The following is a 57,671-nucleotide window of genomic DNA, read 5'->3' as shown; positions in this document are numbered from 1 at the left end:
TTAGTAAATAGCTGTGTCCCCGCCTCCAGCCATTTCCGTGCACCCTCCTCATCAAAGTGATGTATCCACGAAAGCGTCTGCTCCTGGAGCTGCTGCTTAGGAACGACCGTTACTGTCTGGGTTTGACAAGCGGTAAGCATCAGGGATACAGTCATGCCTAGAGCTAACAAACGAGTCTTCATTCATCCCCCTCATTTCATGATAGCGTTTACAAGTAGTATAACGGACTTGGTCGATTAAAAAAACAGCCTATTTCCTCTTCAGAGAAAATAGACTGTTGTGTGTTATATATACAAGCGAATCATCGCTAATCGAATTCTTGTTATTCCTATCTTTCATTCGTTGAATTCCAACCATCTTTGGCTTCAATGATATCCATCATTTTCTTCATCGAAATCTGCATTTGTTCAGCGGAGGGCAAGGTTAAGTTGCAGTACGTTTGCTTCACAACATCCGTTAACACAGAATCAAACATGCAATCAAATTGCTCGTTTTTCAATATGAATTCCCTCCTTATTTACTTAATTTTGGAAGATTACCTATACTTATCATATATAGAAACGCCATCGATAACAGCGCAATATTTTCTTTCGCAAATCCACATTTTTTTCCATATATGCGCAATTTTTTTTGCGTATCACGAAAAAAAGACGCAAAATCAGATAAATAAAATCTAATTTGCAATCTTTTTGTGAAATTTGGTAAAATTAAGGAAAGATATGAACAGCGACGTTGAATTCACCATTCGGATCCCCTTACCAAATCAGGAAGGAAGTATCATATGATTAAGAAATCGAAGATTCTGATCGTAGATGATCATCCCTTAATGGCGGAAGCGACATCGAATACACTACAGCAAATCGAGGGCATACAGATTATAGGGATAGCTGGTACTGGCAAACGATGCTTGGAACTCGTGGATTTGCATGTACCGAATATTGTTTTTTTGGATTATAATCTTCCGGATCAATACGGCGATGAGATTGCCAAAATCATTAAAGCGAAATACCCCTCCATCCACCTTGTCATTTTTTCGGGCATAGAATTATCCCATCTTTACAATTATTTGATCGGACTTGAGGTTAGTGCTGTTATATCTAAGGAATCTAGTGGTACGCTTATTAAAAGCTTAGTTACCCTTTTGTTAGAGAATTTCACGGTAATACCCGTTCCTGTTTTCCATAAAATGAGAGTGGATAGCGGTAATTTGCATCAGACTGATTCATTGGACGACGATGAAGTACATATGATGACAATGATTGTCCAAGGCCTAACCAATGAGCAAATGGCCGAGGAAGTGCATATGAGTAAGCGCACCGTAGATAATTATATACGCAAAATTTATGACAAATTAGGCGTCAAATCAAGGGCGCAAGCAGTAGATAAATTTAATCAATTCAAGCATATTTATGAAGTTAACCGGCGTCCATAGATAATGTTGAAAAAAAGAAAGACTGGCCTCTTCGTAGTGAAGTGAGACCAGTCTTTTTAAGTTCTCTTATGATTGGGATTCTTCTCGGTGATGTTGATGATGTTCCACAATATTCGCCGCTTCCATTAATTCTCGCATGACATCGGACTGCAGCTGTGGATTGATATATAAGCCTTTTACAAATAACTGTCCCTTTTCACTAGAGGTATATCGCGGAGGGATTTTATTTAAAACCAAAGCAAACACGTCTTCTTTGCAAGTAGTGCAATCGCATTTCATTTCATAGTTTTTTTGAAACTCATCAAACAAATTCATCACTATCGTTTCCATTGCATTGAAGACTGCCATTGTGGGTACCCCTTCTTTATTCAACTATATCTCTATTATAACTCATATCCTCCTAATCAAAAAGTTAACAAATAGAAGAGGCCACACGAATACGTGTGACCCACTTTTATCCTCATTTCTCAACAAATAATCGAGTAAGTCCCCGATCCAAGTTCTAACCGCAGCTCTCCATCACTTTCCTCTGCTGATAGGACCCCTGATGCTGTCTGGGCTGCTTGATCATTAACTGTAGCCATTGCTAATGTCGCCCCTCGCAAGGTTGCAAGGCCTGTCGTATTCGGAGGTAGTTGGAACTCATAGACGACCCTGTCATCTGCTTCTTTCTTCCATTCACTGCGTATCTTACCGTAGCTGGAATGGAGCGATGCTTTCGCGTATTCAAGGCCGGAATCTGGTCGCGGACGGAAATGAATCCGTTTGTATCCAGGCTGCTGATCATCGGAATCGAGACCCGCCACTACGCGGTACAGCCAATCCCCAATGGACCCATATGCATAATGGTTATAGGAGTTCATATTATCACTCCAAAATGATCCATCCGGCTTGATGCCATCCCAGTGCTCCCAGATCGTAGTTGCTCCTTTGTGAATCGAATACAGCCATGATGGATAATCTTCTTGTTGAACCAACTTAACAGCCAGATCATGGTAGCCATTCTCGGAAAGAACATGGCACAAATATGGCGTACCTACGAAACCGGTCGTCAGGTGATTCTTCTGTTCCGCTACATATTCGGCTAACGTCTTTGCTAATCGATCACGCGTACTCCCTTTCACGAGTCCAAACATTAGCGGGAGAACGTGTGCTGTCTGTGTATGCGCGGCCAAACGCCCGCTTGGTGTAAGGAATTCTTGTGTGAAAGTTTCAACAATGCGCTCATAAAGCTCACTGTACTTAGCCACATCCTCGCTGCGTTCCAGCACTTCCGCAGCTTTCACGAAAAGTGAAGTCGAATAGGCATAGAAGCATGTCGCGATTAAGTCTCTAGGAGTCGCTCCTACATAGCTGCCTTCTTTGGCATCAAGCCCAAGCCAATCACCAAAATGAAAGCCTGTATTCCACAGATACTCATTCTCTCCTTGGCTTCGCATGTACGTAATCCACGCTTTCATGCTGTCATACTGCTGCTCCAGAATGCGCTTATCGCTATATACCTGATATAACGTCCACGGGCATATGACTGCTGCATCCCCCCATGCAGAGGAAGAGTGGTCATTCGGCCCAAGTACGTCCGGAATGACGAATGGAACACCGCCATTTTCAAGTTGATCTGCTTTTAAGTCGCGCAGCCATTTGGTGAAAAACAAAGCCACATCATAATTAAATGCTGCCGTGCGAATAAATACTTGCGCATCTCCTGTCCAACCCAGTCGCTCATCTCGCTGCGGACAATCGGTCGGAACATCCAGGAAGTTCCCCCTTTGTCCCCACACAATATTTTGTTGAAGTTTATTCAACAAGGGATGGGAACATTCAAAAGTGCCGCTAGCTGCCATGTCCGTATGAATGACATGTCCCGTGAAGCGCTCTGCATCGAATGCTACATCCTTGGGCCAGCCTTCCACTTTGACATATCGAAAGCCTTGGAACGAGAAATGGGGTTCATATTGTTCTTCCCCACCACCTTTGCATACATAAGTAACCGTCTGCTTCGCAAGACGCAAGTTCCCAATATAGAAGTTCCCATCTTGATCCAGCACCTCTGCATGCAGGAGCTGAAGACGAGTTCCAACTGGCAGCTCCAATCGCATGTGCACTTTTCCGACCATATTTTGCCCAAAATCAAGAACGGTTTCTCCAGAAGGTGTTTCAATAACGGTTATCGGTTTCAAACGCTGTGTAATGCGTGATGGCTCATTCTCTTGCATGATTAGGATATCTTTGGAATGATCAAGAACCGTTACATTTGACCAATTATCGTCCTGATACGTCGACATGCTCCACCCGCTAAGCTCCAAGTTAGCATCGTAGGTTTCTCCATGGTACAGCTCAGACATCCGAACTGGTCCCAATGAAGCACGCCAAGAATCATCACTAACGGTTATTTCCGAAGTTCCGTCTATGTATTCGATATGTAATTGGAGGAAAAGAGCTCTAACATCCCCAAAAATATTTCGCTGATTCTTCCAAGCCAAATTACCTTTATACCAACCGTTTGCCAGCACGGCGCCAAGGGTATGGTTTTCACCTTGCTGCAGCAGGCTCGTTACCTCATACGTCTGAACCTGCAGTCGGTGTCGGTAGCTGGTCCAGCCGGGTGTGAACTCCCAATCTCCAACACGAGATCCGTTGAGTTCAAGCTCATAAATGCCTAGACTCGTTGCGTAAACAGTCGCTTTACGAATTCCCTTACGTGCTGTGAATGTCTTCCTCAAATAAAAAGCTTCTTCTGCGTCAGGATCAATTGAAGCTGCATCAGGTGTAATCCACTTTGCTGTCCAATCAGCTGAGCTTAGCTGCCCCATTTCCCAGAAAGCGATTTCACTCCAAGGCGATTGCAAACCAGACTGATCCCATACTTGGACACGATAAAAATAACGATTTCGCGACAGCAACTCTTGACCCTCATAAACAACAAGCACAGATTGTTCCGATTGTATGTGACCGGAATCCCAAACCAAATGACTCGGTTCGAAAGAATATTCAACCATACTTACCTGGATGTGATAAGCTGATTGGATGGTATGTTTGATGTCCGAATCTAGCTGCCAAGTAAAGCGTGGCTGGGTCGTATCCAATCCAATCGGGTTGACGCGGTATTCGCATGTCAAGTTAGAAATATTGAGTGTCGTCATTCAAAAATCCTCCTACTTTTATCAAAAATGTCGTATACCCTATTCATAAATAAGCATCAATATGTCCTATTGTAGAGCATCTTATGACGCATTATGAAGGTGGATTCAGACAATCTTATAGGTAGAATACGACATGGAATATTTATTTTTTCGGCTTCCCCTCAATTTAGGAATCGCATGCGAATAATATACAGTTATCGTAAATCACGAATGGGTAGGAGCTTAAGATGTTACAAAAAACACACAGTATTGCCGGATTCATTTCCGCGGAAATCGTTCTCACGTATCAAGATATTAGTTTCTTCTCATGGGATGCCGCTGGTGCTCTCCTACTTGGTTGTTTGGCAGGCACGCTAGCGGATGTCGATAAGCCAGGTTCTACAATGGCTAAGGTTCTTTTTCCTTTATCTGCTCTGCTGCGGCTGCTGAAGGTAAAGCATAGAACCGTCACTCATTCCCTGCTTTTTCTACTGCTCTTAGTTGTAATTGCAATGCCCTTATCACCTTTATATTTCTGGGTATTCATCCTCTCTTACGCGTCACACTCGTTTATCGATTTATTCAATGATAGAGGGGTTCAGCTCTTCTGGCCTATTCCTTTCAAGATTCGTCTACTCCCTAAATGGATAGCTATTGACACGGGTTCAGTGAGCGAGACCGTTTTCCGATGGTTACTTCTGGCTTTGAGTCTAATCATCCCTTTTTGGACTTATATACTTCCTCAAATTTTAAGTCATAGCGCTTTGTTTTAATGCGTTGCAACAATGTAATCCCCATTGGCATTGAGTAGAAATTGCGCATGATACGCTCCTTGAGCGTCGGGCTCTGCTAAGCTCTGCACGATCTCACCAACAGCAGGAACACCTAAGAAGTCGTTCAATTCCTTTTTCATCGTGGATTGGAAAAGGATCTCGACTTCTTTCCCCTGCGTTCTCGGAGAAATAACAGGATGGCTCAAATGAATCGGATTATTCTCATCCCATAATTCAGAGTGGTACTGCAGATGACTCGGAACTTCCAAGTTGTCAGGAACTGAGACCAATAAAACTGTTTCTGTATCATTGGTTTTGACTTGCATGACCATTCCTGCCAGATATGCCGGACCTGGTTGAATTTCTTCCATCGACATCATACTTTTCTCAGGAGAAATGAATGCAAACAGCACAAACAGAGGAAATAAATGAATGAAACTTTTCTTAAACTCTTCCTTGTAGCGACACTTTGATATCTTCATCAATGCTCCCCCTTGCGATTAATCTACATATCACGATTCATTTCATTCGTTAGTTATCATTACCCCATTCATAAGTATTTGAAAACTACATGTAACGATTTTATTGAAAAAGAAAATAAACTGTCCCAAAAATCGGTAACCAGCATTTGCTGAGGAACGTCGATGCGCTATTTGGTCGAAATACACCCGAAATCAGGAGGAAGAGGAACGACGATTTCCCAAAATAACGCATCTGCGTTCCGCTAACTAGTGCCGGGTGGCTTTCATCGGTAGAAAAACAAAAAAATGAGAAGGCAAGTAACCTTGCCACCTCATTTTTTTCTCTGCCTCTAAATGAATTTATTTTGTAATCTCAAATATCGTATCAACGACAAGAGGAAGATTATCTCGTAAAGAATTAGCTCCCAGAACCGATCGAGCATGAGCCCCCTTCTCACCGAATACCTCCTGCATAAGGTCAGAGACCCCATTTAACACCAAATGATGTTCGACGTAATTAGGATCTGCATTGACGAAACCTTGAACCTTAACGACTTGTGTAATCCTATCCAAGCTGCCAAGTGCATGTTTGGCTGCAGCAAGCACTTCAAGGCCTGCCAAGCGTGCCAGTTGGTAGCCTTCTTCTGTTCTGTAATCCAACCCAAGCTTCCCTTTTGGCTTCCCTGATGGACCTTTTCCCGAAATAAACAACAATTGACCAGTTACAACATAATTAACATAGTTTGCAGCAGGGCCGCTGCTATCAGGTAGCACAATACCTAGTTGGTTTAACTTCGTCTCAATCGATTCTGTCACTATGCTTCACCTCTGACGATATTGATAATTGCTTATCCTAAAGTCTATACTATTATTGACCCTGCCATTAGGCTCAGTTTCCCATCAAATTCAGGGGTCAGATTTGAGGTCTTCCATGTTCGATATTTTGCTTAAAAGTGATGAACAAGGTCCACTTTATATACAGTTATATCGACATATCCGAGGTCTTATCCAGCGCGGTGATATCCAAGACAGAACGAAATTACCATCCATTCGCACCCTCAGCCAACAGATACATTTTAGTAAAAATACAATTGAAACGGCTTATCAAATGCTTATTGAAGAAGGATATGTGATAAGTAGGCCTCGTTCAGGTCTTTATGTGGTCGCTCCCTCCTTGCATCCACCGATCCCAAACCAACATGCGTTCAATCTACCGAAAGACACACAAATTTCCAACATGAAAGTTCTGCAATCTCCACACGAAGCTCCTATTGATTTTAGTCTATTAGAAATCGACAGCGAGTCTTTCCCGCTTCAAGCGTGGAAGGCTTGCTTAAATGAATCCTTTTCCTACAACAGCGGCCGCATTCACCAATATGGCGACAACAAAGGCGAATATGCACTGCGACTCCAAATTGCCCATTATTTAAAGCAATCCAGAGGTGTGTCCTGCTCCCCAGAGCAAATCATTGTTGGAACGGGCATGTCTAACAGCCTGCATCTCCTCTCGAAGCTAATCGGACAATCCGCACGAGTCGCTTTTGAGAAGAATGCCATAGCACAGGTCGGTGATATATTTACACAGAACGGATATACGGTTGTCCCTTTTCCGCTAAGTGAAAATGAACTTTCTATTGCTGAGATCATTCCCACAAATATAGACGCGGTATACGTTACTCCTTCCCACCGGCCTTCAGGAAGCCCTTTATCCTATGCGATTAGGCAGGAGCTGATTCACTGGGCATATCACAATCAAAGCCATATTATTGAAGATGATTATGATGGGGAATTTCGTCATGCTGGCAAAACCATTCCTTCCCTTCAAGGCCTTGATCAGCATGGTGTGGTCATTTATATCGGAACATTCTCCAAAGCTTTCACGCCTGCATTACGTATGAATTATATGGTGCTGCCTCATCCACTTTTGCCTAAACTTCAAACTATGGAACGCACGCTCTCTAGCCCCTCACATATGGATCAACTCGCCATGGCTCTGTTCATGGAACGTGGACATTGGTACCGTCATATCAGGCGTATGCGTAACACGTATCGGAGAAAACATGAGAAAATGCTCCAGCTAATACACACTCATTTAGGCTCTCTTGTTCAAATAGAAGGCGGGGGAGCAGGACTGCACATTGAATTGACGGTCCAAATTGCATGTTCAGCAGAAATGTTAAAGGAGCTAGCCCTTACAAAAGGGGTTCGTGTATACACCACTCAACAGGCAGAGCTAATACCCAATAACAAAAAGCCCAAGATTTACTTGGGCTTTGGTGGAATAACCATGAAGAATATGGAGCGCGGGATTCAATTATTAAAAGAAGCTTGGATACGATGATTATTGCATCGGAACCGATATTTTGAAACAGATGCAGCCGTCTGCCACAGACACTTCGATGGTTCCTTTGTAAAACTCGATTCGTTCCTTCACAACCGATAGACCAAGCCCCTGGTGCTCACCTCCACCTTTGGTGCTGTAGCCAATCGTGAACATTTTGTTATAATCATCAAGTTGGAATTCGGGATCAACCGGGTTGGTTACAGATATGGTTAAATGGTTCGACTCCGACCATCCGTTAACCATGACCTCACGTTCGTCTGGTGGGAATTTATTGACCTCATCAAACGCATTATCAATCAAGTTCCCAATAATTTTCACGATATCAACGGATTTCACACCTAACGACAAGCCTTCTAGTCCGGTAAAATGGTAATTGAAATCGATTTTGGTTCTCATGGCAAGCGCAATCTTTGCTTGGATAAGAGCTGCAATTGCCGGATGCCCAATTCGAATGATATCGTTCACTTCGTTGATTTCTTCAATTAATTCCTTCATGTATTTCATTTGGTCTTCTTTTTTCCCTTTAGACAGCAGAGCATACATGGTTTGAACATGGTTTAGAAAGTCATGCCGTTGACTACGTATCGTAGCGAACATCAGATCCACGTTTTGAATGTACATTTCTTGTGTAGACTGGACAGCTGTTTCTCGGCTTTTCGTAATAAATCGGAATACCAAATAGATAAGCACACAGCTAAAAATCGTAAATAAAACAATGAGAACTGTAAGCTGAACGAGCTGCTTGTTTAAAGTACGTTGAATCGTTTGATAATCCGAGACGATGGTAATCACATAAGGAACTTCCCTTTGAACTTCGGTCAATTTTTCCTTAACAGGAACATACATGAACGTTTTCAGAATGGGCTTCCCATTCCATCTCTCCACAACGCTAACTGGTTTATTTTCCTGTATGGACTCCTTGTAATTATCCAGATCTTTCGTACTCGTTATGTTATATGTACCAAATAAAACCGGGCGGTCATAGACCGATATGAATGGAACCCCACTACTGTCTTTATACTCAATCGGCTTTGTACCAAAAGTTATCCCGTTCAGTCCCGATATTTCCATAATATCTGGATTCGAAGCGAGCGTTTTCTTCACGATCGTATCCGCGCCTACGATTTGCTTGAATTTCTGAATCTTATCCGCATTGACAAACACACATATTAAATAATTAGTGCTTCCATCATAAAAGTACCCAAACTTACTAACATTGCTCGAACCTGATGCCGGAACTTCATAGATGCCCGACCAGAAATTAAGCAGCTTTTGCCCCTCAGCAATCGTAACTTGATGATTATCTAGAAGCTGGCTAAAAGCCGTAAACCAATATCCGAATGTTTTTGTACTTCTAATCTGAAGCTCCTTGGGCTCTGATGATTTACCTACCATAATATCATCACCATTTCGCTTCATCAGCGAGAAACCATCAACCCCCGCTTGCCTGGCAAGCTCAATTAATTGTTCATTCGTAACTTTTTCAATATCCGGATCTAGCTGACTCTTGGCGAAAAGCGCGACTGAACGAAGATTCTCACCAATCAAATCTTCTACAAAAAATGAACCTTCCTCTGATTGCTCAATGGATGTGCGAATTTGACTCGCAGTCGATTCCATGCGTTCAGATAACGCTTGCGTTAAGAGTGATTTCGTGAACCAATAATAAGAGGTGTTATTGAATACAAGCAATAAAATAACAATAGCAAAGGTGACATAAATGACTTTGGTGTTGATTCTCATGAAGTTTCACACTTTCTTTTTGATGTAAACTCAATATTACAACGTAGACGTGAAATAATTTTCGACACAAACCGAGGAAATATCCCTCTTTCAGTAGTATAGTTGGATACGAAAGCGTTGTCTATCTATTAATATACACGCATCAAAACGTTTGGTAATATAGGGAAGAAATCAATAGATTTTGGATCGTAGGGGACGCGTCCTCTCTAGGAAGACCATTGTCGAATTGTTCGGATCTGCCATTCGGAAATCGATGACAGCCAAGTAATACATGCAGTCCATTCTCCATTTGGAATTGGGCTGCATTTTTTCTTGGTTAGAGCTTGTTTTTCACGAGAACGAATGTTTGCTATAATGAATTCAACCATTAACAATTCTGGAACATATATATTTTCAAAAGGAAGGATCAAGGTAATGAGCTTTCAGCTGACAGATGGGATCATTAGGTTGTTGTGCGGTCGGTTTTCTTATGAAAAAGGAGAAGCCTACTACCATGAAAGACAAGTGACTTTCCTAAATGAAGATCCTGAAACACCACTCTATGAAGCCACGGTCGAAGGATATAACGGCACCTACCTAGTAACCGTTGAAAATGATACAAACGGGGATGTTATTGCTCATTGCACCTGTCCTGCGTATGATCCGGACGATAAATACTGCGAACATATTGCTGCCGTGCTGCTGAATATTCATGCTATTCAGCAAGTATCTCGAGTCGTGGGTACAATACCCCCGCCTATTGGACATTCAGAGGGAGATCGAAGGTTGACGAGCCATATGCTGGATTTGTTCGGGAACAAACCGCAGCGTCCAAGCCGTTCACAACCTCTTTTCGATACAAGAGATGAACTAGAACTGGAGTTTACTTGCAAACCATTCCAATACGGCTATCGGAAGTTCATGTTCGGGATTGAGATGAAGGTCGGTCCTAAACGAATGTATATCGTCCAAAGATTAAGAGAATTTCTTGATCATATTGAGCGGAGAGAAGCCTATGCATTTTCAAAGCATTTCACCTACGACCCTATGCTCCATAGTTTTCAAAAAGAAGATGATGCGGTCATTCGGCAGCTCATCGAAATTTATCGCAATGAGCAGATGTACCTTGAGACTTCAACTACGTACTCCGTTCGTGTGAATCATTTGAGTGGCGATCGGATGCTTCTGGTCCCTCCTTTCTCATGGACAACCTTTCTTCCCGCGCTTATCGAGGCATCGTCCGTAAAACTTGAGCAGGATAACCGCACATTCGATGGAATCCGTGTATCCGATGAACCCATCCCGCTCCACTTTGAGTTCGACCAAACAGAGGCCGAAGACTTCCAATTGGATGTCCAAGGTCTGGACAAGATTACGGTTATGGAATCGTATGGAGTTGTCCTTTCCGAAGGAAAGCTGCTGCACATCCAGGCTGAACCGTGCAAGCGCCTTTCGGAGCTAAAGCAAATGCTCGAAAACTCCAGCAAGCACCAAATTCAGATTCCACCCGCACAAATGGAACCTTTTATGGAAAAAGTGATTCCTGGCCTGATGAAGCTAGGCAGTGTCCATATCGCTGGGGCTATTTCCGACCGCATTATGAGAACGCCATTAAAGGCTAAGTTGTATTTGGACCGAGTGAAAGATCGACTGCTTGCCGGTCTGGAGTTTCAATACGGCGATATTGTCATTAACCCGCTAGAAGGCAATGAACATAAGCGCGGAACCGACCGCATTCTAATGCGAGACGGAGATCAGGAGCGACGAATTCTGGAGCTTATGGAGCAAAGTCCCTTCGCTAAGACGGAGGGGGGATATTTCATGGATAGCGAAGACGAGGAATACGAATTTCTGTACTACGTCGTTCCGCAATTGGAGAAGCTGGTAACTGTTTATGCCACGTCTGCCGTGAAAACAAGACTTCTAACCGGACATGCCCCGAAGGTCAAGGTTGATGTGGATGAACGTACAGATTGGCTGGAATTCAAGTTCGATATGGAAGGTATTCCTGAATCGGAAATCCGCAAGCTGTTGAAATCCCTTGGGGAGAAACGCAAATACCACCGGCTGCCGGATGGAGCGTTATTGCCGCTCGAAAGCGTGGAGTTTCAGGAAATTGTCCGCGTCATGAACGAAATGGGCATTACCAAGGAGGACGTGAAAGCAGCAGAATTCCGCCTCCCCTTAGTCCGCGGGCTCATCTTGATGGACTCTGAGAGGCAAGGAAATACCGTTAAGCTGGGCAGAACATTCCGCCAGTTACTGGAAAACATGCGAAATCCGGATAATCTGGATTTCACTGTGCCGGCCAGTCTGGAGCCTGTACTTCGGGATTACCAGAAGTATGGCTTCCAATGGCTGAAGACGCTGGCCCAGTACAATTTCGGCGGCATCTTGGCAGACGATATGGGCCTGGGTAAAACCATACAAAGTATCGCTTTTATTGTCTCTGTGCTGCCCGAGATCAGAAAACAGGCGCTGCCGGCGATCATTGTTGCTCCCGCTTCTCTCGTCTACAATTGGCTCAATGAGCTGAAGAAATTCTCGCCAGAGATTCGGGCTTCCATTGCCGATGGGAGCAGAGAGGAGCGCAGCAAGATTCTGAAACATGCCTCACAAGTGGATGTCCTCATAACCTCTTACCCGCTTTTGCGTAGGGATATCGACCTGTATACGAAGCAATCGTTCCATACGCTTATTTTGGACGAGGCGCAAGTGTTCAAGAACCACACCACGCAGACGGCCCAGGCGGTGAAGGAGATTCAGGCCCAATACCGTTTTGCGCTTACTGGCACTCCAGTAGAGAACAGGCTTGAGGAACTATGGTCCATCTTTGACGCGGTGTTCCCTCAATTGTTCCCCGGGAGAAGGGCATTCAATGACTTATCCCGTGAAAGTGTAGCCAAGCGGGTTCGGCCGTTTCTGCTGCGCAGGTTGAAGACCGACGTTCTGAAGGAACTTCCGGAGAAGATCGAGTCGCTGCAAGCTTCCGAGCTGCTGCCAGAGCAGAAGAAGCTGTATGTTGCCTATTTGGCCGAACTGCAACAGGAAACACTGAAGCATCTGAACAAAGACAGCTTTAATAAACATCGGATCAAAATTCTGGCCGGCTTGACCCGACTTCGCCAGCTGTGCTGCCACCCGTCTCTGTTCGTCGAAGATTATACCGGAAGCTCGGCCAAATTCGAGCAGCTCATGCAGATTATCGAAGAATGCAGAAGCGCCGGCAAGCGGGTGCTGATATTCTCGCAATTTACAGCGATGCTGGGCATGATCGGGCGAGACCTAGGCTATCAAGGGGTGCCGTATTTCTACTTAGACGGTAAAACCCCAACTGCCGAACGCGTAGAGTTGTGCAACAAATTTAATGAAGGCGAGCGAGACCTGTTCCTCATCTCATTAAAAGCTGGCGGTACTGGACTAAACCTTACCGGTGCCGACACCGTTATCCTTTACGACCTATGGTGGAATCCTGCCGTGGAGCAGCAAGCAGCCGACCGTGCTCATCGAATCGGGCAGAAGAAGGTCGTGCAGGTGATCCGTCTTGTTGCGCAAGGTACCGTAGAAGATAAAATGTATGAGCTCCAACAGAAAAAGAAGAACCTGATTGATGAAGTGATTCAACCGGGTCAGGAGGCCTTGTCCGCCTTGACGGAGCAAGAGATTCGAGAGATTTTGATGATAGGATGATTAAATAGCAAATAGAAGGGCTTCCCCAAGGTCATTGTTAGATGATTGAGGAAGCCCTTCTTTCGTTTATTAAGTGATAGGTTTACTTAGCAACTATTTCAACGCTTTGCTTCCAAATGATCCTTTCACCGATACGTATAACAACATTCACTTGGTGAGTTCCGGCTGCCAGCGGTCGAGAAGCTTTCAAGCTAAACAAAGCAACTGACGAATCACTAGCTTCTGGCTTGTTAACGAACCCTTCCGTTTTGGAAACATGTGCGACTCCACCTTGGTCTCCGTTCTCCTCAATGAACATCTGAAGCGGCATTTGTCCAGACTTATAATCTTCCCGACTGGTCCAATCGTAGACAAATGCTTGCAATTCTAACTGCCCCTTCTCCGCGCGGGTCGGGAATTCTCCTGACTTCACGTTATAATTCTTCTCAAACAAACTGTATTCTTTCCCAGCAAATACCTGAGTTAATCCAAAAAGAGCCTGAACGTCTTTCAAATTAAGATACCAGCTGTCGCGGGAATGACGCGGTATCTCTGCCAATTGAACACTTTTATCCTTAGTACCGTGCCAATTCACCGACGCATTGCCCATATCAGCCTGCAGCACAAAGGAATATTCGCCTTTGCTCAATGAGATTGCGTTCATATTCGGTACTTTTTCAACTTTGTATTGAAAATGTTCGGCAAGCTGGATGACATCCAAATAAGTTTGACTATTTTCCGTATACCCAATCCGCTGACCATTGTAAAGCTGTAATCCATCCTTCGCGGCAGGGGCAATTCCTAAACTATTCGTGTTTATTTTTGAAATATGAGCTACCGTTTGTGTATCTTCATCCCATATCGTATCTTGCAAGCTGTCCCAGTACGGAATCCATCCGGACCGCCCATCAACATGAGCTTTCAGCCAAATGGGCCCACTGTTGGGTGAATTCCAAACCTCGGTAACCTCCACCATCTGATCGCGCAGCAGTAGTGTTGATGAGCTGAACGGAGTTTCCGGGTAGCGCTGCAGCTCCTTTGGATCTTTAACTAAGACTTTCCAATGAACAGGTATTGCAGCTTCAGGCTCGCCAACATTTTTGTTTATCCATCCTGTGCCTTTGGATGAACGTACATGGTACCAAGTACTGTTGTACCAAATCGGATAAGGGCCTCTCCCCGTATATAGTCGCTCTTCGATTTTCTCAAAAGCGGTTACTGTTTCACCTGCTAGAACGGCATCTTCCTTCTTCAGTCCATCCCATACATCATGAATTAGCGGATTTTCTCGCACGATATTTATGGTTTCATTCGTATTAAGGATCGGGACTCCCTTTTCGCGTGTCCACGTGGTCCCTTGATCCGTTTGAACTTCGAATACTCGATCATAGATGGTTGTGAACTCCCTTACGATCGTGTAATCACCAGCCTTGGAGTTTGACCAATCTTGCTTCTGCTCGCCAATCCCCATAGCCATTCCAAGATCACTATTGGACGGTAGATTATAGTAATGTGCTTTTCGCTGTACCTTAACTACAGTACCTATTTGATTGACGGGTATATGCGCCCAGAGATCACCTAACCAGGTGGTGTGCACCTTAATCCATGCTTTACTGGTGGGATCGTTCGTATAGAACCATTGCTTTTCAGCCGCAACTACCTCAACCTCTTGTGCGGATAATGAAGCTGCAGGTCCACCTTTGGTGCTTTGACTGCGATATAGCGGAGTTTCTTCCAGAAGCGTAATTCGATTTGGTGGCTCCATATCGATTTCCCACGGATTTGGCCTGATCCACCGCGGCCCGAACATCGTTTCAATCTTCCAGGTGGATAAACCAGTCGACCAAGAGCTTTCTACCGTGAGGACATTTACCTCCTGAGGTGCAAAAGTACCTTCCGGCTCATCATCAGGCCGATTAGGATCTGCATAATAGGGCGTCTCTGCCAAAAGCTCAATCGTAGAAGGGAACCTAATTCCTTCTGGCGCGTAGGAACCGCCAAAGATGTTTTCAGCTTTCGTCTGAGGTGCCAAACTGCCCAATCCTAATCCTGCAGCTAGGATCGTGATAGCGAAGATCTTCATTTTAATCATCTGGAACAATCACATCCTGACTTGAATAAATTAGGAAAACTTACCATTTATTTGACGCCAGTCATAGCCATAAAGTTGCTTACATCCTGCCCAGCTTATGAAAAAATGATCAAGTTAGACAGTTCTCCTCGTCTTACTTACTTTACTTGCCTCAGTTACTTTAGTAGTATATCTAGTATCGAATGAATGAGGAGCTGCAAAAAATATGTCCAATGATGAAATTATTCTAACTCCAGAAGGATTACGTAGTTTAGAATTAGAGCTTGAAGATCTCAAAACCGTCAAACGCAAAGAACTAGCAAGCCGTATTAAAACAGCGATTAGCTATGGCGATCTCAAGGAAAACAGTGAGTACCATTCCGCTAAAAATGACCAATCTTTTATGGAAACCAGAATATTGACGATTGAAAGAATGCTGAAGAAGGCTAAAGTTGTTAAGAATATCGGAACTTCCAAAGTTCAAGTTGGCTCTACCGTTATTCTCAATGATGTGGAATTTGCTGAGAAAATTGAGTATAAAATCGTCGGTACGCAGGAAGCCGATGTGAATGAAAATAAAATTTCTTACGAAAGTCCACTTGGCGTTTCCCTCATGGGCAAATCGGTTGGCGATGTGATTAGTGTGAATGCACCAATGGGCGTCATTAGCTATGAGCTGCTTGAAATCAGAGCGTAACTTGACGCAATCCTTCTACTAAACATAATAAAGGCATTGTCATGCAGCGACAGCTGCACGGCAATGCCTTTTTGACTTGTTCTCCAACCTTACTCACCAATTGCTTGAATGATTTCCAGGGCTTTTTCCATCTTCTGAATATAAGCTGTCTCATTGCTGGAACACATGAATTTGATGTTGGACTGTCCCTCACCAAGTAATTGGTTTCGGTCACTAAGCAGCTGTATCAACCGATTCACAGTACCCGAGCTTCCATCAACAATTTGGATGTGACTTGGCAGGATCTTTCTTAGAACTCCCCTATAAAAGGGATAATGTGTACATCCTAGAACAACAGTCCCATACTTCTTCAGGTCGAAGGGCTCCAGCTTGGCTTGAAAATAATCAATAATTTGTTGACTCTCCACATTTAACTGTTCACAGAATTCAACCAATTCCGGCAGCGGCACCGAATCCACCATACCCATATCATCCATACGAGAAACTAACTCTCTATATTTCGATTGCTGGAGCGTTAAAGGCGTAGCGAAAACGAGCACTCTTTTACCAGATGAACGATTCATTTCAAGTGCTGGCTTTACCGCGGGTTCCATGCCGATAATCGGCATCTCATAGGTTCTTCTTAATTCTGCAATGGCTATACTAGTTGCTGTGTTGCAAGCAATGACGAGGGCTTTGACCTCTTCTTTGATAATCATGTCAACGGATTTTTTGACAAAAGCAAGAACCTCGTCCTTCGATTTCGTCCCGTAGGGAACATGAAGGGTATCCGCAAAATATAGAAAATCTTCATGAGGCAGTTGCTTCATGGCTTCGTGTAAGACGGTAATACCGCCTATCCCTGAATCAAAAAAAGCTATTCTCATTATCTTCACCCTATATGTATTGTTTCTTTTCTAAAGTAATCCTGCCGTAATAAGTCCGTTTCGAATGCCATCTTCATCCACATGTGTCGTTACATGATCGGCATAAGGAAGTAAGTCTTTGTGGGAATTCCCCATCGCGATACCGAATCCGACATACGAAAGCATCTCTATATCATTTAACCCGTCCCCGAAAGCTACAGCATCTTCCGGTTTCAATCCAACAAGTTCCAAAAGCGCGGCAATCCCTTGGGCTTTCGAACCACCTGCTGGTAATACGTCTATCGCATGCTGGTGCCAGCGAATCAGCTTAAATTCCGATTGCAGCTCCTCGTACAAATGCTCATCCGTGTCTTCAGCATGCAGGAAGATTTGATATATATCATTTGTTTTCCAGAAATCCGGGTCATATGCCGGCAAATCAACCTTCAATGAGGAAACCGATCCAACAACAAAAGGATGGTCCTCTGTATCCGTGAAGAAGTTATGCTCACCTTCAAATACGAGGGAATGCTTATGCTTAGCTGCCAGTTTGACCAGTGTTTCTATGCTGCTCTTGGCGATAATCCGTCTGTAGAGCGGTTCACCACGGTAAACGGCATAGCCGCCGTTCAAGCACACATAGGAATCAATCCCAAACTGCTCAGCCAAGGGCTTGATGAAGTAGGGTGCTCGTCCTGTTGCAATGACCGGTTCAATCCCTTGCTGCTTTAATTGTTGAATAGCTATGATCGTACTAGCTGGAACTTGTTTTTCTTCGTTAACTAATGTGCCGTCAATATCAAAAAATACAATTTTATACACGGTATGGTTCTCCTTTTCATTAGGGGGCAGCACGGCTGCTCCTCTTCTCTCTATCTCTCAATTAAACACCAAAAGCAAAGAAAAAACAAAGAAAAAGAGAATCCCTCAGGCTTCTCTCCGCCATGTCTAAACAATTTCATCAATAATCCCGAATGATAAGGCCTCATCTGGACTTAGATACCAATTGCGTTGATGCTCCTGAACACGATGCAGCTCGTCTGTATGCAGCTTCGTTTTGGATAAGATGTAGTCATCATAAATGTTTTGCAGCCTTTGCGTTTCATCCACACGATTCTTCAAGTGTTCCAAATGACCGTCGATATGTGTAGATACAGAATGATACATGAATGTACTAAGTCGGCCAGCGTACCTCTTATGACCACTAACAGCGATTAGTAAACTCATGCTAGCAGCAAGTCCATACACGTATGTATGCACCGGCGTCTTACTGTTATCAATCACATTGATCAATCCTAAACCATCATAGACACTGCCCCCATTACTATTAATAATTAAGTCGATGGGCAGACGCTTGAAGTCTTTTTCTTTCTTATCTCTGTCATCATCATATTGATTAATTCTGATGATTTGCTCGACTATGGTTTTCACAGAGCTTTTATTAATGCCATCGAATAGATATAAGGTCCTGTCACTCATAGCATGCCTCCTGTCCTTATGGCCTACTGATACGTTAGTCTATTCTCGTTTTATAGACTTTGTAACTCTTTTCCCTTTCTTTTCTGGATTTTTGGGCAAAAACAAAAAGGCCAACCCGTTGGTTGACCTCTCAATACCCTATGCCAAGCTTGTACACATGTTTGAAATATTAACGAGTTTTGAATCTAGCAAGCGATTCTTGCAGCTCTTGCGCCATATTGCTTAAATCTTCTGCTGAAGCAGATATTTCCTCCATAGTCGCGTGCTGCTTCTTCGACCCTTCAGAAATGCCTTGTCCATGGTCATAAGAAGCTTTAGTCATGTGCACAATTTCGCTCATGGAAGCCGTTACTTCCTGAGTTCCAGCCGACATTTCCTGAGATGCTGCCGATACTTCCTGGATTTGGTCGGAAATTTCTTGGAACGTCGAGGTAACACGGTTAAAGACCTGCCCTGCCGCATCAATAAGCTCAGAACCTTTCTCTACGTCCAGTACACCTTTATTCATTGCTTGTACGGCTCTTGACGTCGAAGACTGCACTTCCCGAATCAAACTCGAAATATCTGCTGCAGATGATGACGACTGTTCCGCCAGCTTCTTGACTTCGTTCGCCACCACCGCAAACCCGCGTCCTTGTTCGCCAGCGCGTGCTGCCTCAATGGAAGCATTGAGTGAGAGAAGTTGGGTTTGGCTTGTAATTTCAGTAATAACCGACACAATTTCACCGATTTTTTGTGAGTACGATTCAAGTGCTCTCATATCATCGGCCGATTTCCCAACGGATTCATTAATGAACTTCATTTGTTCGACAGCCTGATTGATCGCAACGCGTCCTTGCTGAACTTCCTGCAGCGTAGCATGTGATGCTTCTGTCACGACCGACGAAGATTCTGCAATCCGTTGTACCCCAATAGCCATTTCCCCCATTGCGGTAGAGGTCTGTTCCGCTCCTTGCAGTTGTCCTTTACTCGCATTGAACACTTCTTGAATCGATTGGGCGATATTAGTGGAAATGTCGACCGATTCCGCAGCGCAAGCCGTAAGCTCCTCCGACGAAGCGCCTAACTGTTCCGCGGTGTATCTAGCCTTTCCGACAATGTCTGAGAAAGAATCGAGCATAAGATTCATGTTATCGGCAAGCTGTCCGAGCTCGTCACTTCGCTTCATAGCAAGACGTGGAGTTAAATCGCCTTCAGCCATCTTCTTCACTGCTTCCGTAATCGCAATAACTGGTTTCGTTGTTTTCGTCGAGACAATCAGTGCGAAAGCTGCTACTACGATAGTCGTAATCACAGTCAGCCATATCGATACTTGATTTGCTGTTTTTACCGAGCTATATACTTCCTCATGCACTAAATTCGTAACCAAGCGCCAGCCAGTTGACGGGATTGTGTCAAAGCTAATTTCTGCAGCGACCCCATCCTCGCGTGTAAATTGAAACGTTCCTTTCTCATCTTTCAAAACAGTATCTTTAAACTTAGCTGCTTCCGAAGGAGTAAGTACATCCTCCATTTTTTTGCCTACTTTAGCTGCATCAGGATGGGTTAAGAGCATTCCGGAAGGAGACATTAAGTAACCGTAGCCTGTCTCCCCTATTTTTATCGTCTTGGTGTAGACTGTAAGATTATCTGTTGTTAATGGACAGAATAATCCACCGATATAGTTCTGCTTATCATCCAACAGCGGGACAAATACAATGATGACATTTTTACCCGAAGCTTTACTGACGATCAAATCACTACTCACAGGCTGCTTCGTCTGCTTGGCTTGCTTAACGTAATCGCGTTCGCCAATTGGAATCTTTTGACCGGCTGAAGTAAGCGCAGTATCGTCTTTATTTGCATAAACATACTGTTCAACTTCTTTGTTGGCTTGTTCAAATTTCTTAAGCGTCTTCATAATTTCCTGTTCATTACCACTCTTGAACTCGTCAAACTTTTGCATTTCTTTCAAAATCGCTATTTGCCGCTGGATGGAATAGTCAATTGCTGTTACATTGGCTTTAACGACACTCTCTTCCTTGGAGTGAACTTCACCTGTCACGACACTCTTCAAATAGTAAGAAGAAAAAATAATACTAAACAGCATCGGTACTAACGCAATAACAAGAAACATGGCTGTCATTCTTGCTTTAAAAGATTTAAATGATAGCTTACTTACCCATCCTTTTACATTTACAGTTTTCTGTGGCTTCATTCCTTATTACTCCTCCATGTGATCATTAATCTTTCATGTGAATTCGATATATTTTGACAAATACCTCTATATTTCGACACAAGGCAGAAGCAGTATTCAATTACTACTAAAATGAAAAAAACATGCCAATCCGCGAGGTTTTCGCGGTTTGAACATGCTCTTTTTTACCCGACTAATCTGCATCTATTTCAACTAACTGCACAATAAAGATTGACCCCTTACCCAACTCCGTATCAACAACCACTTTCCCATGATGTGCTTCAATGATTTCCTTGACAATAGATAAGCCTAGACCTGTTCCTCCGATTTTCCTGCGATCCGAATTATCGACACGGTAAAACCTCGTAAACAGTTTGTCCAAAGCTTCGGCTGGAATGCCAAGACCATAATCTTGTATCTTGATTAACACTTTTCCATTATCGGTTTCAACATAAACATCAATTCTCGTCGCGCCCGGCGAATACTTAATCGCATTAGAGATCAAATTATGGAACACTTGCTTTAAACGGTCTTCATCCCCTTGGACAAATATAGGCTCCGCTGCTGCATGCAGCTCAGCTTCATGATTGTCTTTCCCCTGCCACTGCTCAACGATTTCGCGGAGTAATAGAACTGCATCCAAAGATTGGAAATGGAACTCTTGCCGACCCGAATCCAAGCGCTGCAAATCAAGAAAATCGTTAATCAAATTCGATAACCGTAAAGATTCCTTGTGAATCGTCTCGATATATTTGGCTCGCTTCTCTTCCGTCACTACACGTGTTGCCAGGATTTCAATAAAACCTACAATCGAGGATAATGGCGTCCGAATTTCGTGAGAAATAATGCTGACAAACTCATTTTTTAACTCATCAATTCGCTCTTCTTCGGTACGATCTCTGAATCCGACTAGATGTCCTCTGAGCGTCCCTTCCATTTCACCTGAAATAGGATTGACATAGCATTCATAGTGCCTTGTTTCGCCTTTCAACGTCAATCTTGATATACGCTTACGAAAAGGCGGGATGGATTGTTCGAAATAAGCGTCGATGAACTCATCAAAAGCAGCATCTGCGGTTTTCATTCCTAGACAATAGCTAGACATCCTTTCTCCGCTTTCGAGTGGACGTTCAAAGAAATGTTCCACGCGGCGATTCGCAAAGATGACCCGTCCTTCTATGTCACACATGATAATGGCTTCATGGCTGGATTCAAGCATTCGTTCAATAATGTCGCTCTGTTCCGAAATTTTTCTCTCAGCCAGTTGGCTTTCACCAAGCAGCACCTTATAGTTATATTCACTGTCCTTCACTTGCTGGAAAAGCTCTGTCATTCTCAGATACATTTTGGTAAACTCATAAATCATTCCCGCAAGCACAATATTTGCACATACAAAGGTGTTCCACCTAGCCACATACCATCCCACACTAAAGCGCCCGCCGCCACAAAGAATAATCGCCACATCAAGCATTGAAGCCAGTATGGCTACACATAGCCAGGTCGAAGTAACCGTACTCGCTTTGGTTCTTTTATAGTAAACAATTAATGTAATCAAAGTAATGAGGACAATAGGCAGCCCAAGACCATATATAAACAAAGGCGTTAGCTTACCTTGAGACAACACAATTGGCAGTTGATTTTTGAAATGCGTCGTGATGTAAGTCAATCCTGTAATTAGTAAAACGACACCTATGAAGGTGTACAGACCTAATCTCTTAGCCTTACTAGCACTATAATTAACATTTGCAAATTTCGATTCAATCATCATATAGAGGGTAATCGCTAGAGGAAATCCTGCGTGCAAGATCACGTATAGCCAAGCCGAAGTTTGTGTTCCTGCATGGAACAAGCCATTTTCAGCGAATACACGAGGGAACGTGAGGATATAGACCAAACTCATACCACCGGAGAACAGATACAAGCCAAACAGGACGAGTACGGCCGGTGATCGATTGATTTTGAATTGACTATAAATCACGTAAGCAGTAATGAATTCGAAACAAATAACCGTGGAAAAAATGGCCGGCTGATAGGCCTGCAGTTCAACCAACTGTATCCTTACAAACGGCACAGAAAGCAGTGAAATCAGAACCACTATAGCCCCAATAATAAAAGCAAACCGCCGCTGTGAAGGATTTGACTTCATCGTTATTAAATTATATATCGTTGCCGGTGAAGCTTGATCCTGATTCATAACAACCTCCGCGAATTGATCTTCCTTTTTCACAAGATTCGACAAGGCTATGGCTCACTTCCTTCTTGCAAAAAGCCTCACTTCTTCCAGTTGCAAGAAGTGAGGCTGCCTATGTAACTCATGCTTCTTCTTGCATTTGATACTGGTAAAGCTCAAGGGAAATATACCGCTGATCCGTGATGATGACACCTTCAGCTTGCAGCAAAAAACTTTGCATATGAGATCCTTCATCATCCATGATGGCAATCTCTCCCTTTGCGTTAATGACTCTGTGCCAAGGAAGGCTATGCTTCTTGCTCATTGCATGCAAAATTCGTACGACTTGCCTTGCCGCCCTTGGGCTTCCAGCGAGCCTGGCGATCTGACCATAGGTCATGACTTTGCCCTCGGGGATACTCCGAATGATGTGAATAACTCGCTCCGTGAAAGGTGTCATTCTACACTAGCAAACTTGATGCATACCGGTTTAGACACATTTAGCACACTTCCGGTTGGAACGAGCTTTCCCGATTGAGAATCCCGCGTGAATGAGACAATATTGTCGGAATCTTTGTTCGCCACTAGCAGAAATTGTCCATCCGGCGATATCGCAAAATTACGTGGATGCTTCCCTAACGTAGGCGCGTACTCCACCACCGTTAGCTTACCAGTTACGGAATCGATGGCATACACGACAATACTATCGTGGCCGCGGTTAGATCCATATAGGAACTTTCCATCTGGTGAAACATGAATGTCCGCGCAGGCATTTTCCCCTTCAAAAGACTCGGGAAGTGTGGAAATCGTCTGGATTTCGGTCAGCTCACCTCGTTCTTCCTCATAGCTGAATGCCGTGACTGTGGAGCCAAGTTCATTAATAACATAGCCAAAGGCATAGGACGGGTGGAATGCAAAATGCCGCGGACCTGAACCAGGGGCTACTTGCACTTCATTATGAGGAATAAGCCGTTTGGCAGGGATATCGAGCTTGTACATAATGATCCTATCCAAACCTAGATCACAAACTCCCGCATAACGATTCGCTCGATCCAAGAAAACAGAATGAGCACGCGGTCTATCCTGCACCGAAAGTACGCTTGCGCCATGATGTTGCTGGATATCAGCTGTTGCACCTAAACGACCATCCGCTAACACAGGAGACAAGCCTACCATCCCCCCGTGGTAACTGGACACCATCACCACTTGGTTCGTATGATCGAGTGTAATGTGGCACGTAGTCGCAGGCAGTGTGATCTCGTTGTTCAGAAATGTTAATTCTCCTGTAGCTGAATTTATTTCATAAGAAGTTGCCGCTCCGCAGCGCTGCTGATTCTCGTCAACACCCTCCGTTAACGCATATAATTTCCAATTGCTCGCATCCACAGTCAAGAACGTCGGGTTTTGCAAACCATTTACTTGATGGGTGACTTCCAAGCTTCCATTCTCTTCATCGTATCGGCAGGTGTATACCCCAGGATTATTCGAATCCGCATATGAACCTATAAAAGCTAACGTTTTTTTCTTCTTTTCCAAAAATGCCACTCCCATTCTTCTGTTATCGATATCAGCATTATCTCAAATCCTCTTCTAAGGAGCAACAAAACTTAAACTTATGTATGAACGATCGATTGAGGCGTGCTGCCGATCCCATAGAAAAACAAATGCACCATTTCCTCGATCAACGTGTCCATATTACCATGTATTCCGGCATACTCCAGCATGGTGTCCGCCTGGCTCGTCAACATTTGCATATACATCATAATAGTGGATGTAGAAAGCGCCCCGGTGATTTCCCCATTTTTCTTGCCGTCTTCAATGAGCTGAATGACAAGTGGAACACCCTTGGCCATATATTCCTCTTTGAGAAAGTTTCCCATTTCCGGATCGTCGTGCCATATCTGCTTCATGACCTGAAGGCTGAACGTTCTGGATGATTTCTTCTTCTGGAAAACGATGTACTCAATCTTCTCCTTCAGAGAGTGATCGCCGGAGAGAAACTCCCCAAATTCTTTCAGTGCCGTCCTTGCATAATCTTTGAACACTTCCCGAACCAAGGCTTCCTTGCTGCCAAAGTAATTATAGATGGTTACCTGCGATACGCCAGCCGCTTCGGCGATATCGGCGATCCGCAGTTTTCTGGGATCGGACGTATTCAGCATATTCAAGGTTGCGTGCATGATTTTTTCTTTTTTTTGCTGGGCTCTTTTTTCGTAGCCGTTCATTTGAATCACCCGTTTTTTTTGGAATAATGAAATTATAGCATAAATATATTTCAAAAGTATTGACGAGGTGAACATTCAGGAGTAACATAAGTTTTGAAATTATAAATAATAAATATTTCATAACTTTCATATTTGGAGGTGGCCGCGCATGTTGACTGTTCAGCAGCTGACCAAAACATTCCCGAACGGAAAAGGGATTTTTGACGTATCGTTTTCGGTCAAAAAAGGAGAGGTGTTTGGATTTCTGGGTCCGAACGGGGCCGGAAAATCCACGACGATCCGGCATATCATGGGATTCATGAAACCGGATAAAGGCTCTGTGAAGGTTCGCGGACTGGATACCTGGACTAAACAGGGGACCGTCCAGCGGTATATCGGTTATTTGCCAGGAGAGATCGCGTTTATTGAAGGCATGACCGGGCGAACGTTTCTTGATTTTATGGCGGAAATGCAAGGGTCGAAGCATTCGGCGCGGCAGGAGGAGCTGATCGACCGCTTTCAGTTTGACGTCCGGACTCCTATCCGCAAAATGTCCAAAGGTATGAAGCAAAAAGTCGGCATCGTCGCCGCTTTCATGCATCAGCCGGAGGTAATCATCCTAGATGAACCGACTTCGGGACTAGACCCGCTCATGCAGAAGGTGTTTATCGACCTTGTGCTGGAGGAGAAGGCCCGGGGCACAACATTCCTGATGTCGTCCCACAGCTTTCCCGAGATTGAGCGTACATGCGACCGCGCGGCAATTATTAAGGACGGGGTCATCCTTACCGTCAAAGATATCCACGAGCTGCAGTCGATGCAGCGAAAGTTGTTCGAAGTGACGTTCGAACGTGCGGAGGATACGGAAACATTCGGGCGGACTTCCGGCATAACAGTCGAATCGCGTGAAGGTAATCGAGTGCGGGTGGCTGTGCAGGGAGAGTATGCTCGTTTCCTCTCGGAGACGTCTAAGTACCCTGTCCGAAACTTAGATGTATTCACGCAAAGTCTCGAAGACGTGTTCATGAACTATTACGACCGGAAGGGGACATTACAATGAATTCCGCTCTCTATAAACACATGATGAAGATTCATATAAAAGGGATGATGAACTATGCGTTCGGATCAGCTTTTTATATCCTGCTCATGTTCTGGCTGTTCCCGAGCTTCGCAGGAAATAATGCAGCCCTAGATGAGTTGATCAAGTCCTTGCCGCCCGGCATGACCAATGCGTTCAACTTGGGCAGCGGCTTCGGCACCGTGGAGGGATTCATCTCAGGCGAATATTACGGCCTTCTGCTCGTACTGATCGTTTCGATTTTTTGCATCCTGTTCAGCACACAGCTGATGGCGAAGCTGGTTGACCAGGGCTCGATGGCGTATTTGTTGGCTACTCCAACCACCCGCGGGAAAGTGGCGATGACGCAGGCAGCCGTTTTTGTAACTGGGCTTTTGTCCATCATGGCGGTGACGACATTATGCGGGTTTGCGGGATATGCCCTATTTATAGGGCAATTGAGCGACTTTCACGGAGCGGCTTACCTACGGATGAACCTAGCGGCATTACTTCTGTTCTTCGCAGTAGGTGGAATCGCCTTTCTCGTTTCTTCTTTAGCCAACGACGAGAAGAAGGCGCTCGGGATTTCGGCCGTGCTGACCTTCGGGTTTTTTAGTCTGGATTTTATCGGCAAACTGAGCGAAAAAATCAATTGGCTGCGCAACCTGACGTACTTCTCGTTATATGATCCGAGCGGTATTATCGGTGGACAGACGGAAACCGCGCTTGCCTGGTCGGTATTGATTATGATTGGGCTCGTGACTTTTGCGGCGGGAATCGCGTTGTTCCGCAAGCGTGATTTGCCTTTGTAAAGCATCGATCCTCCAAAAATGAGGTAGCACAACAATATCATTTTCCGCTATACTAGAGTTTTTCAATCAAGCTGGTCGTGAACCATGCGCCGCTTTCATCTATGTTCGTAAGGAGTCAACTCCTCGAAAAATATAGAAGGAAGCGGCGTTTTGTTTTTAACCAATAATCGTTGAGAAAGTAGGAATTACAATGAAATTTGAGCAAGCATCGAAACTTTCATGACTTCGCAGATTGCAGCGGAGACGAACAGGCGCAGACGGGAACGGTTAGAGCAAGGTCTCGGACATGGAGAAATGGAATTTCTGCGCTGCGTGTGGTATCCGGCAGTCGGACATTTCGACCATCTCTACCCAGAATGGGAAGTGCGTGACTTCGCGAACGGCTACCGCTATTTGGACTTCGCTTATAGTCCTGGAGATGCTAGGTGATTGAAATCCAAGGCTACAGCTCACATGCTCGAGATCTTGATCTTTGGAGATTCAAAGACCTCTGTCTCCGGCATTGTCATCTTGCTTTGGATGGCTGGCTGGTTATGCCTATCGCCTACCCAACCATTGTTGAGTCGTCGAAGCAGTGTCAGCAGCTTAGAAAGCGAAACAGTCCGATTCGCGCGAAGACTATTGCGCCCATTCTCCCCTTCTGACCTTTCTGCTCATCTCCAAGTAAGTACAAGACACGCCAGAACTGTCTTGCACCACTTATGCGAAAAGCAGCTAGCGTGGACAAGAGCGAGCTCGCATGTACCAACTTAATCTGTAATGAATACGAAAACTGGATCGTGTGGACGTTATCCGAGGAAATTTTCTTCAGCATTGGGTACGCAATTCGATCGGAAGGTCGAATTCACCCGTGTCGGGACGAGTACGTCATCAATACTACTGAAAGGGAACGTACGAGCGCTATTTATGCTAAATTCGCCTAATTAGCTACCTAGACGGAACTACAAGCTCTTATTTCCCCTTTGAGTGCAGCTTTTCAGCCAAAAATGGCAAAATAGCGAATCGACGTTCCCTCTACTCTCTAAAAAGCAGCTATTTTGATAAATAGCGCCTCGTAGTTCCCTTTCACCTCTCGGCGACTGATCCTTGAGGCGAATTATTGCTTCCATTAACTTCTCGCGTTAAATTCCATAATGCAAATCCAGTCCCCTAGCGTTTCCGCAACTCACCTGCTGATCCTAATAAAAAAAGAAGGCTAGACTCATCGTCCGCCCTCTTTCTACCAACCATTATATTTTGCGTGAAGTCAGCTTCGCTTGTGTGAGAAGCATGAGGTAGTCGTAACCGCCTGCTTTGGAATCTGTTCCCGACATATTGAAGCCGCCGAAAGGATGTACACCCACCAATGCGCCTGTGCATTTGCGATTAATGTACAAGTTGCCGCAGTGAACAGTGTCTAATGCCTCAGAAATCCGCTCCTCATTCGTGGAGAAGTAGGAACCCGTCAAACCAAATTCCGTATCGTTGTACATCGCGATGGCTTCTTTCCAGTCCTTCGCTTTAGCGATGGCCAAGACAGGTCCGAAAATCTCTTCCTGCATAACGCGCGCTTTGCCGCTTACATCGCCGAACACAGTTGGCTGAATGTAATAGCCGTTTCCTTCGGCCTTATCTCCACCTGCAAGCAGTGTTCCTTCGGTTTTCCCAATTTCAATGTAATCCAAAATTTTATCATAGGAACCTTTATCAATGACCGGACCCGCTGCGAAATTGTGCTCAGGCAGGCCGCTTTGCAGTTGGTTTGTCAGAGCAACTACTTTGTCTACAACTATGTCGTAAACAGATTCAACAATAATAGCACGAGAACCAGCCGAGCATTTCTGTCCTTGGAAGCCGAAGGCTGAAGCCACTATTGCAGAAGCAGCCGCGTCGAGATCCGCTGTTTCGTCAACGACAATACCATCTTTGCCGCCCATTTCCGCAATCACACGCTTGATCCAAATTTGACCAGGCGCCACGTCCGCGGCCAACTTGTTGATGCGCAAACCAATCTCCTTGGAGCCGGTAAAGCTAATGAAACGAGTCTTCGGATGTGTCGTTAAGTAGTCTCCAACTTCCGCACCGCTTCCTGGAATGAAATTAATTACTCCAGCAGGAAGTCCAACTTCCTCCATAAGAGCCACAAATTTATGTGCAATAACAGGCGTGGTTGAAGCTGGTTTCAGTAAAACGGTGTTACCAGAAACAACCGCCGCAATGGTCATACCTACACAAATTGCTAGTGGAAAATTCCATGGCGGGATAATAACGCCGACGCCTAATGGGATATAACTAATTTGGTTGTTTTCACCGGGAATTTTGGCTAATGGCTGCGTCTCGTTGATTTGGCTCAAACGAATCATTTCCCGAGCGTAGAACTCGATGAAATCAATCGCTTCTGCGGTATCTACATCCGCTTCAACGTAGTTTTTGCCTGACTCTAGAATCATCAACGCTGAGAACTCATGCTTACGATCACGCATTAGCGCAGCAGCTTTAAATAAATACTCCGCACGCTCTCTAGCGGGAACCTTTTTCCAAGTTTCGAATGTCTCGAGGGCAACGTTCATCGCTTTTTCAGCAAGTTTCTGATCCGCTTTGCTTACGAATCCAATAATTTCATCTACATTCCCCGGGTTAATCGATGTGATTTTAGCCTCTGTTACTACTTTCTCAGTACCGATATATAGGGGGTATTCGCGCCCCAGCTCACTTTTCACTTTGGCAATAGCAGCTTGCATCGCCTTCACATTTTCCTCTAGACCAAAATTAGTAAATGGCTCATTTGCATACGGACTAACCTTCGTAAATGTATTCATATTATTGCTCCTCTCCGAATGGAAAATTTGGGTGTTATTTAAACATATTTTTCAGAACAAACCAAACATTCGCTGGGCGCTCTGCTAACCTTCTCATGAAATATCCGAACCAATCTACACCGTACGGGACATAGACCCTAACCCGATATCCTTCTTTCACTAATTGCTTTTGCAAATCTTCACAAATCCCATAGAGCATCTGGAATTCAAACTGATCTATTGAGATAAGATTTGATCTTACGAATTCTTTCGTAAAATGAATGATCGCCTCATCGTGGCTTGCAATAGCTGTATAATGACCGTTCAAAAGATGTTTTTGAATAATTTTTTTGTAATTTTCATCAACTGCGCTTTTTTCTGGAAAAGCAACTTGCGGAGATTCCTTATAAGCACCTTTCACCAAGCGCAAATTGGCTCCGAGTGCATGTAAATCATCGATATTCTGCATGGTCCGGAACAAATATGCTTGAATGACGATTCCTACGTTGTCATATTCTTGTCGAAGCTCTCTGTAGATATCGAGTGAGATTTGACAATGCGCATAATCCTCCATATCAATTCGCACGAAATTTCCATGCTGACGAGCACAATCAAGAATACGTTTCATATTGTTTACACAGAGATCTCTGCTGATATCTAGCCCAAGTGAAGTCATTTTTAGTGAAAGATTGGATTTGACACCTGAACTAGCAATCGCATCTAGCGTTTGAATACACATAGCTGCTGATTCCAACGCTTCTTCTTCACTAAAGACGAACTCACCCAAATGGTCCAGGGTCGCTACACGGCCATCTTGATTAAGTCCGCGCACAGCTTCGATGGATTGCTGGATGGTCTCTCCTGCTACAAAACGCGCTGCACCAAAGCGTAAACCATACTTTTTGGCTAATCGATTAGCCGTTCGGCTTTTGCCTAAAGATTGAAACATGTTTTTCAAGATAAGTTCCATTTGTTATTCCTCCAAAGGAATTATACAATTGTGTAAAATTAATAATTTTATTATACACTTCATTTTATATTTTGAACACTATTTGTTTATGTGCATATTTTCCTTGTAATTGAACAGTTTTTATTTCTTTACCTCTATCATACTCACCTTCTCGGCTTCTTGTGTTGAATCTCCCTTGCTTTCATGGTAAATTTAAACCAAATAAATGGTACAAATGAGGTCAATTATGTTCATTAATGAACACTTTCCATTGAACAACCCTATGATCACACTCCCTGTTGAAACAACACTTGAAGAACTTTCTTCCTATTTAAACAATGGAACGGCTGTTATCTCCCATTGGCATGATGAAATATGCTTATTTACACCGGAAGATGCAGGCCTTATGACGGCCTTTTCCGCTAGAAACATTCAAGAATTAGTAGAGAGCAGCAAACACTTTGTATCTGCGATTATCACTGTGGACGAAAACATCCCTTTGCCGCTTGTGCCTCAACGAACAAATCGACCGGTACTTTTCAAAGATAAGGATGGAACTTTCGGGGGATACTCCGTTTTATCCACGTATCTCAATTTCGCCCTTTCCGAGCTGCAAAAGTGGTCTGCCTATTTCAATGCACTCGCGGATACCGTCACCGATGCTGTCACGGTCGTTGATCGAGCCGGCGCTGTGATTTGCTGGAATTCCGTTGCTGAAGAACTCTATCATCTTCCGGCAGCAGATATTTTAGGCAAACGCATTGGCGAACATTTTGATATCGAAACACTGATGGTCCTGAAAATTTTGGACGAAGGCCGGATGATTCGCAATACATACCACCGCCCTCGGCCTGACACCCATGTCCTTATTAATGCGTCACCGATCAGAGATGCTCAGGGTCATATCATTGGAGGCATTGCGACCGAGCAGGATATTACACAATTGGTACGATTGAACGAACAATTAACAACCGTCGATTCCTTCGGACTACCACAAAAAGATCAGGCTGAAGACCTCTTTACCTTAATTAAAGGAAAAGGACCTGCAATCGGCAAAGTCATTCAATGGGCGAAGAAGGTGGCAGCAACAGAAACACCCGTCCTCCTGATTGGAGAATCGGGTGTTGGCAAAGAGCAGCTTGCTCATATTATTCATCAGTCGAGTTCAAGATCCGAGCAGCCTTTCTTGACAATCAATTGCGGCATCGTTCCCGCAGGTTTATTGGAAGCCGAATTATTTGGCTATCAAGGTGGCGCCTTCACTGGCAGTGATAGTGGACAAGCTGGTAAGTTGGAGCAAGCCAAAGACGGTACCTTGTTTATTAATGAAATCGAGAAGCTTCCATTGGAGCTTCAAGCTAAGCTTTATCATTACATTACACAGCAAACGATCGTTCGCTCTGGAGGAAGTCAACCTATTAGCGTGCGTACCCGAATCATAATCGCAACTACACAGGATTTAGCAAGCAAGCTAGTCAATCAAGAATTCCGCTCGGATTTGTACTATGCGCTCAATGTGATTTCCATTCGGATTCCGCCTTTACGAGATAGAACTGAAGATATCCCCGCGATGGTCCAAATGTATCTCAAGCAGTTTTCACTACAATACCAGAAGCCTGTTCCCACACTTTCGCCAGAGGTCATCTTGGCTTTGACCAACTATTCATGGCCAGGAAACATCCAAGAATTGAAAAATATCATCGAGCGATGCATCATTCTTAATGATGAAGACCTGATAACTTTGGAACATTTGCCAGTCACTTTACAGGAACAGCAACCAAGTCTGACTTCTTCAGAAGCAGAAACTGCGGCGAATTCATTAAAAGCGAAGGTGTCTGATGTAGAAGAAATCCATCTGATTGAAGAAGCTCTGGCCAAAACGGCAGGCAATAAAAGCGCGGCAGCCAAACTTCTCGGCATCTCCCGCGGTACCCTTTACAACAAAATGAAGGAATATCAGCTGGAGTAATATGATTTGAAGAACTCACGTATTTCGTGTTACGAAAAGGATCATGATTTCTACTTAAGTAGAGTTCATGATCCTTTTATATGTGTAGAGAGTATTCCGGATGGTCCTCATTGCTATATTATTTGTGTTAAACGGTAGAATCGAGTTGCAATTTCCGATACACTTAAATGACTTAGATGTTAATCAAACGTAATTGAGGAGGAAATAGGTTGGACACCGCTGCAAAACCACAGCAAAGTAAACGAAAAGCATTGCTTGAAGTATTTCTCGTCTCAACAAAATTAGGATTGACGTCCTTCGGTGGTCCCATAGCCCATCTGGGCTATTTTCACAACGAGTATATCCAGAAACGTAAATGGATGGATGAGAAAAGCTACGCCGATCTCGTTGCTCTATGCCAATTTCTACCAGGCCCAGCCAGCAGTCAAGTAGGTGTTGGTATCGGTACAATCCGAGCTGGATTGTTGGGAGGCGCGGCTGCTTGGCTAGGATTTACGTTACCTTCCATCATCCTCTTACTACTCTTTTCCCTACTGATGAAAGCCATGGATGTGAGCAGCACCGGTTGGATCCACGGTCTCAAAATCGTCGCCGTTGCCATCGTTGCACAAGCTGTTCTCAGTATGGGAAAAAAGCTAGCGTCCGATAAAAGCACGGCCTCCATAGCCATTGCAGCCGCATCGGTAACCTTGCTATGGCAGGCTGTTTATAGCCAAGTTGTTATTATTGTACTCGCCGGAATCATCGGGCTGTTTGCCTACAAAACCGTTTCCAACCAAGAAAACAGTACCATTCAAGTGCGCGTTCATCGCTCTGTTGCGATTTTTTGCTTGGTCCTGTATGCACTGCTGCTCTTGCTACTTCCAATTCTCAGCGGTCTATGGCAATCGCAGCTCTTATCCCTTTTCGATTCGTTTTATCGGGTGGGTTCCTTGGTTTTCGGCGGCGGCCATGTCATTCTCCCCCTTTTGGAACGCGAAGTTGTCCCGCAAGGTTGGGTAAGTAAAGAAGTATTCCTGGCTGGATATGGGGCTACGCAGGCAGTTCCGGGTCCGCTTTTTACATTTGGCACGTACTTGGGCGCTATGTTTGACGGATTCAGAGGGGCTATCGTGGGAACCTTGGCCATTTTCCTACCTGCTTATCTCCTGATAATAGGGGCTTTGCCTTTTTGGAATTCATTACGAGCAAATGTCAAAATTCAAAGTGCTTTCGTAGGCATTAATGCGGCCGTTGTCGGTATCCTGCTCGCAGCACTTTATAACCCGCTGTGGACAACCGCCATTATTCGTCCTTATGATTTTGCATTAGTAATCGTGCTATTTGGCCTGCTGGTGTTCTGGAAATTACCGCCTTGGTGCATCGTTCTCTTAGGGGCAGTTGCGGGTGAAGCTTTGTATTATTTATAAAAAGGGATGTAGTCCTTTTTGCAGATTACGTGTTTAAAACATAGTAACTGGACCCGCAGCCTTTGAAATATCTGCTGAGACGATGAATTTCATCGCTAAAGTGTGGGGAGCGCCGAAAAGTGACTCCGTAGCGATGTAAATCACGTTTATGATAGCTTCCATAACTTTCTCTTCGAAAGAAGACCTTCACTACTTCACATATATCAGTGTCTCACCCGGTTGGAAAATATGAAACTTCTGTCCTGGATGCTTCTGATACAAACGGTCCACGAAGGGAGCGATCCCTTCACTATTGTTTGCATACATATCGAAGTGCACAGGCACAACGGTGTCGAACTTCAGGTGAGCCGCTAGGTCTGGCGCTTCCAGAGCGTTCATGTTGCCGACGATACCGAGGCGATTGCGGAAAATGTCCCTTCCGTTAATCGGCAAAAAACCTACATCGATGATGAAGCCGGACAACGCCTCGACTAACTCCTCCGTCAGAAGCGTATCCCCTGCATGATAAATGCACAATCCATCCCACTGTAAGATGTAGCCCAAGTAGTGATCCCAGCCTTCACCATCTCGCACTCGCTCCTCGTGCCAAGCTGGAATGGGGTGAATGATCAGTTCAGCGCCGTATTGAAATGCCTCCTGAGTCCCAAGCGCATGCAGCCGCTCTGCTGAAATGCCGATCGCCTCCAACATAGGCAAACACGACTTCGGAGCACCAAACTGGCATTTGGGCGATGCCAAGGCAATAGCCCTCAGCGTGTCTGGATCCATGTGGTCCATATGCTCATGCGTACAAAGCACGAGATCCAAATCCGTTAATGTCTCCGGCTTCACAGGAGGCGCATACCTCCGCTGCCAAAAGCCCTCGGGAAACCCAGGAAGCTGATCAACAGAATCCGTCAAATAAGGATCGATGACTATAGCGGTATCGTTTTTACGCAGAATAACGCCGACCTGACCGATATACTGAATCTTTAAATGTCTGTTCTCATTTGACATAGAACCTACCCTTTCCGTTCCTCATGCTGTACTCCGAATGAATGCGTCTTCGTGCCTCTTACACCTGGCTTTACCGCAAAAATCCCTCCAGCATGTGGCTGATCCCCCACTTGATCCTCCAGAAGACCCTTGCGGGCGGTCGTAACGTACAAGGTGTCAAGTTCGTCTCCACCGAAAACACAGGAAGTTGCTTTAGCTGCGGGTATGGCAATGCTGTCTATCTTTTGACCTGTACGGGGATTCCAACGGGACACCTGCCAACCATCCCAATGGGCGATCCACAGCATCCCTTCTTCATCAATCGTCATCCCATCTGGGAACCCTTTTTCATTCCTAAAATCGATCAGTATTCTCGGGTTGCTAATTTCTCCTTTATCCGCCTCATACTCAAAAGCGATCACAAGCTTTTTCATAGAATCGATATAGTACATCTCTTTCTCATCTAAGCTCCAAGAGATCCCGTTGGAAACGCCCACTCCCTCGTAAACCTTGCGATAACTGTGATCCGTTTCTAGCACATAGAGTGCACCTGTTGCCTCTTTTTCTATAATCTCCATGGTGCCCGCCCAGAATCGTCCGTTAGCATCACATTTCCCATCGTTAAACCGATTTTCAGGTAAATGAGATTCTGGATCAACAAGGGGCGTAAGCTTGCCATGCTCCATCTGGTACGTTTGGAATCCAGATTGTGTCGCTAACACAACCTCATTTTCGCCCGCACAGACAACAGCACCGACAAATTCCCCAATGGGAAAATCTTCGTTAAGCCCTGTTTCAGGATCAAACCTACCAAATTTTTTTCCTATAATATCAACCCAATACAACAAACGCTGTTCCGCATTCCAGCACGGACCTTCAGCCAATGTGGCTTTGGCATCAAGTACCAGTTGCACGATTGGTGATCCCATTATGCATCAACTCCTCTCTCTAATTGTAAACCGTCATCATAGAGATTGGAAGATGCAGGAAGTTGCTAACGAGTTCTAATCTTCTTGTATGTCAGAACATGTACTCATCTTAATCCTCTTTGAATGTCAGAACACGTACTGACCACATGCTAATATCAATTAACACTCGGCTCCGCTCATTTCATTGGTGAAGAAACGTTTATACTCTTTTGGCGTTAGTTTAGAAACGGACGAACCAACATAATGAAACTGCAGGGCGCGCCGTTTCTTCGGAGAAAGATTATAAGGTGTCCCATGTTTAAGTAAACCGTGGAACATTAGGATTCCGCCTGGCAATAATGGCACTGCTACATCCTTCTCAACAGCAACATGTGAATCGCAAATTTGCCAATCCCGAACTGCATAATGCGGCGTTGCGCCATCCGCGTGCGAACCAGGAATAACATGCATGCAGCCATTATCCAGCGCTGCTTCATCCAAAGCAATCCATACGCCTACCACTGCTTTCTCATAAGCAAGGTTTCCATAAGCCATGTCCTGATGCCATGGTTTTTCACCCCCTCCATGTGGAGGCTTGAGCAAGGCCATATCCTGGACAAGACGCGGCTCCTCGCCAAGTATATCTCGCACCGCCGCGAGTATAGCAGGATGGTAGGCAATCTGTTTGAGCCGTTCATCCCTATCGACAAACTCGCTGACTTTACGAATTGCTAGTTCACGTTCTTCTTCCGTTTTCAATTCACTGCTTGGTTTCGTGAACTGAATTTGTGCCCCTTTGTCATCTACAAAAATAATCTCATACAGCGCTATCTTCGCATCCTCGATTTCTTTCTCATTGAGTACATGCTCTATTGCCGCATAGCCATCTTTCCGGTATTGCTCGAGCTGATCTTTACCCCAGTTTTCAAAGCCATTCCATATATCCGCAATGCGATCATACCGATAAAGCTGCGCCGAGATTTCTTCAGGAGAACTTATTTCTGACATTTGGGATAACCCCTTCCGCTTTAAATTATTTGTTTACTCCTATCTTTATTATAGGAACGGAAGGTAGTAAACTAAATGCATTAATGCACATCACTGTTTGCACTATTTTACATAAATCGGAGGAAATCTTTCATGTCTGTTTTCACATCACAGGAGCTCGTCCTAGACAGTTATTTCGGCAAAGTCATCTGTGAACCTAACTGGAAATGGAGCCGTGAACATGAGCCATTCCATGATTACGACTTCTGGTATGTATGGGACGGCGAAGGTGAGGTTAGCCTGAATGGTAAACACTACCATGTCCGTAAAGGGGATTGTTTTCTCTTTCGTCCTGGAGATTTAACGAGCGCCAAACATAACCAACAGCACCCCCTTACGGTTACCTATATCCACTTCAACACGATAGATACAGCATTCCCGCTAGTGTCTCTTCCCTCTTTCGTCCATTTTGACCCCTCTGAATTTCATGAGCCCTACTTGGACCGTTTCATACATGTTCGGTTGACTGGCGCTTATGGACATAACGAAGAAGCCGTGATGCTGCTTCGATTGTTATTGCTCATGTTTGAACGCCAAACCCCAGGTAACCAAGCGAAAGGTGATCCTGCTCGCCGTTCTATGAATCGGGTGATGATGGATATTGCGGCCCATATCATACAAGATCCGGGGCACCAACATAGTATCCACGACTTAGCCAAACAAGCGCACCTTTCACCTCGCTACTTCTCACTTAAATTCAAAGAAATCATAGGGCAAACGATTGAGTCCTATATCATTCAGAAAAGAATCGAACGTGCTGCTTATCTTCTCAGACTTGGCATGAATGTTGGGGAAGTTTCGGAAGCCCTTGGCTATCGGAGCATTTATTTCTTTAGTCGACAGTTCAAAAAAGTAACGGGGATGAATCCATCCGAGGTACGTCTCTGAAGAATCGCTTTAATTTACTTTGGATTCTTTACCATGACATGTTAGAATGTAGTTTTACAACAGCATTGTGCTAATTTATCTAGGAAGGTTAAGGTCATCATGAATTCTTCAAATTTATTGCGTTCGTTTAACTTTTTGTATTTTGCACTTCTGGCTATGTTTGTTTCATTTCTTCCCGTCTATTTAGATGCGCAAGGGCTTCCAGCAACAAAGATTGGTCTCATTATAGGAACGGGAGGCTTCATTGCCATCTTCTCGCAACCTTTATGGGGAATGATCAGTGATCGAACGAAGACAATTAAGAAGGTTATGTTACTCCTCTTAGGTTGTTCAACCATTGTGGGGTACTTGTTATACGCCTCATCCAGCTTTGTTGTGCTTCTTCTTTTTACGATGCTTATGTATTTTTTCTTAATGCCTCTCGATCCCCTGACAGAAAGTCTAAATTTCCAAACAGCTGAGGCTAACGGGGTAAGCTACGGTTCCATTCGAACCTTCGGAGCTGTTGGTTATGCGGTCATGTCTTTGGCCGTTGGTTATACCACTCAATATTTTGGAATCAATAGTTTGGCGTTCTTGTTCGCTGGAATAGGTATCATTAGCATTCTAATCTGCTTGCCATTGCCTGATGCGCCTGTAACTGGGAAACCGATCTCTCTAAAAAGTCTACGCAATTTCTTAAGCAATAAAGAAACCATTTGGTTTATGTTACTTATCTTTATTGTTGCCGTGCCTCAACGGATCAACGATACTTTTCTTGGCGTCTATATTCGAAAATTAGGCGGCACCCCCGACATGGTCGGTTTGGCCTGGTTTCTAGCAGCAGGAAGCGAAATTCTCGTATTCGCTCTAAGCTTTTGGTGGCTTCGCAAAGGAAAAGAGTTAGCGATCATTTCTTTCGCCGCTGTGTTTTATTTCATTCGTTTTTTTCTATCTGCATGGGTGACTGATCCTCATATTCTCGTGTATCTTCAGCTGCTGCAAACCTTCACGTTCCCGATTTTTTATTCAGCGGCTATCCAATATTTATACCGTATTGTTCCTGAAGAATGGCGTGCAACGGGACAGACTGTGCTTGCGATCCTTTTCTTTGGCGTATCGGGTATCGTCGCTTCCTATCTGGGTGGTTGGTTCTACGAAAGCTTTGGCGGGAAACAATTATATCTATGGATTTCAGGGATGTCCTTTGCAGGCCTACTCTTTAGTTTCGTTCTAAATACGGTCTATGGAAAACGGAAGCTGGTATCCTAGGCATTTTCTGATAGAATGGAAGCACAGAGACAGAACGGGGGCCACAACATGGACTACATTATTTTGGACATTGAATTCAACGGTCGCAAGTTTGCGAGCGATTTACCTATGGAGGTTATTGAAATTGGAGCAGTCCGATTAGATTCCTCCCTACAGGCTATTGATGAGTTTTCATCGCTAGTCAAACCTGTTTATTTCTCCAAATTGAATGGGTTTATCAAGAAAAAAACGGGCATCCCCCAAGAAGATATCGATCAAGCCGACGGCTTTCGTAAAGTCATTACGGATTTCATAGACTGGCTAAATAAAAGTGAAGATTTCCTTCTAGTCACCTGGGGTGGCGAAGATTTGAAACGCATCGTGTTTGATACGCGGATGCATAAGTTAGATGATGCTTACTGGATGGCGGCCAGCTATTTTGATCTACTGAAAGGGTTTATCCGCTATAAAAATGTGACGAATGATGTCAGTGTCGAGGCTGCTTTGCTCGATCTTAATATTGCTGCTGAAGGCTCCGCTCACAGGGCATTAGACGACGCGCGTATGACAGCTGAAGTATTTCGGGCTATTTTTACGGAGTTAGATTTCGAACGCAAACAGCAGTACATTGACGTGTACGCTAACGCCAAGGAACGAAGACTGGTTAAGACCGCTATTCGAGCCATGACAGCTCAAAAGGTAACTCCTACGTGGGAACTGCTCGTTGAACATTATTTCGCTGACAAAGTGACACTTACCGATCCCAGAAAAGTCACAGAACTACAGACTCTTTTTGCCGCGGAAATCACGAAAGAAAAACAAGTCTCAAACAAGGCACCTATTCAATAAGCGGGAAAATATAATTAAACAGCCAATCCATTAGGACAACATGTCTCTTGGATTGGCTATTTCTTTGATTCGCCCCATTAAAACTGATCAACACCCAAACGGTTATGATAATAGGATGGAAATACATCAAGCTCGCCGCGTTTCGAGCTATTTTGTTGAATAGCGAATAATTTCGCTGATAATTCATTGAACCATCGCTCGTCTCTCGTTGTTAACGCCACATCAATCAAGCTCTTTACTTGATCTTCTATATCAAACTGGCTTACCGGCAATTTTTTTATGTCTTGACTGCTTACTTCCATTGTTTTTCCGATGGCAGTTTCACGATCCGATGCAATAACGTGCACCCGAGCAACGCCTAACAGCACATCAATAGACTCAATATAACCATGCAGCAATTCATCTTCATTTGTAGTTGCCACAACCCAATCACTGATTACAAAGTTCATGATCATCACCGCCATTAGCTTATTTTTTGTAAGGACTTTATACTGTAATTATAAATATTACAGTATAGTTTGTCAAGACCTACAAATTCCTCTTTCAATGGCCAATGGCAGTGATGGCTAAAGCGAATACGGACCCGGCAAATTTATATATGCCAACGAATAAATTGCTTATGAACGAAGCATATTAGCATATACAATTGAAAGGGTGAGAAGCATAGATAACTTAACATTTAACAGAGACACAAATATTGAATCTGCAGTTAATGCTGAAGGTAAATCGGAGGATTCCAATGAAGACGGGCCAGATGATACCATTATCAGAAGCTCCGAGCACACTAGTCCTGAAATATGCCGAGCAGGTTTTGATGATTAACTGATAATGACGATTCATAGATAGCAGAAATGAAATAAGCGTATGTTGTACGGGTGAGTCCCCCGAATCAACATACGCTTTTCTCTTTTTTATAAGTGACTATTCATCATTTTTCTTGTTATCTTTCTCAACATCTTCAATTGTATATTTCAACCCTCCAGTACGGGCATGATCAAAGACGATATTGACCTCCTTGGATTGTCCGCTTTTGGGATCGTATGAAGTGACTGTTTCTTTTTGTTCATCCATGGTTTCGTTCACCTCCGATTATAGACTGCTCATTTCCTTGGATAATCATTCGTTCCTCTCGACCACTAGTAAGTCGGTTTGCAGCTATCGTTAAAGCAGCGATTCAGCGCCGTCAATGAACAACTCCGTGCCGGTAATATGGCTCGAGGCTTCCGAGGCAAGGAAAGCTACTAGATTAGCAACCTGCTCCGGCTGACCTGGCGCGTGTTCCAATGGCTGGCTGCCTTGTGGATATTTAACGGGGATTTTGATTTTCTCGAGCTCCGGCGTCGGCTGAGTATTTTCCCCAATGTTAGTCTTGATTGACCCTGGACAGATAGCGTTGACGCGTATTTTGTAACGGGCCAATTCCAATGCGGCCATCTTGGCGAATGCCACTTGTCCTGCCTTTGAAGTGCTATAGGCTGTCATCCCAAATCCAGAGAATGCGCGGCTGCCGTTGATGGAGCTTGTGATGACTATGCTGCCGCCATTCTCTTTCATATGAGGAATCGCTTGTTTGACGCACAGGAATGTCCCCTTCAGATTCACGGACAGCGTTCGATCCCAATCCTCAGGCTTCATATCCTCGATCGGTGTCAAAACCCCGTTTATCCCTGCATTAGCAAAGACGACATCTAGTCGTCCCCAGGTTTTTACCGTCTGCTCGAACGCCTGAGCAACACGGTCCGGATCAGAAACATCGACATCAACTGTGATCGCCTGACCGCCTGCCGCCACAATATCCTGTCTCGTCTGCTCTAGACGGTCGTCCTTCATATCCACAAGGCACACTTTCATCCCTTGTTGTGCAAGCATCTCGGCGGCAGCCTGACCAATTCCTGATCCCGCTCCGGTGATCAATGCGACCTTATCCTTCAAATCCGGCAGTCCCATGCGCGGTTTTTGCATCGTTTGCACGCTAATGAGCTATCACCCCTAACCCAAATAATTAGTGGATTGAAAAGAATCCTTGCTTGGTTTGCCCGATAGGGGTGAAAAATATGTAGTTTGTTGGATTACAAATCTGGAATGAACCTTCACCCATATGAACAAGCTCTAGCTTGTATGAAAGTGTCCACCGTGTAAAAAATATGATGTACAACATGTTACTTTAAAAACCAGTCGGGGTGGTCATCGTTCGTTAGGACGCCATCCAATGGAAAAATCATTTCGATAAACTCACCTGTATATGCATTGATATCAATACCAACACCATCGATAAATACAGACCATTTTCTGTTACCTGAAGCGATATTCCAAAAAGTATCTTTATTGACCCAACTGCTCTCAATGTTATTTGTTTTGTAAGATAGATTCATTTTATTATTTACTGTATCCATATGTTTTGTAGCTATTGATATTGCTTCGTCCGATGTAAGGATAGGTCTGGCGTATTGATAACCTACAATAATGATAATAACTGCGAGTAATAGTGTAAGTCTGACAATTAATTTTTTCATTTAAGTACGACTCCCTCTTTATAGCTGCACAATGTCCTATCCGTTAATCTTTATCTATTTCTGATTGTTTGAGAGTTCCGAAGGAAATCCTTCAGATAACTTTCCGAATTTCGCCAAAACCTCTTTTGCTTTATCGCTCTCCACACATCACCAACTCCTTACTACGATTGTAAGTAGGCCTTTAAAATTTCTTCTACCGGTTTTCCAGTTAAGCTCTTACTAATTGTAATCTTTACCGTATCCGTTCTTCCGTTAATCATTATTTCAAATTGATCCACACGACCCTCAACCATATAGACGTGCATGATGCGTTCCTTAGCAAAGAATTCATCATTTAATTTTATTCCGTGCTCTCCCACGTAAACTTGTTCAATAAGAACTCCAAGGACAACTATGACTATCAAAATCATATATTTTATATTCCACTCTAATAATATAATTAATGGCAAAGCAAGAATTGAAAATATCATTGTTTGAATGCTTTTATAATTACTTGACCCCTTAAAAATCACAGCTCCCACTTGTTTTTTAGCTTTAATTGCTTTGATCCCCTTATAAAACATATAAACGATGAAAACAAGCAAAATAATGTCGAATAGCTTCAATTTAATCACTTCCTTTAACAAAAAAAGAGCAAAACCGAAGGCCTGCTCTCTTTACTATAATGTTGCGCTAATTACCAAGTCCCCTTACCCACCCTCACCGTAATCAACAAATCAGCACGTGGTAATTACAATACGCAGTAACCTTAAGTAGACGCAAGCATCTTGTTACATTACTGGGCTAATTAGTTATTGTATCAGGCATGGCCCTGCTCTGATAGTCATCCAACTTTCCCAGTTGGCGGGTTGTGCTCGCTTTTGTTGACTATGGCTACCAACTTGATTACTGCTCTATGACTTCGACTGTCCAGTTCTTCTCTTGAATCTTAAAATCTAATTCTCGATAACTTTTCGACAAATCATCCAACTGCTTCTGAACTTCATTAACTTCAATCGACCTATAGAACTTTACTTCTGAACGGCTAAACCTATCTTGTTTGATTGTAGCTGCTTCTAATATATCATTTAAAATATTTCGCTTTTGCATAAGTTTATCACGCTCTGCAAGTGCATCAGCAATACTCATGTTAGTATCAAAAGAGGTTAAAGAGTTCGTTTTATTGATTTTTTTCACCCAACTTGTTAACTCTTCTATCGTTCTATTTAATTCTTCAAAAAGGAAATTAGGCTGTTCCACGGGCTCTTCACCCTCTTGAACTTTTACGACTCTCTCTAGTCTTTTCTTTAATTGAGCTACTTTCCTTTGAGCATCTGCTCGCAGTACTAGGGCTTCAGCTAGTTTCATATTGTACCTCCAAATTCAAAAATTCCACGTTTTAACTATACCATATTTTACTAGTTTAGTTAAAATGAATCATTGCCACACGCCAATTGCTTAACTAGAATATTCCAGCTTAATGATTCTAATATTTTCTTCGTGGCATTCTTCTGTAAAAGAAGATTTATAAGCATGCTCATCACCAAGCGCCGCGATAGCATTCTCATCTTTTACAATGACCGCCTTTATAAGCCGTTCCAAATGATCAGAAGACATGTCCAAACGCCTTTTCATCTCCACTGTATCGCTGGTAACTTGTCCATGCCCCGGAACTAACAGCTCGATATTGTGTTTATCTAATATCTGACTTGCCGTAATCATCGTTTCCTTATATGCTTTGGCACTATGATAAATAAACGGTAATTCGAAATCTGATAAATAATCGCCCGTAATCCAAATACCCAACGGCTCAATGACAGTAAACAATCCATCCGACGTGTGTCCTGGGGATTTATAAAAAGTCAATAACGTATCCCCTATCCTAAGTTCCTCGGCATCTTCCGAAATGATGATATCAAGGGTTGGAAATTCGACGGGATAATTTCGATTAATATAATGTTTCCTATCAAATTCTTGAATCAAAGCAATCTTAAAGTCTTTCTTCGGGTGACAGCTTAGTGCGTAACTTCCAATTGTTTTAGCGCCGGGAAACGCTTTATAACCAATAACGTGATCAAAATCCCCATGCGTAAATAACAGGTATAGGTCCCGATCACCTTTTACCGTATTAACATAATTTCTAATTTCATCAACTTCATTTGGAAGCCAGTTCGGATCAACGATTAGTACCATTTCCTTCGTCAGCAGAACGGTTGATGTCGTTTGATATAATGCGCTTTGAAAAACGGTTGTATGTTCATTTTGATATATAATCATAAGATTTTGGCTCCTTATATCAAACTTTTGCTAATTACCTAACAATGTTCTCTTCTTATACTACCACGAGTATTTGGGTTACGGGTATCTTCCACTTCGCATTGCGGGGTACCGAGAATTATGGTTCATCGCATAGGTATCCAAATTCGGATCCAACAGTCCGATGAAGCGCCCCGGACAGCCTGAGGAACTTGGACCGTCCTACGTGTTCCTTGCCTCGGACGATTCTTCGTATACGTCGGGGCAAGTGCTGCACGTGTTGGTGGACAAGTGGTAAATGGCTAATCAAATAGGATAAGTTGAAAAGGTCGGTGCCTTCCGTTGAAGGCACTGACCTTTTTCGCGCTTATTTTATCCATCCAATTCAAAATTTGAGAATCAGTGCGGTTTATCGCTTCCTGCCACAAAATGGTATAATAATTTTTGCAAACCACAGGCTAAACGCATGTTCATCCTAATCATTGAGGGGGAAAGGTTTATGAGAACGATCCTAGTGATTCTAATAGCTTTATCGCTTGGAATAACCTCTGGCTGTACGCGGAATAAAGAAGTTATTGAACCCTCTCCAGGTCAGACTTCAACTACACAATTGGATATTCCCTATACAATGGAAACAGTTGCCGAAGGACTTAACGTCCCTTGGGAGATGGATATTGCGAAGGATGGCCGGATTTTTTTCACGGAAAGACCCGGTACTCTGCGTGTTATTGAGAAGGGTTTTCTGAACCCTGAGCCGCTTATTTCTTTCGAAGCCCCCTTCATCAGCGAAGGAGAGGGAGGATTGCTAGGACTTGCGCTTGATCCCTCTTTTATGGAAAACCACTATATCTATGTATATCACACCTATCGAGTAAAGGATCAAGTTAACAATCGTGTGTTGAGGCTTATCGAAAAAAATAATAAAGCGCAGCTGGATAAAGTATTAATTTCCGGATTACCAGGAGCGGAAAACCATAACGGCGGAAGGATTAAAATTGGTGCCGATAAGCTGCTTTATATTACTTCTGGTGATCGGTACGATCCTCCATTAGCACAGGATCCAACTAGCATGGGAGGCAAAATATTACGAATTGCCCTAGATGGGTCTATTCCTGCCTCTAATCCGATTAAGAATTCAGCTATCTATAGCATGGGCCACCGTAACCCTCAAGGGCTCGCTTGGCATCCAGAAACAGGGCAATTGTACAGCTCCGAACATGGACAAACCGCACATGATGAGATTAACCTTATTGAGCCTGGGGGCAATTATGGTTGGCCATTAATTGAAGGTGAAATAGCATCAAGTCCAGAGAAAGCTAATCTAAAAACGCCAATCCTACAAAGCGGAAAAGAAACGTGGGCACCATCAGGCGCAGCATTCGTTAGCAAAGGGCCTTGGAAAGGCAGCCTACTGGTGGCAGGATTACGGGGAGAACGGCTTTTAAAAATAAATCTAAAAGGTCCAAAGTACGATACAGTCTCCAACGTAGAACATTTGTTTCAAGGGAAATTCGGCAGGCTTCGCAATGTCTATGAAGGACCTGACGGATCTTTATATCTCATGACGAATAACAGAGACGGTCGCGGCAAGCCTAAAACAGGCGATGATAAGATCATTCGACTGAAGCCTACCTTTTGACTGCATGACTTTAGCTGAATATCGTTGAATTAATTTCTGCCCTTGCGCTTCCAAAAGAAGTGTTTAGGGCATTATTTGTATATTTAAAGAGCTATCCTTCATTCATCTATCCATTCATCCATTCATCCATTCATCCCGAAACCTCCAGTGAGCATATATGACGATGAATTCCGATTTAAGACACTTGTGCGGTTAATTTGTTGCTCGAGACACAACAAAAGAACTTCAGTACGCATACCTCATGAAAGTTCAGGAAATGATGTATGATATAACAACATCCTAGAACTTGGAGAAACTACCACATGTTCGCTCACTGGCTGCGCTCCAAAAAGAATCCAATTACTCCTTCGCAGAACACAATCGTAGAACCAACGGCATCCATGCCTTTATTCTCAACCATTCAAGAAAATATTGATTACGTTCGACAAAGTCTCGGAAACAGCACGGATATTGTTATTCGAGAGTTTACCTATAATGTTATTACAGAAGGGTTAGCCCTCTTGTATACAGATGGACTAGTTGATGCGAAAGTCGTCAATGATTTCATGATGAGATCTTTGATGGCGGATACCACGGAAATTGATCCCGAGCAAGACCCATTTGATGTATTAACCATACATACTCTGACGATTGGTGAAATTCAGAAGGTATCGGATATGAAAGGAATGCTCCACCATATCCTATCGGGCGATTCCGTCATACTGATGAACGGGTATACAACCGGGCTGGCAGCTGCTACCAAAGGGTGGAAAGACCGAGGTGTTACAGAGACGAATGTAGAAACCGTCGTTCGCGGGCCGCGGGAAGCTTTCTCCGAATCCATTCGAACGAATACCGCCTTGATTCGAAGAAAGATCAAAGATCCGAATTTATGGATGGAAACCTTCCAGGTAGGCCAGGTTACCCAAACTGACGTTGTTCTTATGTATGTGAAAGGTATTGCTTTAGATTCACTAATTCTGGAGGCCCGCAATCGATTGACTCAGATTAACATCGACGGGATTTTCGAGAGCAGTAATATTGAGGAACTCATTCAGGATGAAGTGATCACTCCTTTCCCAACCGTTTATAACTCAGAACGTCCAGACGTCATCGCACTTGAATTGATTCATGGCAAAGTTGCCATTCTTGTAGATGGGACCCCTTTCGTGCTGATTGCTCCTGCTTTATTTGAAACTTTCCTCAAAGCTTCCGAGGACTATTATCATCGGGTAGATATTAGCACATTAGTAAGGATGCTTCGTTATGCTGGATTTCTCATTGCCTTACTAGCCCCATCTTTTTATGTGGCAATAACAACGTTCCATCAAGAAATGCTGCCGACTCAATTGCTCATTAGCCTCGCTGCACAAAGAGAAGGTATTCCATTTCCGGCGTTTATCGAAGCATTATTGATGGAAATTACATTTGAGGTTTTACGGGAAGCAGCCTTACGCATGCCACGAAGTATAGGTTCTGCCTTATCGTTTGTTGGAACGCTTGTCATTGGGCAAGCAGCAGTCGAAGCCGGAATTGTTTCGGCAGCCATGGTTATCGTTGTTTCCATTACTGCGATTTCCAGCTTTGTTTCCCCTTCTTACGACTTATCAAATGCCATTCGCATCCTGCGATTTCCTCTGATGGCTCTGGCTGCTTCATTCGGATTTTTCGGCATACTCGCAGGGTTACTTGGACTTATTCTGCATTTGAATAGTTTGCAGTCGTTCGGTGTGCCTTATTTAAGCCCTTTTGCTCCGCTTGAATTGAACAAACAAAAGGATGCCTTATTTCGATTTCCTTTTCAATCGTTATTTTCACGAGTTCGCATCGTTAATGCCAATAATGTAGTCAAAAAAGCGAATAGGAAGCCCTTCAAACCTTAGAAGGAGGAAAGAGGCAGATGTGAAATCATTTATTCGACTAACAGCTTGCTTACTTACCATAGTCTTACTGTTAAGTGGCTGTTGGAGCCGCAAGGAGCTTAATGATATTGCCATTGCTGAGGGAGTAGGCATTGATATTGCGGGTGATCAGTTTGAGTTAACCGTTCAAATTGTTAATCCTGGCAGTGTGACGAAGGCGAAAAGTGAGCATGAAAGTCCCGTTATTGTGTATTCATCTAAAGGCGACACACTAAACGAAGCTGTGAAACGATTGACTTCGTCGATTTCGAGAAAGATCTATTTCGCTCATATCCGTATTCTGGTGTTTTCCGAGGAATTAGCCAAGAGAGGGATTGTCAATTCGATGGATTATTTAATGAGAGGGAGCGAATTTCGATCTGATTTCAACGTGGTCATTGCCAGAGAAGGCACCGCTAAGAAATTATTAAGTGTGATGACACCTTTGGAGAAAGTTCCAGCCAATTACATCTTTAACTCCCTCGAAGCAGCTAAGAAAGAATGGACAGCTGCAGTAACGATTCAGCTAGATCAATTATCGAATTCTATAGTAACCCCAGGGAAGAGTACGGTCATATCAGGAATTCAGGTTATTGGAGATCAGAAGGTTGGCACTAGTAACAAAAACATTGATTACACAGGGCCTCCTGCACGATTAAAATACTCAGGTAACGCGATCATCAAGAAAGATAAACTGGTTGGTTGGCTAAACGAAAATGAGTCTCGTGCTTATTCCGTTATTACCAATCAATCAAAGCGGTCTGCTATACATCTGGTCTGTCCTAATGGAGGGAACATTGGCATTGATGTGGCCCGCATCAAAAGCAAGGTATATGCCGTTGTAAAAAACGATAAACCTGAGATTTACATTGAATCTCGAGCAGAGGGAAATGTTTCCGATGTGGAATGTAAAATCGATCTATTCAAAGTCGAAACCATCGATTACTTAGATAAAAAATATGTTGAATTTGCTAAGTCTAATATGGAGAGTACCATTAAGAAGGCACAAAAACTAGGTGCAGATATATTGGGTTTCGGTGAGGCTGTTCATCGCGCTGATCCTAAGTATTGGAATAAAGTGAAGAACAACTGGGAAGAACTTTTCAAGGAATTGGAACCCCATCTGAATATAGTTGCCAAAGTTAGAGGTACCGGGACACTGGGTGATTCCGTTGTTAACGATATGAAGGAGTAATAGTTATGTTAATCGGGCTATGTGTACTTGCGTTATCAATTCTCATTGCGTGCTATGAGATTCCGCGCTTATGGAAACAAGGATGTAGGAAGGAGGTTTGGATCTACTGCACACTCATGTTGCTTGGTAATGTGATGGCGACTCTGAAAGGAATGGCCAAACAAATACCTAATCCGGCCGACTGGATTACGTTTCTAATGGTGCCATTAACCAAAGTTTTACTGCAAATCGGTTTGATAAAATTGTAAGCATTTATCCTGCTTAGGGAGGCATGTCATGAATAACGAGAACATATTATCGGCTCGTCAACTCATGATCCTGATTATTTTATTTTCGGTGGGAACGACCATTCTTGTAGTCCCCTCGATGTTAGCCGCAGAAACTAAGCAGGATGCCTGGATCTCAGGTGTAATGGGCGTAGGCATTGGTTTGCTTTTCTTATGGATGTATGTGAAGTTAGCGAAGATGTATCCCGATTATACGTTATTCGAAATGAATGAACTTGTATTAGGGAAATGGTTAGGCAAAGCTGTAACACTCTTTTTAGTCTTTATCGCATTTGTGCTTAGCGCACAGGTACTATACTATATTGGCGCCTTCATGACTACTCAAATCATGCCAACGACACCTATACAAGCCATAAATATTCTTATGATTACTTTTGTAATTCTAGGTGCAAAGCTAGGCGTAGTTGTATTGGGGAGAACCGCGGAAATCTTTTTCCCGTGGATTCTTCTGTTATTTTTTCTATTGGTGATCTTTGTAACGCCGCAGGCCCAAATGAAGAACCTTTTGCCCATAGGTGAAGCAAGTATAATGTCTCTTACTCGGGCATCCATATTTATGATCGTTTATTCCTATTTTCCTATCATTTTTACGTTTTGCTTGATCTCAAGCGATGTTAAATTCCCTAAAGGGTTCACTAAATCATTTCTCTATGGGGGTATAGCGAGCGGAATTTTGATGATTATTATTGCTTTTCTTAGCATCTTGGTGATGGGACCCGACCAGTCGTCAAGACAAGTGTATGCCACCTATGCATTGGCAAAGAAAATAAGTGTAGGGAATTTTTTGCAGCGTATCGAGGTCACTGTTGCATTCTTATGGTTTATTTCCATTTATTTTAAATTGACACTTTATTTTCATGTAGCGATTAAAGGAATTGCATCATTATTTCAGATCCAGAATCACAAATCTCTTTCGACTCCAATTGGATTTATCGTCACAGTGCTTTCATTAGTGGTATATCCGAATGCGGCTTATACACACCAATGGGATGTATTGACATGGGTTCCGCTCACGTTTTGTTTTGGATTCGTGTATCCACTCTTATTGATCAGTCTTAGCTACTTGCGAAGAAAAAGGGATAAATGAGGCAAATAAGGGACGTGTATATATGGGTACAGATCAAATTTCACCGCGACAATTAATGATTATCGTCATCCTATATGCCATTGGAACGGCTATCTTGGTTATTCCGGCATCAGTTGCGGCAGATGCGAAGCAGGATGCTTGGATGCCACAAATCGTAAGTATTGCAATGGGTGTTGTTCTCGTTTGGCTTTATGTATTTATTTCCAAGAAGTTCCCACAGTGTTCTATTTTTGAAATTAATGATAAAGTTTTTGGCAAGTGGTTGGGGAAGTTTATAACGTTAAGTCTTGCACTAATAACACTCATTCTGAGTTCAGAAGTTGTTTTTTATGTGGGTCATTTTATGGTCACTCAAATCATGCCGGAAACGCCAATCCAATCTATTCACATCATATTCATGCTAATTGTCATAATGGGAGCAAAGCTAGGGATAGTTGTCATGTTGAGAACTGCTGAGATCTTCTTCCCTTGGATCGTGCTTTTATTTATCTTATTCATGGTCATTAATATTCCTAATATGGAACTTAACAATCTTTTACCGATTGGGGAAACAACCACCCTTCCGGTCGTTAGATCTGCAGTAAGAATCACTAGTTATACTTATATATCATTGTTTATTACGATTGGCCCCATCATTCATCAAGTTACTAGTATGCAAAGGGCTAAGAAAGCTTATTTAATAGGCGTAATCGTTAGTGGCATAATGATGCTTCTACTCATCGTTTCAAGTGTTCTGGTATTAGGGGCAGATAATACGGCTATGCAAGTTTATCCCAGTTACGCCCTTGCACAAAGAATTAATGTAGCAAATTTTTTACAACGAATTGAAGTGATTGCGGCATTTTTGTGGCTTGTTTCGATTTATTTCAAACTATCTATGTTTTTTCACACAACGATAAGAGGCATTGCGCATGTGTTCCATTTTCGTGATTACAAAATGCTTTGTTTTCCATTAGGATTGATTGTTACAGTTCTATCTCTTGTTGTATATCCAAATACATCGTATGAAGAGAAATGGGATAGCTTAACGTTTATTTCCCTCGCACTCCTAATAGGCATCGTCTATCCTCTCTTGATCGTACTGATAGGTTGGATGCGAAAATCGTCCCTACGTGGGTAAATGGCATGATTAAATGCGCTTATCGCGCTGCAGCCATAGCTTGTCTATCCAAAAAGCAATTGTAATACCTATGACATATCGAAACAAATCAACCGTTAAATATCCTCTTCCAAGTATGAGGGATCCAATGACCGTATTTCTTATTTCGATGATCCATTCTGCTTGATATAACTGACTACATTCAATAGCAAAGCTAAATAAGACACTGATTATTAATGCCCATTTTAAACTTCTCTGTATAAAAAGAAATCGAAATCCAAAATAGACCATACTTGCCCAAAGCACGTCCCCAGCATGTTTAGCAATAAAGTGAGGGATTAGGCCGGAGAACGTTCTTGAACTTAAGCCTAAAACGACGGAAGTTATTATGGCTACAAAATACTTTATCCGAGTTTTCAAAGAGTATCATCCTTCCTATTAAATAGACTCACTAACTGGTGTATCATTCTCATTTGTTATATGATTTGAACATATTTCTTTAAATTTACATTATCAGCTTCACTATTTATACTAAAAGATGATTTTGATTATTGAGAGTGGAAAAAAGGAGCTATTCTATGAGTTCTCCCGTTTTAAATGATGAACAATGGTTGAAGCTGCTGGAGTACGTAGCCGAAACTTATAATGACGTTACCCTTAGTCGAGGGTTTACTTACTTTAAACAACAGCGTGTAGCTTCTGTGATCATTTCTGAGACTCGAGTCGTTCAGGCCCGGGTGGAAGAGGAAGAATCAGGAGACTACCGAGTCACTCTGAACTTAGACAAGCCCCGCTCCAGTGAATGTAGTTGTCCAGTACCAGCCTCTTGCAAGCATATGGCAGCCGTTTGGATGGAGCTTGGGGATCGTCTAGGTTACCCTGCTTCCCAAATTATGAATGCCAAACTGCATCTTAAACGGGCCACTTCAATTACCTCTTTGGAGTCTACGCTCACACAATTACCCAAAATGGATGTATCCAGCTGGCAGAAGTTCCTGAATCATTACACGTCCCCCATTAAGGCGACATATGATTTGGGAAATTATGTTGACCTGCTGCGTCAGCAATTGCAAAACATCAAGAAGAGCACTATTCCTTTTTCTGATATGGATCGGATTTTTTTTGACATGCATCAGGAATTATTTATCCTTAGAAAAATAAAAGAGCAGAATGCACAAGGTGGTGTAAGTTACTACACTTCTTCCACCCTTTACCGGGTTTACGATGAAATTCATACTTGGCTGAAGCAAAAATCACCTCTTCTCAACTTCACGATCTCCGGAGAGCGCCTTGAACAGACGTTAAGTTATATCAGACAGCAGATGGCTGAAGAAGTTGGTCATAACTATCAAGATTATGGCGTCTATACGGTGCTTTGGAAATATTGGGTTACTCCAGATCCCGAGGCGAGTCACTATGTAACTAAGGAAATAGACGCTCTTGAGTCGATAGCAATGGACAGTCCCTCACCTTCTCTCTCGGCCGCAAAGGCCTTCTTGTACTTGCAGCAATCCAGGAGTAAAGAAGCTTGGGAGTCTTTAGAAGCGAATGGTATTTTCAAAGAGGCCCCTGCCAAACTATTTATTCCTTTCCTAGACTATCTATATGACACCCAGAACTGGGTAGAGTTAGTGAATTGGTTGAGAAGATCAGTCTCTTTTTTCAATCGGAAACGGACCAAAGAACTTGAGGTTTATGCCGATTTTTGGACAAAAGTCATCGTGCATCTCCCTCAAGCGGAAGAACACATGTGGAGCGTTCTAGAAGAGCTATTGCCTTATTCTTTCCGGATTATTGAGGAAATGCTATACGAACAAAGAAAATGGAAGCCATGGTTGGAAATGCAGATCCTTCAGGGGCATGACCCTCTTTACCATCGCGTCAATGTTCTGCAGCCGATTGAGAAGGATACACCAAAACTCCTTCTACCCTATTACCATCAAGCGGTAGATCACTATGTCAGTTTGAAAAATCGGCATGATTACAAATTAGCGGTGAGGCTCCTCAAGAGGCTCGATAAAGTGTACAAGAAAATGAAACAAACCGAGCGATGGGAACATTTCTTTTCTGGTTTCGTGGAACGACACAGCAGGCTGAGGGCGCTGCAAGAGGAACTTAGGAAAGGAAAGCTACTGGGATGAGCACAAAATTGCATGATATGACATTGAACGTGACCTTAACGGATAGTGGAGATGCCTTACTCTGGGGACTGCAGGACGGACGCGATGTGCCCGGAGATAAATTTCGAAAGCTGCTGTTCGCGTGGCACGAGTCATCTTACTATGGGACCATTCTGGACCAACTGGTAGCTGGAGAGTTAACACTTACGGTCCTGCCCGTGGAGATGGTGCTCCCCTTCTTCGCAGAACCCTATTTCATGGATGTCCTCCGATGGGAAGGTGGAAACGAAACCACTAAGGGGCTGCTAGAATTGGCGCCGGTTCTATACCGAGAAGCTAAAGCAGGTCACTATGTACCCAGTTACAGCGCATTCCGGAATGGGAATCTGGCTTGGACTTGGGATGCCGAGACGGAGTCACTGAAAGAACTTGACTGGCATGCATTAAAAAGTTTAGATGGCTTTGGTGACGGAATGTCTGGCTTGCGTGCCGCCTTCTCTGCCGTGGTTTCGGCTGAGCACTATCCCAATGAAGCTGCCCTATCCGATCTTCGGCGGGATTATCCAACCCTGTTCCGAGCACAGAAAGCTGCCCCTACCTCGGCTGATTCTTTCACGGACGAAGAATGGCTTGCCTCTCTGGGCTGGAGACCGGACACCGCTCCCTTCCGCCCTGCTCTGCAGCTGCTGGAACCGGACGAGAACGATGATACGTGGCGCCTTCGCTTGGTACTGCAAGATAAAAGTGAAGGATCTGTGTTAACGCCAATTCGCCTTTATGCTGATGGACGTGCTTCAGGCACTTGGGCTAGTGATTGGAGCCCGTATATTCAGGAGCGTTCTCTTGGCTGGACTACAAGATTAACAGAAGCATTGCCTGGGCGAAATAACGGCGGCGAGCTTTTTGCAGAGCCTTTAAGCGACGAAGCAGCTTGGTCGTTTCTGACAACGGACAGCCGCCTTTTGTTGGAAGATGGCTGGAATGTCATGCTCCCCGGTTGGTGGGAGGCTGCCTCGAAACGGAAGCCTCGGCTGCGCGCAAAGGTTTCCTCAGAAGCTGGCGGCAGAGGCGAGTCGCTGTTCGGGCTGAACTCACTGGTAAACTTCGATTGGCGGATTGCCATTGGCGATACCGACCTGAGCGAAGCAGATTTCGCTGGTCTGCTTAGCCGCAATGAACGGCTTATCCGATTCCGTGGACAATGGGTGTACTTAGACCCTGCTTTATTGGAGCAAATCAAGAGACTCATGGAAAGCGTGAATCCGGAAGAAGGTCTGTCCCTACAGGATATCTTTCAGCTACACCTGTTAAGTGAATCCGAAAAGGAAAGAACCCAAAAGGAAAGTCTTACGGCGGAAGAAGAAGCAGATAATGAAGAACGGCTGAAGCTGGAAGTCGAGCTGAATGCGCATCTCTTGGCGCTGCTGCGTCAGCTTGGTCAGCCTTCGGAATTGAAAGAAATTGCTGTGCCGGAGGGGTTGCGAGCTGAGCTTCGCGGATATCAACGCGAGGGCTTCACGTGGCTGAGCTTCCTTAGGAAATTCGGGCTTGGCGCCTGTTTAGCCGATGACATGGGGCTCGGTAAGACCGTTCAATTCATCACGTATTTACTCCACCATAGAGCGGAGTCCGAGCAGCCTGCCCTACTGATCTGCCCTACCTCCGTGCTTGGCAACTGGCAGAAGGAGCTTGTCCGCTTTGCTCCAGATTTAAAGGTTTATCTTCATTACGGGAAGGGACGACTAAGCGGTGAGGCACTTTCTACGGTTTTGAAAGACACCGATATTGTGCTTACCTCTTATACGACAGCTTTGATGGATCAAGAGACTTTGCAGGAAACCATGTGGAGTTCCCTTTGCTTGGATGAAGCCCAGAATATCAAGAATGCCCAGAATAAACAATCCGCAGCGATCCGCACGCTCAAAGCTCGGCACCGCATTGCGCTGACAGGAACACCTATTGAGAATCGATTATCCGAGCTGTGGTCGATCTACGACTTTCTTAATCCAGGATACCTCGGGAACCAACGCGGGTTTCAACATCGTTTTGCGAATCCGATTGAGAAGCACCACGACGAGGAACGAACGGCACAGCTGCAGAAGCTCGTCAAACCTTTCATGCTGCGCCGCAAAAAGAAAGATCCTGCGATCCAGCTTGATTTGCCTGATAAACTTGAAATGAAAGTCTATATCAATCTAACAGCCGAGCAAGGAGCACTCTATGAACGATCCGTCAAGGATCTCATGGAACGTATGCAAAAGCTGGAAGGCATGGAGCGCAAAGGAGCGATCCTAGCAGCTTTGACACAGCTAAAGCAGCTATGCGACCACCCTATGCTGCTTACGAAGGAAGTTGATCTATCGGAGGAAACTCTGCTTTCCGAGGAGAGCCGCGAAGCCTTCGTGATGCGATCCGCGAAGCTTGAGCGGCTGGTTGCCATGGTCGGTGAACTCCGGGACGAGGGCGACTCCTGCCTGATTTTCACCCAGTATGTAGGCATGGGGCGAATATTGGCAGACGTGCTGCGGGCACATCGGAATGAACCGGTATTGTATCTGAACGGAAGCACGCCCAAGTTGGAGCGCGATAAGATGATTGATACGTTCCAAGCCGCAGATGAAGCGGGGCCGGGTATCTTTGTTTTATCGCTGAAAGCTGGCGGAGTCGGACTCAATTTGACCGCAGCGAACCATGTGTTCCACTTCGACCGTTGGTGGAACCCAGCCGTAGAGAACCAAGCCACGGATCGAGCCTATCGGATGGGACAGACGCGCAATGTACAAGTACACAAGTTCATCTCTCTCGGCACATTAGAGGAACGAATCGACGAGATGCTCGAGAGCAAGATGAGTCTAAGCGAGAACGTGATCTCCACCTCCGAAGGTTGGATTACGGAACTCTCAAACGACGAATTGAGAGATTTGTTTGCACTTCGTAAGGAGTGGTGATTGAAGAAAGATGGCCTCCTCAAGCATGAGGAGGCCATCGCTCTTCCTGTCTCCCTTTTAGTTTTTCTATAATCACTCTTACAATGATTCCGATAACGATGTAATACACGGCAGAGTAAACATACTTCCTCTTGATATAGACAACAACCATGATCCAATTACAAAATGGTTCCCCAATAAAAGCGTAAACCAAGCTCATACAAATTAAGCCCATGCAATATGATTTCCACGTCTGAAATACTGATGTAACAGCATATAAGCAACAGGAATCATCAACAAATCAAAGCAAATGTTTCAGGTACAAGTGGTATCATTTGAATGGGGTAATCCCAAAAGTTTAAATTATAACCAACCAATCTACTAGTTGAAAATCGGCTAGCGGCTATGTCCTTCCTATTCAAGTAGATACTCACTTGTCCGCTTGGCTTGATTGATGTAGAGTACAATTTACTGGCTTATCCTGCAGTAGAGCTGCCTGACGTGGGTCGAACTTATTTAGCCAAATGTTTTGTGTTTGGTTCTTCACTAGGAAGAGGGTGTCTGCATCTAACATGTAAATAAGATTTGATTAACTAATACTTCATAGCCTTTGGAAGATACGAGAAATAAATAAAGGGCTGTCCCAAAAGTAGA

At 43.9% G+C, this 57,671-nt stretch carries 51 protein-coding genes and 1 pseudogene (1 of these 52 running past the window's edge); 22 read left to right on the top strand and 30 right to left on the bottom strand.

Annotated elements, in window-relative coordinates:
- Together GC098_RS31065 and GC098_RS31060 are read right to left on the bottom strand one after the other, a co-directional pair.
- Nucleotides 1-182, bottom strand: the start of a protein-coding gene (locus tag GC098_RS31065; protein WP_171647508.1) for an ABC transporter substrate-binding protein. 1,114 nt of this gene lie to the left of the window's left edge; only the first 182 of its 1,296 coding nucleotides appear in the window; its start codon is at nucleotides 180-182; its stop codon lies off the left edge, out of view.
- Between the two features lie 146 nt (nucleotides 183-328).
- Nucleotides 329-499: a hypothetical protein gene (locus GC098_RS31060; protein WP_171647506.1), complete on the bottom strand. Its 171-nt coding sequence runs from the start codon at nucleotides 497-499 to the stop codon at nucleotides 329-331.
- A gap of 282 nt (nucleotides 500-781) precedes the next feature.
- Between GC098_RS31060 and GC098_RS31055 the strand changes: the two genes are divergently transcribed.
- Nucleotides 782-1,432, top strand: coding sequence for a response regulator transcription factor (locus GC098_RS31055; RefSeq protein WP_171647504.1), 651 nt, complete (start codon nucleotides 782-784; stop codon nucleotides 1,430-1,432).
- A 66-nt stretch (nucleotides 1,433-1,498) separates the two neighbouring features.
- On the opposite strand, the gene GC098_RS31050 is transcribed toward GC098_RS31055, so the two are convergent.
- Nucleotides 1,499-1,780, bottom strand: a complete 282-nt coding sequence (locus tag GC098_RS31050) for a late competence development ComFB family protein (RefSeq protein WP_171647502.1) — start codon at nucleotides 1,778-1,780, stop codon at nucleotides 1,499-1,501.
- Nucleotides 1,781-1,899: 119 nt separating this feature from the next.
- On the bottom strand, nucleotides 1,900-4,575 hold the full coding sequence (locus GC098_RS31045) for a family 78 glycoside hydrolase catalytic domain (protein ID WP_171647500.1): 2,676 nt from the start codon (nucleotides 4,573-4,575) through the stop codon (nucleotides 1,900-1,902).
- 227 nt (nucleotides 4,576-4,802) lie between these two features.
- Here GC098_RS31045 and GC098_RS31040 point away from each other — a divergent pair, with 227 nt between their 5' ends.
- Nucleotides 4,803-5,327 carry a metal-dependent hydrolase gene (locus GC098_RS31040; RefSeq protein ID WP_171647498.1) on the top strand — a complete coding sequence of 175 codons (525 nt, stop codon included), beginning with the start codon at nucleotides 4,803-4,805 and terminating at the stop codon, nucleotides 5,325-5,327.
- Here GC098_RS31040 and GC098_RS31035 read toward each other — a convergent pair.
- The gene (locus GC098_RS31035) at nucleotides 5,324-5,809 is read right to left on the bottom strand and encodes a hypothetical protein (RefSeq protein ID WP_171647496.1); all 486 of its coding nucleotides are present in this window, start codon (nucleotides 5,807-5,809) and stop codon (nucleotides 5,324-5,326) included. The genes GC098_RS31040 and GC098_RS31035 overlap by 4 nt on opposite strands.
- 339 nt (nucleotides 5,810-6,148) lie before the next feature.
- Complete coding sequence (locus GC098_RS31030) at nucleotides 6,149-6,604, bottom strand: RidA family protein (protein WP_171647495.1); 456 nt, start codon at nucleotides 6,602-6,604, stop codon at nucleotides 6,149-6,151.
- Nucleotides 6,605-6,719: 115 nt separating this feature from the next.
- On the opposite strand from GC098_RS31030, the gene pdxR reads away from it, so the two are divergent.
- The gene (pdxR, locus tag GC098_RS31025) at nucleotides 6,720-8,129 is read left to right on the top strand and encodes a MocR-like pyridoxine biosynthesis transcription factor PdxR (RefSeq protein ID WP_171647493.1); all 1,410 of its coding nucleotides are present in this window, start codon (nucleotides 6,720-6,722) and stop codon (nucleotides 8,127-8,129) included.
- Here pdxR and GC098_RS31020 read toward each other — a convergent pair whose 3' ends face one another.
- Entirely contained in the window at nucleotides 8,130-9,875 is a 1,746-nt protein-coding gene (locus GC098_RS31020; protein WP_171647491.1) for a sensor histidine kinase, read from the bottom strand.
- Nucleotides 9,876-10,289: 414 nt separating this feature from the next.
- On the opposite strand from GC098_RS31020, the gene GC098_RS31015 reads away from it, so the two are divergent.
- Nucleotides 10,290-13,544 carry a DEAD/DEAH box helicase gene (locus tag GC098_RS31015; RefSeq protein WP_171647489.1) on the top strand — a complete coding sequence of 1,085 codons (3,255 nt, stop codon included), beginning with the start codon at nucleotides 10,290-10,292 and terminating at the stop codon, nucleotides 13,542-13,544.
- Between the two features lie 82 nt (nucleotides 13,545-13,626).
- On the opposite strand, the gene GC098_RS31010 is transcribed toward GC098_RS31015, so the two are convergent.
- A complete protein-coding gene (locus tag GC098_RS31010; protein WP_171647487.1) occupies nucleotides 13,627-15,615 on the bottom strand; it encodes a hypothetical protein in 1,989 nt (662 codons plus the stop codon).
- A gap of 205 nt (nucleotides 15,616-15,820) precedes the next feature.
- Here GC098_RS31010 and greA point away from each other — a divergent pair, with 205 nt between their 5' ends.
- Nucleotides 15,821-16,291 carry a transcription elongation factor GreA gene (gene greA, locus GC098_RS31005; RefSeq protein WP_171647486.1) on the top strand — a complete coding sequence of 157 codons (471 nt, stop codon included), beginning with the start codon at nucleotides 15,821-15,823 and terminating at the stop codon, nucleotides 16,289-16,291.
- A gap of 89 nt (nucleotides 16,292-16,380) precedes the next feature.
- On the opposite strand, the gene murI is transcribed toward greA, so the two are convergent.
- From murI to GC098_RS30965, 8 genes are all read right to left on the bottom strand, one after another.
- A complete protein-coding gene (gene murI, locus GC098_RS31000) occupies nucleotides 16,381-17,157 on the bottom strand; it encodes a glutamate racemase (protein ID WP_171647484.1) in 777 nt (258 codons plus the stop codon).
- A 30-nt stretch (nucleotides 17,158-17,187) separates the two neighbouring features.
- A complete protein-coding gene (locus GC098_RS30995) occupies nucleotides 17,188-17,958 on the bottom strand; it encodes a Cof-type HAD-IIB family hydrolase (RefSeq protein WP_171647482.1) in 771 nt (256 codons plus the stop codon).
- 126 nt (nucleotides 17,959-18,084) lie between these two features.
- Entirely contained in the window at nucleotides 18,085-18,615 is a 531-nt protein-coding gene (locus GC098_RS30990; protein ID WP_171647480.1) for an ATP-dependent Clp protease proteolytic subunit, read from the bottom strand.
- Nucleotides 18,616-18,784: 169 nt separating this feature from the next.
- A complete protein-coding gene (locus GC098_RS30985) occupies nucleotides 18,785-20,812 on the bottom strand; it encodes a methyl-accepting chemotaxis protein (protein WP_171647479.1) in 2,028 nt (675 codons plus the stop codon).
- Between the two features lie 172 nt (nucleotides 20,813-20,984).
- The gene (locus GC098_RS30980) at nucleotides 20,985-23,018 is read right to left on the bottom strand and encodes an MASE4 domain-containing protein (RefSeq protein ID WP_171647477.1); all 2,034 of its coding nucleotides are present in this window, start codon (nucleotides 23,016-23,018) and stop codon (nucleotides 20,985-20,987) included.
- Between the two features lie 85 nt (nucleotides 23,019-23,103).
- Complete coding sequence (locus GC098_RS30975) at nucleotides 23,104-23,421, bottom strand: MGMT family protein (RefSeq protein WP_171647475.1); 318 nt, start codon at nucleotides 23,419-23,421, stop codon at nucleotides 23,104-23,106.
- Nucleotides 23,418-24,497 (bottom strand): lactonase family protein, encoded by a 1,080-nt coding sequence (locus GC098_RS30970; RefSeq protein WP_246359070.1) that lies wholly within the window; start codon nucleotides 24,495-24,497, stop codon nucleotides 23,418-23,420. Before GC098_RS30970 ends, GC098_RS30975 begins: the two co-directional genes overlap by 4 nt.
- 77 nt (nucleotides 24,498-24,574) lie before the next feature.
- Complete coding sequence (locus GC098_RS30965; protein WP_246359076.1) at nucleotides 24,575-25,186, bottom strand: TetR/AcrR family transcriptional regulator; 612 nt, start codon at nucleotides 25,184-25,186, stop codon at nucleotides 24,575-24,577.
- Between the two features lie 148 nt (nucleotides 25,187-25,334).
- Between GC098_RS30965 and GC098_RS30960 the strand changes: the two genes are divergently transcribed.
- The 3 genes from GC098_RS30960 to GC098_RS41830 all read left to right on the top strand — a co-directional run bounded on the left by GC098_RS30960 (nucleotide 25,335) and on the right by GC098_RS41830 (nucleotide 27,463).
- Nucleotides 25,335-26,225 carry an ABC transporter ATP-binding protein gene (locus tag GC098_RS30960; protein ID WP_171647469.1) on the top strand — a complete coding sequence of 297 codons (891 nt, stop codon included), beginning with the start codon at nucleotides 25,335-25,337 and terminating at the stop codon, nucleotides 26,223-26,225.
- Nucleotides 26,226-26,245: 20 nt separating this feature from the next.
- Nucleotides 26,246-27,034, top strand: a complete 789-nt coding sequence (locus tag GC098_RS30955) for an ABC transporter permease subunit (protein ID WP_246359069.1) — start codon at nucleotides 26,246-26,248, stop codon at nucleotides 27,032-27,034.
- Nucleotides 27,035-27,253: 219 nt separating this feature from the next.
- Nucleotides 27,254-27,463: a hypothetical protein gene (locus GC098_RS41830; protein ID WP_376774004.1), complete on the top strand. Its 210-nt coding sequence runs from the start codon at nucleotides 27,254-27,256 to the stop codon at nucleotides 27,461-27,463.
- Between the two features lie 148 nt (nucleotides 27,464-27,611).
- On the opposite strand, the gene GC098_RS41825 is transcribed toward GC098_RS41830, so the two are convergent.
- The 3 genes from GC098_RS41825 to GC098_RS30940 form a co-directional block, all read right to left on the bottom strand.
- A complete protein-coding gene (locus GC098_RS41825; protein ID WP_376774003.1) occupies nucleotides 27,612-27,848 on the bottom strand; it encodes a hypothetical protein in 237 nt (78 codons plus the stop codon).
- Between the two features lie 415 nt (nucleotides 27,849-28,263).
- The gene (gene pruA / locus GC098_RS30945; RefSeq protein WP_171647465.1) at nucleotides 28,264-29,832 is read right to left on the bottom strand and encodes an L-glutamate gamma-semialdehyde dehydrogenase; all 1,569 of its coding nucleotides are present in this window, start codon (nucleotides 29,830-29,832) and stop codon (nucleotides 28,264-28,266) included.
- A 34-nt stretch (nucleotides 29,833-29,866) separates the two neighbouring features.
- A complete protein-coding gene (locus GC098_RS30940) occupies nucleotides 29,867-30,781 on the bottom strand; it encodes a proline dehydrogenase family protein (protein ID WP_171647463.1) in 915 nt (304 codons plus the stop codon).
- Between the two features lie 226 nt (nucleotides 30,782-31,007).
- Between GC098_RS30940 and GC098_RS30935 the strand changes: the two genes are divergently transcribed.
- The gene (locus GC098_RS30935) at nucleotides 31,008-32,729 is read left to right on the top strand and encodes a sigma-54 interaction domain-containing protein (protein ID WP_171647461.1); all 1,722 of its coding nucleotides are present in this window, start codon (nucleotides 31,008-31,010) and stop codon (nucleotides 32,727-32,729) included.
- Between the two features lie 209 nt (nucleotides 32,730-32,938).
- Nucleotides 32,939-34,138, top strand: coding sequence for a chromate efflux transporter (gene chrA, locus GC098_RS30930; protein WP_171647459.1), 1,200 nt, complete (start codon nucleotides 32,939-32,941; stop codon nucleotides 34,136-34,138).
- 189 nt (nucleotides 34,139-34,327) lie between these two features.
- Here chrA and GC098_RS30925 read toward each other — a convergent pair whose 3' ends face one another.
- From GC098_RS30925 to GC098_RS30915, 3 genes are all read right to left on the bottom strand, one after another.
- Nucleotides 34,328-35,134 (bottom strand): MBL fold metallo-hydrolase, encoded by an 807-nt coding sequence (locus GC098_RS30925; RefSeq protein ID WP_171647458.1) that lies wholly within the window; start codon nucleotides 35,132-35,134, stop codon nucleotides 34,328-34,330.
- 5 nt (nucleotides 35,135-35,139) lie between these two features.
- Nucleotides 35,140-36,042 (bottom strand): SMP-30/gluconolactonase/LRE family protein, encoded by a 903-nt coding sequence (locus GC098_RS30920; protein ID WP_171647456.1) that lies wholly within the window; start codon nucleotides 36,040-36,042, stop codon nucleotides 35,140-35,142.
- Nucleotides 36,043-36,201: 159 nt separating this feature from the next.
- Nucleotides 36,202-37,029 (bottom strand): phytanoyl-CoA dioxygenase family protein, encoded by an 828-nt coding sequence (locus tag GC098_RS30915; RefSeq protein ID WP_171647454.1) that lies wholly within the window; start codon nucleotides 37,027-37,029, stop codon nucleotides 36,202-36,204.
- Between the two features lie 132 nt (nucleotides 37,030-37,161).
- On the opposite strand from GC098_RS30915, the gene GC098_RS30910 reads away from it, so the two are divergent.
- The 3 genes from GC098_RS30910 to GC098_RS30900 all read left to right on the top strand — a co-directional run bounded on the left by GC098_RS30910 (nucleotide 37,162) and on the right by GC098_RS30900 (nucleotide 40,035).
- On the top strand, nucleotides 37,162-37,956 hold the full coding sequence (locus tag GC098_RS30910) for a helix-turn-helix transcriptional regulator (protein WP_171647452.1): 795 nt from the start codon (nucleotides 37,162-37,164) through the stop codon (nucleotides 37,954-37,956).
- A 99-nt stretch (nucleotides 37,957-38,055) separates the two neighbouring features.
- Nucleotides 38,056-39,207, top strand: coding sequence for an MFS transporter (locus tag GC098_RS30905; RefSeq protein ID WP_171647450.1), 1,152 nt, complete (start codon nucleotides 38,056-38,058; stop codon nucleotides 39,205-39,207).
- Nucleotides 39,208-39,255: 48 nt separating this feature from the next.
- Complete coding sequence (locus GC098_RS30900) at nucleotides 39,256-40,035, top strand: 3'-5' exonuclease (protein WP_171647448.1); 780 nt, start codon at nucleotides 39,256-39,258, stop codon at nucleotides 40,033-40,035.
- Nucleotides 40,036-40,112: 77 nt separating this feature from the next.
- Here the strand turns inward: GC098_RS30900 and GC098_RS30895 are convergent, their stop codons facing one another.
- The 7 genes from GC098_RS30895 to GC098_RS30865 form a co-directional block, all read right to left on the bottom strand.
- The gene (locus tag GC098_RS30895; RefSeq protein WP_171647446.1) at nucleotides 40,113-40,484 is read right to left on the bottom strand and encodes an IDEAL domain-containing protein; all 372 of its coding nucleotides are present in this window, start codon (nucleotides 40,482-40,484) and stop codon (nucleotides 40,113-40,115) included.
- 472 nt (nucleotides 40,485-40,956) lie between these two features.
- Nucleotides 40,957-41,106, bottom strand: a complete 150-nt coding sequence (locus GC098_RS30890; protein WP_171647444.1) for a hypothetical protein — start codon at nucleotides 41,104-41,106, stop codon at nucleotides 40,957-40,959.
- A gap of 90 nt (nucleotides 41,107-41,196) precedes the next feature.
- The gene (locus GC098_RS30885) at nucleotides 41,197-41,997 is read right to left on the bottom strand and encodes an SDR family oxidoreductase (RefSeq protein ID WP_246359075.1); all 801 of its coding nucleotides are present in this window, start codon (nucleotides 41,995-41,997) and stop codon (nucleotides 41,197-41,199) included.
- 197 nt (nucleotides 41,998-42,194) lie between these two features.
- On the bottom strand, nucleotides 42,195-42,548 hold the full coding sequence (locus GC098_RS30880; protein ID WP_171647442.1) for a hypothetical protein: 354 nt from the start codon (nucleotides 42,546-42,548) through the stop codon (nucleotides 42,195-42,197).
- Nucleotides 42,549-42,709: 161 nt separating this feature from the next.
- Nucleotides 42,710-43,162: a hypothetical protein gene (locus GC098_RS30875; RefSeq protein ID WP_171647440.1), complete on the bottom strand. Its 453-nt coding sequence runs from the start codon at nucleotides 43,160-43,162 to the stop codon at nucleotides 42,710-42,712.
- Nucleotides 43,163-43,433: 271 nt separating this feature from the next.
- Nucleotides 43,434-43,895, bottom strand: a complete 462-nt coding sequence (locus GC098_RS30870; protein ID WP_171647438.1) for a DIP1984 family protein — start codon at nucleotides 43,893-43,895, stop codon at nucleotides 43,434-43,436.
- A 90-nt stretch (nucleotides 43,896-43,985) separates the two neighbouring features.
- A complete protein-coding gene (locus GC098_RS30865; RefSeq protein ID WP_171647436.1) occupies nucleotides 43,986-44,804 on the bottom strand; it encodes an MBL fold metallo-hydrolase in 819 nt (272 codons plus the stop codon).
- A gap of 136 nt (nucleotides 44,805-44,940) precedes the next feature.
- On the opposite strand from GC098_RS30865, the pseudogene GC098_RS30860 reads away from it, so the two are divergent.
- The 7 genes and pseudogenes from GC098_RS30860 to GC098_RS30830 form a co-directional block, all read left to right on the top strand.
- Nucleotides 44,941-45,089, top strand: a pseudogene (locus GC098_RS30860) (SDR family oxidoreductase); the annotation flags it as partial.
- 193 nt (nucleotides 45,090-45,282) lie between these two features.
- A complete protein-coding gene (locus GC098_RS30855; protein WP_246359068.1) occupies nucleotides 45,283-46,422 on the top strand; it encodes a PQQ-dependent sugar dehydrogenase in 1,140 nt (379 codons plus the stop codon).
- Between the two features lie 302 nt (nucleotides 46,423-46,724).
- The gene (locus GC098_RS30850) at nucleotides 46,725-48,284 is read left to right on the top strand and encodes a spore germination protein (RefSeq protein WP_171647432.1); all 1,560 of its coding nucleotides are present in this window, start codon (nucleotides 46,725-46,727) and stop codon (nucleotides 48,282-48,284) included.
- 19 nt (nucleotides 48,285-48,303) lie between these two features.
- Entirely contained in the window at nucleotides 48,304-49,497 is a 1,194-nt protein-coding gene (locus tag GC098_RS30845) for a Ger(x)C family spore germination protein (RefSeq protein WP_171647430.1), read from the top strand.
- Nucleotides 49,498-49,502: 5 nt separating this feature from the next.
- Nucleotides 49,503-49,745 (top strand): hypothetical protein, encoded by a 243-nt coding sequence (locus GC098_RS30840; protein WP_171647428.1) that lies wholly within the window; start codon nucleotides 49,503-49,505, stop codon nucleotides 49,743-49,745.
- A 28-nt stretch (nucleotides 49,746-49,773) separates the two neighbouring features.
- Complete coding sequence (locus tag GC098_RS30835) at nucleotides 49,774-50,871, top strand: GerAB/ArcD/ProY family transporter (RefSeq protein WP_171647426.1); 1,098 nt, start codon at nucleotides 49,774-49,776, stop codon at nucleotides 50,869-50,871.
- Between the two features lie 22 nt (nucleotides 50,872-50,893).
- Nucleotides 50,894-51,991 carry a GerAB/ArcD/ProY family transporter gene (locus GC098_RS30830; protein ID WP_171647424.1) on the top strand — a complete coding sequence of 366 codons (1,098 nt, stop codon included), beginning with the start codon at nucleotides 50,894-50,896 and terminating at the stop codon, nucleotides 51,989-51,991.
- Nucleotides 51,992-52,000: 9 nt separating this feature from the next.
- Here the strand turns inward: GC098_RS30830 and GC098_RS30825 are convergent, their stop codons facing one another.
- On the bottom strand, nucleotides 52,001-52,390 hold the full coding sequence (locus GC098_RS30825) for a ribosomal maturation YjgA family protein (protein WP_171647422.1): 390 nt from the start codon (nucleotides 52,388-52,390) through the stop codon (nucleotides 52,001-52,003).
- Nucleotides 52,391-52,548: 158 nt separating this feature from the next.
- Here GC098_RS30825 and GC098_RS30820 point away from each other — a divergent pair, with 158 nt between their 5' ends.
- Both GC098_RS30820 and GC098_RS30815 read left to right on the top strand, forming a co-directional pair.
- Entirely contained in the window at nucleotides 52,549-54,111 is a 1,563-nt protein-coding gene (locus tag GC098_RS30820) for an SWIM zinc finger family protein (RefSeq protein ID WP_171647420.1), read from the top strand.
- Nucleotides 54,108-57,038, top strand: a complete 2,931-nt coding sequence (locus tag GC098_RS30815; RefSeq protein ID WP_171647418.1) for a DEAD/DEAH box helicase — start codon at nucleotides 54,108-54,110, stop codon at nucleotides 57,036-57,038. Before GC098_RS30820 ends, GC098_RS30815 begins: the two co-directional genes overlap by 4 nt.
- The last annotated feature ends 633 nt before the right edge of the window (nucleotides 57,039-57,671 follow it).

This window comes from Paenibacillus phytorum (genome assembly GCF_013141715.1).
Lineage (GTDB): Bacteria > Bacillota > Bacilli > Paenibacillales > NBRC-103111 > Paenibacillus_E > Paenibacillus_E phytorum.
Note: the sequence above shows the minus strand (reverse complement) of the source record. Positions and strands in the feature narration are given on the sequence as shown.

What these genes read in the sequence shown, in the direction of transcription:
- GC098_RS31055 (WP_171647504.1), top strand. Translation starts at nt 782, where the DNA reads ATGATTAAGAAATCGAAGATTCTGATCGTAGATGATCATCCCTTAATG.
- GC098_RS31050 (WP_171647502.1), bottom strand. Translation starts at nt 1,780, where the DNA reads ATGGCAGTCTTCAATGCAATGGAAACGATAGTGATGAATTTGTTTGAT.
- GC098_RS31045 (WP_171647500.1), bottom strand. Translation starts at nt 4,575, where the DNA reads ATGACGACACTCAATATTTCTAACTTGACATGCGAATACCGCGTCAAC.
- GC098_RS31040 (WP_171647498.1), top strand. Translation starts at nt 4,803, where the DNA reads ATGTTACAAAAAACACACAGTATTGCCGGATTCATTTCCGCGGAAATC.
- GC098_RS31035 (WP_171647496.1), bottom strand. Translation starts at nt 5,809, where the DNA reads ATGAAGATATCAAAGTGTCGCTACAAGGAAGAGTTTAAGAAAAGTTTC.
- pdxR (WP_171647493.1), top strand. Translation starts at nt 6,720, where the DNA reads ATGTTCGATATTTTGCTTAAAAGTGATGAACAAGGTCCACTTTATATA.
- GC098_RS31020 (WP_171647491.1), bottom strand. Translation starts at nt 9,875, where the DNA reads ATGAGAATCAACACCAAAGTCATTTATGTCACCTTTGCTATTGTTATT.
- GC098_RS31015 (WP_171647489.1), top strand. Translation starts at nt 10,290, where the DNA reads ATGAGCTTTCAGCTGACAGATGGGATCATTAGGTTGTTGTGCGGTCGG.
- GC098_RS31010 (WP_171647487.1), bottom strand. Translation starts at nt 15,615, where the DNA reads ATGATTAAAATGAAGATCTTCGCTATCACGATCCTAGCTGCAGGATTA.
- greA (WP_171647486.1), top strand. Translation starts at nt 15,821, where the DNA reads ATGTCCAATGATGAAATTATTCTAACTCCAGAAGGATTACGTAGTTTA.
- murI (WP_171647484.1), bottom strand. Translation starts at nt 17,157, where the DNA reads ATGAGAATAGCTTTTTTTGATTCAGGGATAGGCGGTATTACCGTCTTA.
- GC098_RS30990 (WP_171647480.1), bottom strand. Translation starts at nt 18,615, where the DNA reads ATGAGTGACAGGACCTTATATCTATTCGATGGCATTAATAAAAGCTCT.
- GC098_RS30985 (WP_171647479.1), bottom strand. Translation starts at nt 20,812, where the DNA reads ATGAAGCCACAGAAAACTGTAAATGTAAAAGGATGGGTAAGTAAGCTA.
- GC098_RS30975 (WP_171647475.1), bottom strand. Translation starts at nt 23,421, where the DNA reads ATGACACCTTTCACGGAGCGAGTTATTCACATCATTCGGAGTATCCCC.
- GC098_RS30965 (WP_246359076.1), bottom strand. Translation starts at nt 25,186, where the DNA reads ATGAACGGCTACGAAAAAAGAGCCCAGCAAAAAAAAGAAAAAATCATG.
- GC098_RS30960 (WP_171647469.1), top strand. Translation starts at nt 25,335, where the DNA reads ATGTTGACTGTTCAGCAGCTGACCAAAACATTCCCGAACGGAAAAGGG.
- GC098_RS30955 (WP_246359069.1), top strand. Translation starts at nt 26,246, where the DNA reads ATGATGAAGATTCATATAAAAGGGATGATGAACTATGCGTTCGGATCA.
- GC098_RS41830 (WP_376774004.1), top strand. Translation starts at nt 27,254, where the DNA reads ATGACTTCGCAGATTGCAGCGGAGACGAACAGGCGCAGACGGGAACGG.
- GC098_RS41825 (WP_376774003.1), bottom strand. Translation starts at nt 27,848, where the DNA reads ATGCTGAAGAAAATTTCCTCGGATAACGTCCACACGATCCAGTTTTCG.
- pruA (WP_171647465.1), bottom strand. Translation starts at nt 29,832, where the DNA reads ATGAATACATTTACGAAGGTTAGTCCGTATGCAAATGAGCCATTTACT.
- GC098_RS30940 (WP_171647463.1), bottom strand. Translation starts at nt 30,781, where the DNA reads ATGGAACTTATCTTGAAAAACATGTTTCAATCTTTAGGCAAAAGCCGA.
- GC098_RS30935 (WP_171647461.1), top strand. Translation starts at nt 31,008, where the DNA reads ATGTTCATTAATGAACACTTTCCATTGAACAACCCTATGATCACACTC.
- GC098_RS30925 (WP_171647458.1), bottom strand. Translation starts at nt 35,134, where the DNA reads ATGTCAAATGAGAACAGACATTTAAAGATTCAGTATATCGGTCAGGTC.
- GC098_RS30920 (WP_171647456.1), bottom strand. Translation starts at nt 36,042, where the DNA reads ATGGGATCACCAATCGTGCAACTGGTACTTGATGCCAAAGCCACATTG.
- GC098_RS30915 (WP_171647454.1), bottom strand. Translation starts at nt 37,029, where the DNA reads ATGTCAGAAATAAGTTCTCCTGAAGAAATCTCGGCGCAGCTTTATCGG.
- GC098_RS30910 (WP_171647452.1), top strand. Translation starts at nt 37,162, where the DNA reads ATGTCTGTTTTCACATCACAGGAGCTCGTCCTAGACAGTTATTTCGGC.
- GC098_RS30905 (WP_171647450.1), top strand. Translation starts at nt 38,056, where the DNA reads ATGAATTCTTCAAATTTATTGCGTTCGTTTAACTTTTTGTATTTTGCA.
- GC098_RS30900 (WP_171647448.1), top strand. Translation starts at nt 39,256, where the DNA reads ATGGACTACATTATTTTGGACATTGAATTCAACGGTCGCAAGTTTGCG.
- GC098_RS30895 (WP_171647446.1), bottom strand. Translation starts at nt 40,484, where the DNA reads ATGAACTTTGTAATCAGTGATTGGGTTGTGGCAACTACAAATGAAGAT.
- GC098_RS30890 (WP_171647444.1), bottom strand. Translation starts at nt 41,106, where the DNA reads ATGGATGAACAAAAAGAAACAGTCACTTCATACGATCCCAAAAGCGGA.
- GC098_RS30885 (WP_246359075.1), bottom strand. Translation starts at nt 41,997, where the DNA reads ATGCAAAAACCGCGCATGGGACTGCCGGATTTGAAGGATAAGGTCGCA.
- GC098_RS30880 (WP_171647442.1), bottom strand. Translation starts at nt 42,548, where the DNA reads ATGAAAAAATTAATTGTCAGACTTACACTATTACTCGCAGTTATTATC.
- GC098_RS30870 (WP_171647438.1), bottom strand. Translation starts at nt 43,895, where the DNA reads ATGAAACTAGCTGAAGCCCTAGTACTGCGAGCAGATGCTCAAAGGAAA.
- GC098_RS30865 (WP_171647436.1), bottom strand. Translation starts at nt 44,804, where the DNA reads ATGATTATATATCAAAATGAACATACAACCGTTTTTCAAAGCGCATTA.
- GC098_RS30855 (WP_246359068.1), top strand. Translation starts at nt 45,283, where the DNA reads ATGAGAACGATCCTAGTGATTCTAATAGCTTTATCGCTTGGAATAACC.
- GC098_RS30850 (WP_171647432.1), top strand. Translation starts at nt 46,725, where the DNA reads ATGTTCGCTCACTGGCTGCGCTCCAAAAAGAATCCAATTACTCCTTCG.
- GC098_RS30840 (WP_171647428.1), top strand. Translation starts at nt 49,503, where the DNA reads ATGTTAATCGGGCTATGTGTACTTGCGTTATCAATTCTCATTGCGTGC.
- GC098_RS30835 (WP_171647426.1), top strand. Translation starts at nt 49,774, where the DNA reads ATGAATAACGAGAACATATTATCGGCTCGTCAACTCATGATCCTGATT.
- GC098_RS30830 (WP_171647424.1), top strand. Translation starts at nt 50,894, where the DNA reads ATGGGTACAGATCAAATTTCACCGCGACAATTAATGATTATCGTCATC.
- GC098_RS30820 (WP_171647420.1), top strand. Translation starts at nt 52,549, where the DNA reads ATGAGTTCTCCCGTTTTAAATGATGAACAATGGTTGAAGCTGCTGGAG.
- GC098_RS30815 (WP_171647418.1), top strand. Translation starts at nt 54,108, where the DNA reads ATGAGCACAAAATTGCATGATATGACATTGAACGTGACCTTAACGGAT.